Consider the following 55,240-nt stretch of genomic DNA (forward strand, 5'->3'; position numbering starts at 1 on the left):
ACCCTTACCCGCGTGGAGCAGCTGATCGGCCAGCTCCCCGACGACGAGGACGACGCAGAGGAAGAAAGCGCATGAGCGAAGCCCGTCAGCTCGACGTCAACATCATGGGGCGCGACTTCCGCGTTGCCTGCCCCCCCGAGGAAGAACAAGCGCTACGCGAAGCCGTGGCCTACGTGGAACGCAAGATGCGCGAAATCCGCGATGGTGGCCATGTGATCGGCCTCGACAAGATCGCCATCATGGCGGCGCTGAACATTGCCCACGAATTCATGCATACACGGGTGACGGGCGGTTTGGACGTGGCCGACTTTCGGCGTAGAATCACCGCCATGCAGGACACCATTGACGAGGCCCTCAAGGAACAGCAGCAGCTGTTCTGAGCCGGCAACAAGCGATGGTCGCCCCAACCAGTTTTCAAGTTTCCCTGCGGCGCTCGACCCGGTTCGATATTCTTTGAACCAATATATTGACCTCGGTTTCTGGCTAGATGCGTCTGTTGTGCGCTACCCGTTTGTGGTGGTGCCTGATTTCAGCATCGCTGGTTACCACTTGAACCGTTCGGTTCAAGATGTGAGCCGGGACGGCGCCCGCGGGGATCCCCACCCCGCACAAATCCCCCATGAACGATAAAACCCGCCTCCGTAGCGAACTGCGCCGGCGGCGCAAGGCCTTGTCGCCAGCGGATCGTGCGCGGGCCGAGCGGGCTGTGCTGAGCCGGCTGAGGCCGCTGCTGCAGCGCGGTCGACGTATCGGCGTGTATCTGGCCATGGGCAGCGAGCTGGATCTGCGCGGGGTGCTGGCCCTGATGCAGCAGCGTGGCACACAGGCACTGGCACCCATGGTGCCGCGGCGTGGGCGTCGTCTGCGATTTGCGGCATTGCCGATCCGGCATGGTTGCCGAGACACGGTATCCGCACGTGCGCTGGACGCGGTGCTGGTGCCGCTGGTGGGATTCGATGCACACTGCGGTCGTCTGGGGCAGGGTGGTGGTTACTACGACACGAGCTTTGCTTTCCGCCGTTACACCAGCCGGCCGCGCCTGATCGGTGTGGCGTTTGAATGTCAACGTCTGGCGGTGGTGCCCATGGCACCGCATGATCGGCGTCTGGATGCCGTGCTGACCGAACTGGGCTGGTATGGCCGCAAACCTGTCCGCTTGTAAGCCAGATTCAATCGGCCTTGTCGGGCGCTACAAAAAGCCAGCGCACCTGGGGAAACGCCGCACGGATATCCGCTTCAAGCCGATTGATCTCCTCGACCAGCTCGGTGGGGGATTCGGCACGGATATCCGCTTTGACTGCCACCATCAGCCCGGCACCCATGGGTAGTGCCAGCAGATTGAACACCCGCACCACGGCCGGGTCCGCATCCAGCTGGCGGCGAAGCGCATCGCGTATTTCAGGGGGCACGGCCCGGCCGACGAGCAGCCCCTTGATCTCGACGCCGACAAAGATGGCAACCCCGATCAGCAGCAGACCTATCACTATCCCGCCTATCGCGTCGAAGATCGGGTTCTCGGTAAGCAGTGACAGTACGATCGACAGCAGAGCCAGCAGCAGCCCGAGCAGCGCGGCGATATGTTCGCCCACCAGGAGCACCTGGGCTCGTCGGGGTGTATGGCGCACCCAGCGCCACAGCGCCTGCCCGCCTTGCCCCTTGCGGATATCGTTCCAGCAGCACCAGAGCAAGGCCGACTGGAGGAGCATCCCGAACAGCAGGGCCGCTATGGCAATCCATGGTGCTTCGATTTCCTCGGGCTCACTGAGTTTGTGCATGCCCTCATAGATGGCAAACAGCCCGCCCAGGCTAAAGAGCATCAGTGCGGCAATGAACGACCAGTAATAGATGGCCTGTCCATAACCCTGAGGATAGTCTGGCGATGGCGGGGCCTTGGCGCGGCGGATGCCCCAGATCAATAGCAGCTGGTTGCCGCAATCGGCAAACGAATGGACGGAGCTGGCCAGCATGGCGCCCGAGCCGGTGTAGAGGGTGGCGCATAGTTTGGCGATAGCAATCAGGGCGTTGCCGCCCAGCGCATAAATCACGGGACGGGACGATGCAGCATGGGCTGACATGGACTTCCTCCTCGCTTCAGAGTCTAGCCGGTATTCGCCGTAGCGCGAGTCGGCATTCGCGACCGAAAATATTCCTCTTGCCACCTTGCCGCCTTGACCTGCAAGGGAGATAGTCCCGGCGCAGAGAAACCGCGCGGGAGACAGACATGCGCTACTGGCTGATGAAAGCCGAACCCGACGATGTGAGCATCGATGATCTGGCTGCCATGCCCGATCAGACTGTGGGATGGTATGGCGTGCGCAATTATCAGGCGCGCAATTTCATGCGCGATGCCATGCAGATCGGCGATCTGGCGTTGTTCTATCACAGTGGCTGCGCCGAACCCGGTGTGGCCGGCATTGTGCGCGTGTGCACGCCGGCCTACCCCGACCCGACCCAGTTCGACGCCAGCAACAAATACTACGACCCCAAATCCACCCCCGAGGCGCCGCGCTGGCAGCAGGTGGATGTACAGCTGGTCAAGAAGACTGCTTATCTGAGCCTGGCCGCCATGCGCGCCGTGCCCGAACTGGAAGGCATGCTCCTGCTCAAGCGCGGCAACCGGCTGTCGATCACGCCGGTGGAGCCAGCCCACTGGCGCACGGTGATGGCGCTGATCGGCGAGCCGGCATGAGCCTGCTGGCGATACTGGCTTTTCTGGGCACCGGGGCGGTTGCGGGTGTGCTCGCCGGTTTGCTGGGCGTGGGTGGTGGCCTTGTCATCGTGCCGGCGCTGGTGCTGGTGTTCGAATCGCTCGGGTTTCACGTGGCACATATCCAGCATCTGGCACTGGGTACCTCGCTAGCCAGCATCCTGTTCACCTCCGTTTCCAGCGTGCGCGCCCACCATCAGCGCGAGGCCGTGGATTGGCTTACCGTGCGCCGTATGGCCGCTGGCCTGGTGATAGGTACCTTTGCCGGCAGCTGGCTGGCTGCGCGATTGCCGTCACATGGGCTCCAGTGGTTTTTCGTGGTGTTTGCCCTGATCGTGGCGGCGCAGATGCTGTCGGGTTACAAACCCAAGGCCGGCCGCACCCTGCCGGGCATGGCCGGTACCTCGGCGGCGGGCGGGGTGATCGGCGTGATATCCAGTTTTGTCGGGATCGGTGGCGGTTCGTTATCGGTGCCTTTCCTGACCTGGTGTAATGTCGCCATGCAGCGTGCCGTGGGAACCTCGGCGGCGCTGGGCTTTCCGATTGCCATGGCCGGCTTTGCCGGTTATGCCCTCAACGGCTTGGGGGCCATGCAGCTGCCGCCCGGCAGCTTCGGCTACGTCTACTTGCCGGCCTTGGCGTCCATTGTGCTGGCTAGCGTCATCACCGCGCCGTTGGGAGCAGCATTGGCGCACCGCTTGCCGGTGCCTACCCTGAAAAAGTGTTTCGCGGCACTGCTGATCCTGATTGCCTGCCGCATGCTCTATGGACTGATCTCATGACCCAACGCGATGCCTTGTACCCACCCATCGAACCGAACCGCAGCGGCAGGTTGCCGCTCGATGATGTGCACACCATGTACTGGGAAGAATCGGGCAACCCGAATGGGGTGCCCGTGCTGTTCCTGCATGGTGGCCCCGGCTCGGGCGCCAGCCCCAAGCATCGCCAGTTCTTTGATCCGGCGTTCTACCGCATCGTGATATTTGATCAGCGTGGCGCGGGCCGTTCCACGCCGGTGGGCAATCTGCACGACAACACTACCCAGCATCTGGTGGCCGACATCGAACGCCTGCGCGAGATGCTGGGCGTGACGCGCTGGCTGGTGTTTGGCGGCAGCTGGGGCTCGACGCTGGCGCTGGCCTATGGCGAAGCCCACCCCGAGCGCTGCCTGGGTTTCGTTTTGCGTGGCATCTTCCTGTGCCGGGCATGGGAGATCAGCTGGTTCATGCGCGGCATGCGCCAGTTCTTTCCCGAGGCCTGGCAACGCTTTGCCAACCATCTGCCCGAGGTCGAACGCGGCGATCTGCTCGCGCACTACCACCGCCGGCTGGCCGACCCGAACCCGGATATCCACCTGCCGGCCGCACGGGTCTGGAGCGTGTACGAGGGCGAGTGTGCCACCCTGCATCCCGATCCAGCGGTGCAGGCCAACTACGGCAGCGATGGCGTGGCGCTGGGCGTGGGCCGGATCGAGGCGCATTACTTTGTGAACCGCATCTTCCTGCCCGAGAACGCCCTGCTGGACAACGTAGGGCGGATCAAGCACCTGCCGATGATCACGATTCAAGGCCGCTACGATGTGCTTTGCCCACCGGTCTCTGCTTGGGAGCTGCATCAGGCCTGGCCGGGATCGACACTGGAAATCGTGCAGGATGCCGGCCATTCGGCTTGGGAGCCGGGCATCACGCGCGGCTTGGTGCGGGCTTGCGAGCAGATGAAGGCACGCTTGCAGGCCGCTTGACGCATATCAAAGGGGCTGGCAGGCCTTGGGTTCAGGATGAGGGTGTCTGAACCAGGAGCCCACCATGCATATTGAACATCACCCCCTGATTGCCGAGTTTCCCGAGCACCGCGATACCATTCATGCCCTCAAGCTGGAAAATGCGCACTTCAGCCGTCTGGCGGCCGATTTCGAGCATATCGACAAAGCGGTAACGCGCATCGAGAACGGTGAGGAGCGCACCGATGCAGTCACACTGGAGAACATGAAGAAGCAGCGTCTGGCAGTGCTGGACGAGCTGTACGGCATGATCAGGGCCTCAGTGCCCGCCTGATTAAAAGGGCGCAACAAACAAAAAGCCGCGTTGACCCACGCGGCTTTTTGTTTGTCCGCGGGCGGGACTCAGACCACCTCTTCCACCCATAGCAGCGCTTCGATCTGTGCGCGGTTGGCCTCGGTCTGGGTCACGCCGGCAGCCTCGAACAGCGCGGGGTCGTCTGGCAGGTCACCATCCTCGCAGGCCAATGCCAATGCCAGCATGCCGCCATAAGGGCCGCGCTGGTAAAGCAGGGCTTCGTTGACGGCCGCCGGCAGGTTGAGTTTCTCGAGGATCTTGTCCATGGGCTGGCGCAGCAGCGCTTCGAGCATAGAGAACATGCCGGTGGTGAACAGCAGATCCAGCTCATCGCGCTTGAAGCGCTTGCCGCCCAGCGTTTCCATGATGCGGCCACGCAGGAGCGAGGTTTCCAGCAGGATGTTGTGATCGCCGTCCTGGCGCTCGTGGCTGAACAGCAGCAGGGTGAGCCAGCGGTAAAGCTGTTTGTGGCCGAGTACGATCATCGCGCGATCCAGCGTATCCACCTTGGCCAGCAGCCCCGAACCCGGTGAATTCACATAGCGCAGCAGCTTGAACGAGAGCATGGGGTCGTACTTCATGGCGTTGGCGATGACCGTGGGTTCGGCCTCCGTGCGCACCAGATTCAGGACTTCGAGCAGGCGCAGATAGCTGGCGTCCACCGCATCGGCCTCGGAGATTTCCTTGCGGCGCAGATAGCTGCCCTGCAGGAAATGCACCTGCAACTGGCGGCAGACCTGCAGCTCCTCGAAGAAATGGATATCACCCACCAAGAGTTCGGCATCCGGCGCGGCATGGGCCGTGGCCGAGATGGCCTTGGAGAGTTCGGTCACATCCTTATCGGTGACCGAGAGCTTGTGGTAATCGGCAATGCTGAACAGCGGTAGCAACGGCGGGTCGAACGGGAAGTTGTCGAAACCCAGCTGGAAACCATCGGCTTTGACCTGTTTGAGCAGCTCGGCCTGCGCCATGGGGTCACGGAAGAACTCGGCATCGTAATGCAGCATCAGCACGAATCGGCCGCGTGGCAGCTTTCTCAATAGCGGGCTGTCGAGCGACCAGACGGAGATCTCCAGAAAGATGCGCTTCTGGCCGAAGGCCTTGCTGGATTCTTCGGCAATGAAATTCCTTAGCAGGACTTCGTCGTAAAGCTTCCATACCGAATGGGGAATTTTGGATTTGCGCTTGAGCACGCTCTCGCGCAGGCGGAAGTCGTAGCCCACGACCTTGAGTTCGCGGTCGAGCACGATTTCGCGCTGCAGCATGGTATCGACCGGGGTGCCCGCCACAAAACCGGCCTGGCCGGGTGCGGCACCGAGCGCGCTGGTCGCGGGCGTCGCGCTAGTGGGCGCACGTGAGGAGATGGGGCTGGGTGCCGGGGCGGGCGTATCGTTGCCGCCGAACATTTTTTTGATCAGTCCGAAGACCATGGCTAGGGCCGTTTCGCGGTTATTTTTCCTGACGCATCACCAGAATAGCTTGCCCGTCGCAGAGTCCCAAATCCATTACCCAAAGGTTGGATGACCGGCAAGAAAAAACCCGGCCATATTGGGCCGGGTTGGGGGCAGGCTCAGGCGCCGGTGAGCTTTTCCAGCGCTTCGCGGTACTTGGCGGCGGTTCGCTCGGCCACTTCCAGCGGCAGGGCCGGCGCGGGTGGCGTCTTGTTCCAGCCCGTGGTTTCGAGCCAGTCACGTACGAACTGTTTGTCGTAACTGGGCGGGTTGCTGCCCGGTGCGTACTGGTCGGCCGGCCAGAAGCGGCTCGAATCCGGCGTCAGCGCTTCGTCCATCAGGCATAGCGTGCCATCAGTATCGAGACCGAACTCGAACTTGGTATCGGCAATGATGATGCCGCGCGTGGCAGCGTACTCGCTAGCAGCCAGATAGAGCTTGATGGCGGTATCGCGGACCTTGGCGGCCAGCTCGGCACCGATCAGGTCGCAGGTCTGTTCGAAGGAGATCGGCTCGTCATGGTTACCCACGGCGGCCTTGGTGGACGGTGTGAAGATCGGTTCGGGCAGTTTCTGTGCTTCGACCAGACCGGCCGGCAGCTGGATGCCACTCACCGCGCCGGTTGCCTTGTAGTCTTTCCAGCCACCACCGACGATATAGCCACGCACCACGGCCTCGACCGGCACCGGCTTGAGGCGTTTGACGACCACGGCGCGACCTTCGACCTGCGGGCGATCGGCAGCGCTGACCACGTCTTCCGCCTTCTCGCCGGTGAAGTGGCTGGGCACCAGATCCTTGAGTTTGTCGAACCAGAAGTTGGAGATCGCGGTGAGGATCTTGCCCTTGGCCGGAATCGGTTCGTTGAGGATCACATCAAAGGCCGAGAGGCGATCAGTAGCGATCATCAGCATGCGGCGCTCGTCGATCTCGTACAGATCGCGGACCTTGCCGCTGTAGATCTTCTTGAGGCTGGTGAGGTTGGTGGTGGTCAGGCCATCCATGGTGCATATTCCCGTAGCTCGGGTTTGAACCCGATATTTCGATGTATCGGGTTGAACCCCGACCTGCAAATGCTTTACAGCGTGTCTTTGAGTGCTTCGGCCTGTTCCAGCGCGGCTTCGGCCGAGCCGGCCAGCACGCAGAAGTGGCCCATCTTGCGACCCGGACGTGCCTGCTTCTTGCCGTAAAGGTGCAGGTGCGCGTTGGGCGCCTGCATCAGCACATCCCAGTTCGGCTCACCGCCGTCCTCTTTCCAGACGTCGCCGAGCAGGTTCACCATCACCACGGGCGAGAGCAGATCGGGCTTGCCCGGATGCAGGCCACACATGGCGCGCACCTGCTGCTCGTACTGGCTGGTGAGGCAGGCGTCGATCGTGTAATGGCCCGAGTTGTGCGGGCGTGGCGCCATTTCGTTGACGACCAGTTCGCCACCATCGAGAACAAAGAACTCCACGGCCAGCACACCCACATAATCAAGCGCCTCAGCCAGCTGCTGCGCCATGGTTTGCGCTTGCGCGGCGAGATGGATGTCGACCTGGGCCGGCACGATGCTGATGTCGAGGATGCCCTTGGCGTGGCGGTTTTCCGCGACCGGGAAGACGGCGCTTTCATGCGCGCTGCTACGGGTGACGATGGCCGAGATTTCGCACACCAGCGGCATCATCTTTTCCAGTACGCAGGCCTGGCCGCCGAGATCGGCATAGGCGGCACGGGCTTCTTCGGCTGTCTTGACGCGCACCTGACCCTTGCCGTCGTAACCGAGGCGGGCGGTCTTGAGGATGCCGGGCAAATAGGGCGCGAGATCGTGGTTCAGGTCATCCACGGTTTCGAGCGCCAGGTACGGTGCGGTGGCGAGGCCGGCTTTGCGGATCCAGGACTTCTCCTGAATGCGGTCCTGGGCGATGGCGACGCAATCGCCGGAGGGGCTCACCGGCACATGCTGGGCGAGCCAGCGCATCGAGTCGGCGTTCACGTTCTCGAACTCGGTGGTGATGGCGGCGCAGGTTTCGGCCAGCTCCTTGAGCGCGGCGTGGTCGTTGAACGCAGCACACAGATGCACATCGGCAAAATCGGCAGCCGGCGCGCTGGCATCAGGATCGAGCACGGTGACGCGGTAGCCCATGGTCTTGGCGGCCACGGTGAACATGCGGCCGAGTTGGCCGCCGCCGAGTATGCCGAGCATGGCCGGCGGCAGGATGGGGCGTACCAGGGGATAACGCTGCGTCATGACCTACTCTACTTCCGGCAGTTCCATCGCGAGTACCGTGTTCTTCTGGTCTTCGCGGAACTGATTGAGGCGCGCACGCAGTTCAGGGATTTCGTTGGCCAGCAGGGCCACGGCGAACAGGCCGGCATTGGCGGCACCGGCTTCGCCGATGGCGAAGGTGGCCACCGGAATGCCCTTGGGCATCTGCACGATGGACAGCAGCGAGTCTTCGCCGCGCAGGTACTTGCTGGGCACGGGGACGCCGAGCACCGGAATGGTGGTCTTGGCGGCCAGCATGCCGGGCAGGTGGGCTGCGCCGCCAGCGCCGGCGATGATGGCCTTCAGGCCACGCGCTTCGGCGGTCTCGGCGTACTCGAACAGCAAGTCCGGCGTACGGTGTGCGGAGACGACGCGGGCCTCGAAGGCCACGCCGAAGGCTTTGAGCTGACGCGCAGCATGCTGCATGACTTCCCAGTCAGAGTTGCTGCCCATCACCAGGCCGACCTGAATCATCGGGTAATCCCCTGTTTCAAAAGGCGGATTCTACCGAAAATCGGCTTTGCGCCATATGCCGATGATGCGACGGGGATTTGTAGCTGTCGCAGGGTACTTACAGACCGGCTGCCGTTGCGGCGCACCAATGAAAATGGCCTGTCAGGTGACAGGCCATTCTCTTTGTCCGGCGACTGGCGGAGGGCACCGCCAGACCGGGTTAAAGCTGCAGCTGCTTACAGGTTGTAAGCCTTCTCACCGTGGCTGGTGACGTCGAGGCCTTCGCGCTCTTCGTCTTCCGGCACGCGCAGACCGATCACCAGATCAATCAGCTTGTAAGCCACGACCGAGACCACACCCGACACCACCAGCGTGACCAGCACGCCCTGGGTCTGGATCCAGACCTGCGAGGCGATCGAGTAGTTCGGGGCGACGGCGTTGGCGACGTAGTCCCACACACCGGTACCGCCGAGGGCCGGATCGGCAAACACGCCGGTCAGGATGGCGCCGAGGATACCGCCCACGCCGTGCACGCCGAATACATCCAGTGCATCGTCAGCACCCAGCAGGCGCTTGAGGCCATGCACGCCCCACAGGCAGACCACACCAGCCAGCGCGCCGATGACCATGGCACCACCGACACCGACAAAACCGCAAGCCGGAGTAATGGCAACCAGGCCGGCTACCGCGCCTGAGGCAGCGCCCAGCATGGAGGGCTTGCCCTTCCAGATCCACTCGACGGCGGTCCAGGCACAGGCGGCCAGTGCGGTGGCAACCCAAGTGTTGATGAAGGCCAGTGCGCCAATGCCGTTGGCTTCGAGAGCCGAACCGGCGTTGAAACCAAACCAGCCGAACCACAGCAGCGAAGCACCGATCATGGTCATGGTCAGGCTGTGCGGGGTCATGGCTTCCTTGCCCAGACCGACGCGCTTGCCGACGAAGTAGGCACCGACCAGGCCGGCCACGGCTGCGTTGATGTGCACCACGGTGCCACCAGCGAAGTCCAGCGCGCCCTTGGCGAACAGCCAGCCAGCAGCAGCGGTAGCGGCTTCGGCAGCCTTGGCATCGATATAGGCATCAGGGCCGGACCAGTACCAGACCATGTGTGCCATGGGCAGGTAGCTGAAGCTGAACCAGATCACCACGAAGGCAAGCACGGCCGAGAACTTCACGCGTTCTGCAAAGGCACCGACGATCAGGCCGCAGGTAATGGCGGCGAACGCGCCCTGGAACACCACGTAGATCAGTTCGGAAATATAGATACCCTTGGACCAGGTAGCGGCCAGGGAATCCGGCGTTACGCCTTTGAGGAACAGCTTGCTGAAGCCGCCCACGGCGCTGTTGAGGCTGCCACCATCGGTGAAGGCCACGCTGTAGCCGTAAACAACCCACAGCACGGAAATCAGCGAGAACACGACAAACACCTGCATCAGCACGCTGAGCATGTTCTTGGCGCGCACCAGGCCGCCGTAGAACAGGGCCAGACCAGGGATCGACATCAGGATGACGAAAGCGGTGGCCACAAAGATCCAGCCGTTATCGGCCTTGCTCAATGTGGGGGCCGGTGCGGCAACTGCCGGGGCAGCCTCGGGTGCGGCGGCTGCCACAGGGGCGGATTCGGCAGGTGCTGCTGCCGGGGCCGCTGCGGACTCGGGCGTGGCCGCAGCCGCTTCGGCGACGGGTGCGGCGGCAGGCGCTTCTTCTGCCCATGCACTGCCGAAACTCATGGCGCTGGCCAGTGCCAGCGCGGTCAGTAGTTTCTTCATTTGGCTCATCTCCCTCGTAGGCTTAGAGCGCGTCAGCGCCGGTTTCACCGGTGCGGATGCGGATGACTTGTTCGAGCTCGAAGACGAAGATCTTGCCGTCACCGATCTTGCCGGTATTGGCGGACTTTTCGATGGCCTCGATGACCTGATCGAGCAGGTCGTCCTTCACGGCGATTTCGAGTTTGACCTTGGGCAGGAAATCGACCACATACTCCGCGCCGCGATACAGCTCGGTGTGGCCCTTTTGACGGCCGAAACCCTTGACCTCGGTCACGGTGACACCTTGCACGCCTATGGCGGAAAGTGCCTCGCGGACCTCGTCAAGCTTGAACGGCTTGATGATGGCGCTAACGAACTTCATCTTCGCTCCTTGAATGGATACCCGGAAAAATGCTTCGGTAGGAAGCGTTAGCATGGGTCGTGCCAAGGAAATATATCCTTAATTATCAATAAGATGCTTCGCCTTCCCCGGCGATGCGCCGCAATATTGCACCGCATTGGTGCGCCCGGGCGCTGCCCTGCCTGCCCTTGGTGCGCGCGCATGATCACGGTGCGATTTGCTATCCTTGTGTCATCCCCTTTGTGAAGCAGGAGCGTCCCCATGCTGGCTCAACGTCTGTTCGATGAAGTAAGTGGCAAGCTAGCTGAAGTGATGGCGGCGGGACCTGGGCGCGATATCGAGAAGAATGCGCGTGCGGTACTCTCGGCGGCATTCGCTAAACTGGATCTGGTGACGCGGGAAGAGTTCGAGGTCCAGCAGGCCGTATTGGCGCGTACCCGTGAAGCGCTGGCAGCACTGGAAGCCCGTGTGCAGGCGCTGGAGGCCCGTCGCGGTGATGCCGCGCCGGCCCAAGACAATCCACAGGACGATTTCTAGGCGATCAGTGGCGTCGCCACGGTGGGCCCGTGGCGCGCACGGAGACCAGTGTCAGGCAGGGGTGGTCTGGAAATCAGCGACCCACTCGGCCAGATCGGCAGCCGGCATGGGCCGCGCAAAGTAGTAGCCTTGCGCCACATCGCAACCCTCGCCATCGAGGAAGTTGAGCTGCTCCAGGGTTTCGACTCCCTCGGCTACCACGGTCATGCGCATGCTCTGGCCAATGCGGACGACGGCACTGGCCAGCGCGCGGTCGCCTTCATCCTCGCCCAGATCGCGGACAAAGCTCTGATCCAGCTTCAGCTCACTGACCGGAAAGCGTTTCAGATAGCCCAGGCTCGAATAGCCTGTCCCGAAGTCGTCCACCGCCAGGGCAACACCCATCTCGTCCAGTTGTGACAAGGCGTTGAGCGTCTTGTCATCGCGCATCATCATCAGGCTTTCGGTGATTTCCAGTGTCAGCCGGCTGGCGGGCAGGCCATGCCGTTTGAGGCACTCGGCCACCAGCGCCGGCACATCGTCATGGCGGAACTGGCGGGGCGAGAGGTTGACCGAAATCCGCGGGATCGCCAGTCCTTCGGCATCCCACTGTGCGAGCTGGCGGCAGGCTTCGTTGAGCACCCAGATACCGATCTCATCAATCAGCCCGCTTTCCTCGGCGATCGGAATGAACCGTGCTGGCGAGACCATGCCCCAGTTAGGGTGCTGCCAGCGGATCAAGGCTTCGAGACCGTGCAGATGTTGCGTGGCGATGCCGACCTGAGGCTGATAGAACAGGCGCAGTTCACGGTTCAGCATGGCCTGGCGCAGGGCGGCTTCCATTTCCAGTCGCGCCGCCGCGTCGTCGTTCATATCGTGGCTGTAGAAGCAGAAGGCGTTGCGACCCAGTTCCTTGGCGCGGTACATGGCGGTATCGGCATGCTTGAGCAGGGTGTCGTAATCTTGCCCGTCCTCGGGGAACAGGGCGATGCCGATACTGGCTGAGCCGTTCAGGGTCAGCCCGTCCATATCGATGCGTTCGGCCACGGCGGCGATCACCTTGCTGGCCACGGCGGCGGCGCCTTCGGCACCGCACTCGGGCAGCAGCATCAGGAATTCGTCACCGCCGAGACGGCAAACGGTGTCGGAGTCACGCAGCACGGTCTCGAAACGCTTGGCCACGGTCTGCAGCAAACGGTCGCCCACCGCGTGGCCGAGGGAATCGTTGATGGTCTTGAAGCGATCCAGGTCCACGAACATCAGCGCCAGCGGCCAGCCATTGCGCTGAGCCTGTGCCAGCGACAGCTCGACCCGGTCGGCCAGCAGTGAGCGGTTAGGCAGGCCGGTGAGCGCATCGTAGAAGGCCAGCGCATGGACGCGGTCTTCTGCCTCGCGGTGCTCGATGGCGATGCCTGCAAGATGCGTGCACGCTTCAACGATACGGCGCTGGAACGCATCAGGCCCGCGTGCTGTCCGGTAATACAGGGCAAAGGTACCGACAACGCGGCCATCGCGGGCGCGGATCGGGCTCGACCAGCAGGCAGCGAGGCCGTGCTCGCGCGCCAGCTCTGCGTAATCGGCCCAGCGCGGGTCGGTGGCAATGTCGGTCGCGTTGACTTCCTGGTTCAGATAGGCCGCCGTGCCACATGAACCGCAGCGTGGACCGATGATGCTGCCATCCACCGCACTAGTGAAGCTGGCCGGGACACTGGGTGCTGAGCCGGTATGCAGCGTATCGCCGTCCAGCAGCAGGATCGAGCACAGGGCATCGGGGGCCAGCATTTCCACGTTATGGGTGATCTGATCCAGGATGTCCCGCAGGGGTTGCCCCGAGGCAATATTGCCGAGCACGGCATGCTGCAGATTCAGCATCTGCTCCGAGCGCAGTTCCTCTTCGATCCCCCGCGCATAGGCGACCACGCATTCGGTGCCGTCGAAGGCCAGATGGCTGGCATGGATCTCGATCGGGATCATCTGTCCGCGCGCACTGCGGAAGTGGCTACGGAAGCTGTGCCCGCCGCTATCCTTGATCGTGTCCCACAGCGACGCCCAGCGTGACTCATCCAGACTGGGATCAAATGCCCAGATGGGCCGCCCCAGCAAGGCATCGTGAGGGATTTCCAGCATCTTGCCGGTGTGGAAATTGGCATCGCGCAGGGTGCCGTCCGGATTCAGCCAGATCACGGCAATACTGGCTTGCTGTACGGTGAACTCGATGAACCGCAGGCGCTGCTCGGTTTCGCGCTGCTGGCCGATATCGCGGATGATCAGATACAGCAGCTGCCGGCCACCGACCTGAATCGCAATCGCGTGTACGGCCACTTCACGCACACGACCGTTGCGGCATTGATGACGGCTGATGAAAAAGTGTCCTTCCTCCAGCCTTGCCTGTTCCAGCGATGTCAGGAAATCGCCACGGATGACGTCGGTGGCCAGCTCACCGATGCGCAAACCCAGAAATGCTTCGTTGTCATAGCCATAGAACGCTCGAGCCGCGGCATTGGCCGCGAGGATTTCCCCCTGCACCGGATCAATCACCAGCTTGGGTGCGAGACTGCGCTCGAAAACCTGCCGGTACGCGGTTTCGCGTTCCTGCAATGCTTGCTCGGAGGCTTTGCGTTTGTCGATGTTGGCAATAAAGGCAAAGGCACCGTCGTAGTTGCCGGCGGCATCGAACAGCGGGGCGGTGGAGACCTCGCCCCAGAAGCAGCTGCCATCGCGGCGACGGAAGTGGAATTCGTGAATTTCCCGCACACCGCTACGGCGGCGCTCGACATTCGCCTCGGCCTGGGGGCGCGCGCCCTCTTCGACAAAGTCCCATAGCGGACGGCCTATCAGCGCCGCTTCGGCTTCGCCGAGCATCCGTGCCATGGTGGCATTGACGTACACGGTCCGGCTGTCTGCGTCGATGACCCAGACTCCGTCTTCCGCTTCCTCCACCAGACGCCGGTAGAACGCCGGGTCATCAAATAGGTTGTGTTGGGCTGCCATCGCGTTTTTTGTGTGCGCGGAATTATATATATAGGGCGCACGCCAGCATTTGCCCAAGCCCGAAGCAAGATCTGTTGCGTTTAGTCAAAGGAAGGCGGCAAAGGCGCCACCCGGCTCAGGCCAGCAGTCGCTGCAGGAACAGGCCGATCAGGATGAAGGCGAGCAGGCCAAGTGCACTGAAGCCGACCCAGCGGCGACGCCGTCGCCATAGCGCATCGCCGCTGCGCTTCTCCTTCCACAGGCACAGTGCCCAGGCGAGCAGGAGCAAGAGGAACAGGACGCGCAGCAGGGTGAACATGGTTCAGATCGCGGCCGGGCTGTAACGGTGGAAGGCGGCGGGCACGTCGTCGGCGTGCTGAAAGCTGACAAACTCGTAGTTGTCCGGATCGGCCAGGAGTTCGCGCAAGAGCTTGTTGTTCATGGCATGACCTGATTTGAAGCCTTCAAACGCGGCAATCAGCGGGTAGCCGAGGATGTACAGGTCGCCAATCGCGTCGAGCGCCTTGTGGCGCACGAATTCGTCTTCGAAACGCAGGCCTTCCTGGTTAAGCACCTTGTACTCATCGAGCACGATGGCGTTTTCCATACTGCCGCCTTGGCCCAGGTTATTGGTGCGCATGTACTCGACCTCATGCATGAAGCCAAAGGTGCGCGCCCGTGCGACCTCTTTGATGTAGCTGGTCTCGGCGAAATCGAGCTCCACCGTCTGCGCGGCCTTCTGGAAGGCCGGGTGCTTGAACTCGATGGTCAGGCTGATCTTGTAGCCTTCGTGCGGCTTGAAACGTACCCATTTGTCGCCTTCGACGGCTTCGACGGGCTTCTTGACGCGCACATAGCGCTTGCGAGCGGGTTTCTGTTCCTTCACGCCGGCCTGCTGGATCAGGTACAGGAACGGTGCTGCGCTGCCATCCATGATGGGCATCTCGGACGCAGTGACATCGACGATCACATTGTCGATACCCAGGCCGGCAAAGGCCGACATCAGGTGCTCGATGGTGGCCACGCGCACGCCATCCTTGACCAGCGTGGACGAGAGCCGCGTGTCATTGACCAGATCGGGACCGACCTTGAACGAGGGTTTGTCGGCCAGATCGGCACGGCGGAACACGATGCCGGTATCGGCCGGCGCGGGCGACAGCGTCAGCTCGACCTTGTCGCCCGAGTGCAGACCCACGCCCACGGCGCGGATGGATTCTTTGAGGGTGCGCTGGTAAATCATCTGGCTCATCCAGTCGGTGATGTACCCCCGGCCTGCTGGCGGGATGCTCGCTCGCCATCGTACGCCGGACGCCCCGGGAGAGGGCGGAACGTCCGGACGTGCGGCAGACGCAAGGGGCACGCAGCCACCGATTTTGCCATATCGCAAAACCGGAACCGATTGAACCTTGCTATTGCGGCGTTAGGTCGTGTTACCACCTAGCGCTGTTAGGATGGAAAGGAATCGTAGCGAGCAGCCCGTGGCGTGGTCGAGAGGCGCAGTCGTACGTCATGTACGACGAGCATCGCAGGCCGCGTCACGGGTTGCGCAGTAGATTCTCTTCCATCCGACTCAGTCAGCCTGCTTGCGCAGGAAGGCCGGAATGTCCATGTCACCACCGGCAAACACGGCGCCACGCGACGATTCCACCGAAGCACCCACGCTGCCGGCGCGGCGGCCGGTGCGGAACACGGCAGGGGTATCGAGCTCGTCGTAGTTCATGGCCGGCATGGCATCGTCGGTACCCGTACGCTGCACCACCGTCAGGTTCGGCATCTTCTTGTCGACACGGCCACCCAGACCCGTGGCGACCAGGGTCACGCGGATGCTGTCGCCCATGTTTTCGTCGAAGGCGGTACCGAAGATGATGCGGGCATCTTCCGAGGTGTAGGCCTTGATGGTGTCCATGACTTCATGGACTTCCTTCATCTTCAGGCTGTAGTCGGCGGTGATGTTGACCAGCACGCCGCGGGCGCCGTTCAAGCTGATGTCTTCCAGCAGCGGGCTGTTCACAGCCGATTCGGCAGCCTGGCGTGCACGATCCACGCCCTCGGCATGGGCCGAGCCCATCATGGCCATGCCCATCTCGGTCATCACGGCCTTCACGTCGGCGAAGTCCACGTTCACGAGGCCAGGCACATTGATGATTTCGGCGATGCCGGCCACGGCACCCTTGAGCACGTCGTCGGCGGCCTTGAAGGCATCCTTGAACGAGACATCCTCACCCAGCACCTGCATCAGCTTGTCGTTGGGGATGATGATCAGCGAATCAACGTGCTTCTGCAGCGCTTCGATACCGGCTTGCGCAGCCTTCTGGCGCTTGCCTTCGAAAGCGAACGGACGGGTCACCACACCGACGGTGAGGATGCCCTTTTCACGCGCGACTTCGGCCACGACCGGTGCAGCACCGGTGCCGGTGCCGCCACCCATGCCGGCGGTGATGAACACCATGTCGGCGCCTTCGAGCAGTTCCGAAATGCGTTCACGGTCTTCTTCGGCCGCGGCGCGGCCGATATCGGGATTGGCGCCTGCGCCCAGACCCTTGGTCAGCGTACCGCCGAGCTGAACCAGGTTGTCGGCGCGGTTGCGCTTGAGCGCTTGTGCGTCGGTGTTGGCGCAGATGAACTCCACGCCGGTGACGCCGGCGGCGATCATGTGATCGACAGCGTTACCGCCGCAACCACCGACGCCGACGACCTTGATACGGGCGACCGGCACCACGTCTTGTGCTGCTTCCAGAAACGAAATAGGCATTGCTCTCTCCTCGTTGCCCTACAAACTTCAAACATTGAACAAGTGACGCGGCCAAGGGCCGCACTCAAAAACCGGAAATCAGAAATTGCCCTGGAACCACGCCTTCATGCGTTCGACGAGGTTGCCCAGGCTGGCGCCCTGCATGGCCTTGAGGCCGTTGCGGTGCGCTTGCTGCTTGCCAATCATCAACAAGCCGACGACGGTGGAGAACCGCGGGTTCTTCACCACCTCGGCCAGACTGCCGGTGTACTTGGGCACGCCCAGGCGTACCGGCAGGTGGAAAACTTCTTCACCGAGCTCGACCATGCCCTGCATCTGGGCTGATCCCCCGGTGATCACGATGCCGCTCGACAGCCGCTCCTCAAAACCCGAGCGGCGCAGTTCGGCCTGCACCAGGCTGTAAAGCTCCTCAACGCGCGGTTCGATCACATCGGCCAGCGTCTGCCGGGCCATCTGCCGCGAACCGCGCTCGCCCACGCCGGGCACTTCGATCATCTCTTGCGGATCGGCGAGCTGGCGCAGGGCGATGCCGTGGGCACGCTTGATGTCCTCGGCTTCCTTGGTCGGCGTGCGCAGGGCCATCGCGATATCGTTGGTGATCTGGTCGCCGGCAATCGGAATCACCGCCGTATGACGGATCGCCCCTTCGCTGAACACGGCGATATCGGTGGTGCCGCCACCGATGTCGATCAGGCAGACGCCCAGTTCCTTCTCGTCCTCGCTGAGCACGGCGTGGGCGCTGGCCAGCGGTTGCAGGACCAGATCGCTCATCTCCAGGCCGCAGCGACGCACGCACTTGGTGATGTTCTGCGCGGCCGAGATCGCGCCGGTCACGATGTGCACCTTCACTTCCAGACGCACACCGCTCATGCCCAGCGGTTCCTTCACGTCTTCCTGCCCGTCGATGATGAATTCCTGGGTCAGGATGTGGAGGATCTGGTGTTCGGTGGGTACCGGGATGGCGCGTGCGGTTTCGATCACGCGGTCCACGTCGGCCTGGCCGACTTCCTTGTCCTTGATGGCGACCATGCCGTGCGAGTTGAAGCTGCGGATGTGGCTGCCGGCAATGCCTGTGAGCACTTCGCGGATCTTGCAGTCGGCCATCAGCTCGGCTTCTTCGAGCGCGCGCTGGATGGCGCCCACGGTGGATTCGATATTGACCACCACGCCCTTCTTGAGGCCCTTGGACGGCGCCTGGCCGAGGCCGATGATCTCCATCCGGCCATCGGGCTGGATCTCGGCCACCAGCGCCACGATCTTCGAGGTACCGATATCGAGGCCGACCAGCAGGTTTTGTGTTGCGTTCGGTTTGTTCACCGTTGTTCTCCAGACTGCTTTGTCTTGTTGCCGGCGCCTGTCGTCGCCGTCTTGTTGCTGTTCGTATTCATGTTGCTGTCGCAGCTGCCACTGTTGCCGCCGCTCTGCTTGCACCTTGCGGCATGCGCACGGCGAAGCCGTTCGGATAACGCAGATCCACATAGCTGACGGGCCGTTTCAGCGTGGCCAGGGTGGTCGGATACACGCGGATGAACTTGCCCAGGCGCTCCTCCACATCATCCCTACCGATTTCCAGTACCAGCGTATGGTCGAGCTGTACGCGCCAGGCGCGCCGTGCAGACAGCCAGACATGCGTAGGCTTGCGGTTGATGGCTGCCAGCCGGTCGCGGAAGGTCTGATAGCCTGCCGCAAGATCCGCCTCACTGCCTTCGGGGCCTTCGAGCACCGGCAGGGGTTCGTTGCTGGCCGCATCGAAACGCTCGCCCAGGGTATTCACCAAGCCGACGGAGCCCCACCGTGCCAGTGCGACATGTTCATCAATCTGCACATCCAGTCGGTCGGGCCAGCGGCGGCGCAGGCTGACCTTGCGCACCCAGGGCAGCTTCTCGAAGGCCTGCCGGGTCTTGTTGAGATCCAGCGTGAAGAAGGTGCCGCGCAGCTCGTTCTTCACGATGTACTGCAGCTGCTCGCGCGTGACATGCGCGAGCTTGCCCTCGACCTTGATCTGTCGCACCGGGAACAAGGGCGAATGCACCACCAGCAGCAAGGCCGTGTAAAGGAACAGCAGTACAGCCAGACCGATCAGCAGATTGGCGAGCCAGTTCAGCGCTTGGGGTTTGTCCCACATCAGCGGGTCCCTCCTTGCGCCGGTGCCACGTGAAACACGCGCGCAAGCACCACCGGACGCGTGGCGTCGGTGCGATGCAGGCAGCGGTTTGTCGTGGCGATGAACATGGTGTGTCGCGGGTCCTTTACAGCGTGGTGTCCAGAATCTTCAGGACGACATCTTCGTAGCTCATGCCGACGGCCTTGGCCCCCATCGGGAACAGGCTGTGGCTGGTCATGCCGGGGGCGGTATTCACTTCGAGCAGATAGGGGTTGCCGACTTCATCCATCAGGAAATCGACGCGCCCCCAGCTTTTGCCGCCAATCGCCCAGAAAGCCTGCTTCACCAGCTCGGCGATCTCGGCTTCCTGCGCGGGTGCCAAGCCGCACGGGCAGTGGTAGACGGTGTCGTCGCGGAAATACTTGGCCTGGTAGTCGTAGAACTCTGTAGCCGGTTCGATCTTGATCATCGGCAGTACCGTGTAGCCGCTGACGGCGTCGCCCAGTACCGGCGCGGTGTATTCGCCACCGCCCACAAAGGCTTCGGCCAGGACCAGGCGGTCGTACTTGCGCGCTTCCTCGAAAGCGGCTTTCAGCTCGCCCGCGGCCTTCACCTTGGTCACGCCGACACTGGAGCCTTCGGTGGCCGGCTTCACGAACAGTGGCAGGCCCAGCTGCTGTTCGATGGCGGCAAAATCGCTGTGCTCGTCGAGCAGTTCAAATGCTGGAATCGGCAGGCCCAGCGCGCGCCAGATCAACTTGGTGCGTAGCTTGTCCATGCCCAGTGCCGAGGCCATCACGCCGCAGCCGGTGTATGGCATGCCGAGCATGTCGAGCGCGCCCTGGATCGTGCCGTCTTCGCCACCGGGGCCGTGCAGGATCAGGAAGACGCGATCAAATCCTTCGTCCTTGAGCGCGCTCAGCGGCTGGTCCTTGGGATCGAAGGCATGCGCGTCCACGCCGCGCGATTTCAGTGCCGACAGTACGCCCGCCCCGCTCATCAGCGAGACTTCGCGTTCCGACGAGGTGCCGCCCATGACGACGGCGACTTTTCCGTATTGCTTCATGCTTGTCCTACCAGTTTGGCCGGCACATTGCCGATGGAGCCGGCGCCCATGGTGACGATCACATCACCATCGCGGGCGTGGTCGAGGATCGCTTGCGGCAGCGCGGCGATATCCTCGACGAACAGCGGTTCAACCTTGCCGTGCACGCGCACGGCGCGGGCCAGCGAGCGGCCGTCGGCGGCGACGATGGGCGCTTCGCCGGCGGCATAGACCTCGGCAAGCACCAGCGCATCCACGCTCGACAGGACGCGGGCAAAGTCTTCGAAACAGTCGCGCGTGCGGCTGTAACGGTGCGGCTGGAAGGCCAGCAACAGGCGCTTTTCAGGGAAGGCACCGCGCACGGCGGCCAGCGTGGCGGCCATCTCGACCGGGTGGTGGCCGTAATCGTCGATGACGATGGCACTGCCGCCCGAAGGCAGCGGGGCCTCGCCGTAGCGCTGGAAGCGACGACCTACGCCGCCGAACTCGGCCAGTGCCTTCTGGATGGCTGCTTCGGAAGCGCCGACTTCCAGGCAGATGGCAATCGCGGCCAGGCTGTTGAGTACGTTGTGGTGGCCGGCAGCATTCAGCGTGATGGGGATGCGTACCTCGATACCGTTCTTCCACACCGCGGTGTAGCGCATCTGCCCGCCGGGCAGGGCTTCGATATCGATTGCGCGCAGCATCGCGTCGTCGGCCACGCCATAAGTCGTAACCGGTTTTTGCACGCGCGGCAGGATGGCGCGCACGTTGGGGTCGTCGATGCACACGGCGGCGCGACCGTAGAAGGGCAGATGGCCGAGAAAATCGACAAAGGCCTGTTTGAGCTTGTCGAAGTCCTGACCATAGGTGTCCATATGGTCGGCATCGATATTGGTAATCACTGCCAGCATCGGCGAGAGCAGCAGGAAGGAGGCGTCGGACTCATCGGCCTCGACGACGATCAGCTCGCCATTCCCAGCGCGTGCATTCCCGCCGGCCGCGTTGAGCTTGCCGCCTATCACGTAGCTCGGGTCCAGCCCGGCTTCCATCAGGATCGAGGCGATCAGGCTGGTCGTCGTCGTCTTGCCATGTGTGCCGGCCACGGCGATGCCCTGCTTCAGGCGCATCAGCTCGGCCAGCATCATGGCGCGCGGAATCACCGGGATGCCGCGCTCGCGGGCGGCGATGACCTCGGGGTTGTCGGCTTTCACGGCCGTAGAGGTGACCACGACTTGGGCATCGTGCACATGCGCGGCGTCGTGGCCTATGGCAATGCGTGCACCGGCTGCGCGCAGGCGCTGCGTGGCTACACCGTCGCCAAGGTCGGAGCCACTGACGGCAAAACCCTGGGTGACCAGCACTTCGGCGATGGCGCTCATGCCTGCGCCGCCAATGCCGACAAAGTGGATGCGTTGGATCTTGTGTTTCATCGGATGATTTCCTCGACGACATCGGCCACGCGGCGGGTGGCGTCGGGCAGGGCTTGCGCGCGTGCGGCGGTGGCCATGGCCAAGAGGCGCTCGCGGTTCAGCGTTTGCAGTTGTTGAGCAAGCCACTCGGGCGTCAGTGCGCGCTGCTGGATCAGCAGGGCAGCACCGTGGTCGGCCAGGTAGGCGGCATTGCCAGTCTGGTGGTCATCCACCGCGTGCGGGAAAGGCACGAGGATGGCACCCACGCCAGCGGCGGAGAGTTCGGCAATGGTCAGCGCGCCGGCGCGGCAGATCACCAGATCCGCCTCGGCATAGGCCTGCGCCATATTGTCGATGAAGGGCACGCAGGCACCGGCCACGCCAGCATCGCTGTAGTGCTGGCGCAGCGCGTCGATCTGCTTCTGACCCGCCTGATGCGTAACCAGCGGGCGCTGTGCTTCGGGCAGCAGTGCCAGCGCCTTGGGGACGACTTCGTTAAGCGCCGCGGCGCCCAGACTGCCGCCCACCACCAGCACGCGCAACGCACCGCTACGGTCAGCAAAGCGCTCGGCGGGTGCGGGCACCGCTGCGATATCGGTACGCACCGGGTTGCCGACGACTTCGGCTTTGCCCTTGAAGGCACTCGGGAAACCAGCCAGCACACGGCGCGCGATATGCGAGAGCACGCGATTCGTCAGGCCCGGTACCGAGTTCTGCTCGTGAATCACCAGCGGACGCCAAAGCAGCAGCGAGGCAATGCCGCCGGGGAAGGCGGTAAAACCTCCGAAGCCGATCAACGCTTGGGGGCGGTGGCGATAGATGGCGGCACAGGCTTTCAGCAAGGCTCGGGCTTGTTCGAGCGGCAGCATCAGCTTGCGGACAAGGCCCTGACCGCGTACGCCGGCCACGGGCAGCAGCTCGATCGGGATGCCGTGGCGCGGCACGAGGTCGGCTTCCATCTTGCCGGCGGCACCCAGCCAGACGATGTGCCAGCCACGCGCCTGCATTTCCTTGGCGACGGCGAGCGCCGGGAAGATATGACCGCCAGTACCGCCGGCCATGACCATGAGGGTACGCGTGCTCATACGGTGTACCCCCGCATCAGCTGGCGGTTTTCCCAGTCCACACGCAACAGCACGGCCAGCGCGACCAGGTTCATCAGGATGCCGGAGCCGCCAAAGGACAGCAGCGGCAGGGTCAGACCTTTGGTGGGCAGGATGCCGACATTGACGCCAATATTGATGATGGTCTGCACGCCTAGCCAGATGCCGATGCCCTGCGCCACCAGCGCGGCGTAGTAGCGTTCGAGCTTGGCGGCCTGGATGCCGATGGCGAAGGCGCGGAACACGACCCAGGCAAACAGCAGCACGACCACGCTGATGCCGATGAAGCCGAATTCCTCGCCGATGATGGCCATCAGGAAGTCGGTATGCGCTTCGGGCAGGTAACTCAGCTTTTCGACCGAGCCGCCCAGGCCCACGCCGGTCCACTCGCCACGGCCGAAAGCGATCAGGCTGTGGCTGAGCTGGTAGCCCTTGCCGTAAGGGTCTTTCCATGGGTCCATGAAGCCGACCACACGGGCCATGCGATAAGGCTCGATGACAATGAACAGCACAAAGCCCATCAACAGCATGATCACCAGACCGCCGAACAGCCGCCAGTCGAAACCGCCGAGGAACAGCGTGCCCATCGCGATCGCCGTAATCACGGCCAGCGCGCCGAAGTCGGGCTCGGCCAGCAGCAGCACCCCGGTGAACAGCATCACCATGAACATGGGGAAGAAACCCTTGACCAGGCTGTGCATGTAGGCGGCTTTGCGCACCGTGTAATCCGCGGCGTAGAGCACGACGAAGAACTTCATCGCCTCGGAGGGCTGGAAGTTGACGACGAACAGGCTCAGCCAGCGCCGTGATCCATTGACCTCACGGCCTATACCCGGGATCAGAACCAGGATCAGCAGGGCCATCCCCAGCAGGAACAGGTACGGCGAGTATTGCTGCCAGAAGCGGAGCGGGATCTGGAACACGACCACCGCCGCCGTCATGGCCACGGCCAGGAAGATGCCATGGCGGACCAGATAGTAGGTCGAGCGAAAGCCCGTGTCCTTGTCCACCTCGGCGGCGGCAATCGACGCCGAGTACACCATCACCAGCCCGATCGCGAGCAGCAGCAAGACCGACCAGACCAGAGACTGGTCATAGCCGAGCATCGCGGGGCGTTGGCGGATGGCCTGGAACAGCTTCACGGCATCAGGCTCCCAATGCCTTCACGGCTGAAATGAACACTTCAGCGCGGTGAGCGTAGTTCTTGAACATGTCGAGGCTGGCGCAGGCGGGCGACATGAGTACCACGTCACCGTCGTGTGCTTCGGCCGCGGCCAGTTTGACAGCGGCTTCCATGTTATCGGCTCGGATCAGCTTGATGCCGCTGGGGGCCAGTGCATCGTGCAGTTGCTGGGCGTCACGGCCGATCAGCACGGCGGCGCGCACCTTGCCACGCACGGCGTCGGCCAGCGGGCGGAAGTCCTGACCCTTGCCGTCGCCACCGGCAATCAGCACGACCGGGCGTGTCATCCCTCTGAGCGCGGCTTCGGTCGCACCCACGTTGGTACCCTTGGAGTCGTCGTAGTAATCCACACCACGCACCTGGGCGACGAACTCGACGCGGTGCGGCAGACCCTTGAAGTGGCGCAGGGCGTTGACCAGTGGCATGGTCGGGAGGCCGATGGCGCGGGTGAGCGCCAGCGCAGCCAGCGCATTGGCGGCGTTGTGCAGGCCGGCGACGGGCAGCTCGGTGGCCAGCATCAGGGCGTAATCGCCGCAGACCAGCTCGTGGCCCTGGCCGAAGGGGCGCAGGCCGTACTCGGTCGGTGAGCGTGGCGCATCCAGCCCGAACCAGAACACCTGCCTGCCGGGGCGCACCATGCCGCGGCAGTAGCCATCTTCACGGTTCAGCACCATGGCGCCCAGACCTTCAAAGATGCGCGCCTTGGCCATGGCGTAGTGCAGCATGCTGTCGTAGCGGTCGAGGTGATCCTCGCTGAGGTTGAGCACCGCGGCGGCATCCGGAGCCAGGCTCAGGGTGGTTTCGAGCTGGAAGCTGGACAGCTCCAGTACCCACACATCCGGCTCGGCCCGTGCGCCGCTGTCGATTTCGCTCAGCGCATCGAGCACCGGTACGCCGATATTCCCTGCCACGGTGGTGATCAGTCCGGCCGATTCGCACATCGCGCCGACCATGCTGGTCACGGTGGATTTGCCGTTGGAACCGGTAATCGCAATGATCTTGGCGCGCGATTTGTTGGTATGCAGTGCGCGGGCGAACAGTTCGATATCGCCAATGGCCTCGATACCACGGCGGATTGCGTCGGCCACGGCGGGTTCGGCCAGCGATACGCCGGGGCTCACGATCAGACTCTCGGCGCCGGCAAACGTGGTGTCGGTGAACGGGCCAAGCTTGACCGGTACATCGGGCAGGCTGGCGCGCAGTTCGGCGAGTCCTGGTGGTTCGGCACGGCTGTCGGCCACGGTGACGACAGCGCCCTGGCGCGCGAGCCAGCGCGCAGCCGAGAGGCCAGTGGCGCCCAGTCCAACCACAGTGAGGTGTTTGCCTTGCCAGTTCATCGATGCGTTCTCCGCTATCAGCGCAGCTTCAGCGTGGCGAGACCCGCCAGCACCAGCAGCATGGTGATGATCCAGAAACGCACGACCACCTGCGTTTCCTTCCAGCCCTTGAGTTCATAGTGGTGATGCAGCGGCGCCATGCGGAACACACGCTTGCCGGTGAGCTTGAAGCTCGCCACCTGGATCATCACGCTCAGCGCTTCCATGACGAACACGCCGCCCATGATGAACAGCACGATTTCCTGGCGCACGATCACGGCCACGGTGCCGAGGCCGGCGCCGAGTGCCAGCGCGCCCACATCGCCCATGAACACCTCGGCGGGATAGGCGTTGAACCACAGAAAGCCCAAGCCCGCACCGGCCATCGCCGCGAGGAACACGGCCAGCTCACCGGCGCCGGGGATATGCGGCAGCAAGAGGTAAGCCGCGAACTTGGCGTTACCGGCTACATAGGCAAAGATCGCCAGCGCCGAGGCCACCATCACGGTGGGCATGATGGCGAGACCATCGAGGCCATCGGTCAGGTTCACCGCATTGCTGGTGCCCACGATCACGCAGTAGGTCAGCACCACGAAGCCGACCGCGCCAAACGGGTAGGCGATCTGCTTGAAGAACGGGACGATGAACTCGGTGTTGGCCGGCAAGGTCGCGGTGTTGGCCAGGAAGCCGCCCGCGGCGAGCGCAATCACGCTCTGCCAGACCAGCTTCTGACGTGCCGAGAGGCCTTTGGGATTCTTCAGCGCGACCTTTTTGTAGTCGTCGATGAAGCCGATGATGCCGTTGCCGAGCGTGACGGCCAGCACCACCCATACATACTTGTTGCTGAGATCCGACCACAAGAGCGTGGTCAGCCCGATCGACAACAAGATCAGCGTGCCGCCCATGGTCGGCGTGCCGGCCTTGACCAGATGGGTTTGCGGGCCGTCATCGCGCACGGCCTGACCCACCTTGAGTTCGGTGAGCTTGCGGATGACCCAAGGGCCAAGCACAAAGCTGATGACCAGTGCGGTCATCGTCGCCAGCACGGCGCGCAGGGTCAGGTAGTTGAAGACGTTGAACGCCCTCACGTTTTCGCCCAGCAGATTGGCAAGCCAGAGCAACATATCAGTGTCCTTCCTGCTCGGTCGCAGTCAGTGCGTCGACCACCTGTTCCATGCGCATGAAGCGCGAACCCTTCACCAGTACGGTGGCGTCGGGGGTCAATTGGCTTTGCAAGGCCGCTGCCAGTGCGGCGTGGCTGTCGAACCACTGGCCGCCCTCGCCAAACGCGGTCACCGCATGGCGCATGCTCTCGCCCACCGCGTACAGGGCGGGTAGCCCTTTGCTGCGCGCATAGCTGCCCAGTTCGGCATGGCGGGCGGCGATATTGTCGGTTTCGCCGATATCACCGAGCACCAGCCAGCGTGGGCCGCTTTGGCTGGCCAGCACATCCATCGCGGCGTGCATCGAATCGGGGTTGGCGTTGTAGCTGTCGTCGATGACCAGCGCACCGTTGCTTGCACGCTTTTGCTGCAAGCGGCCCTTGCTGCCGGCAAAGCGCGCCAGGCCTGCGGCGATGCCGGCCACATCGAGGCCCAGCGCATGACAGACCGCAGCGCAGGCCAGCGCGTTGCGCACGTTGTGCAGGCCCGGCGTGGGCAGGGTCAGCGCGGCTTCGCCGGTGGGGGTGATCAGCGTGAACTGGCTGCTGAGTGCGCCGGCGGCCAGATCGCGTGCCTGTACTTGACCTTGCAGCAAGCCAAAGCCGAGGATGCGGCGCGACTTATTGAGGCTTTTCCAGTAGTCGGCGAAGTCATCGTCAAGGTTGACTAAAGCCGTACCCTGATTGGTGAGGCTCTCGAAAATCTCGCCCTTGGCCTGGGCAATACCGGCCACCGAGCCGAGGTTGCCGATATGGGCGGTGCCGGCGTTGTTGACCATTGCCACATCGGGCAGCGCCAGCCGGCTCAGGTAGGCAATCTCGCCGAAATGGTTCATGCCCATCTCGATCACGGCATAGCGGTGGGCGGCGCGCAGGCGCAGCAGCATCAGCGGCACGCCGAGGTGATTGTTGAGGTTACCGCTGGTGGCCAGCACGGCATCGTCGCCGACGGCATGGCGAAGCACGGTGGCGACCATGTCCTTGACGGTGGTTTTGCCGCTGGAGCCGGTAATGGCCACCACAGGCAGGCTGAACTTGCGGCGCCAGGCTTGGGCCAGTGCGCCCAGTGCTGCGACGGTGTCGGCGACTTCAATGACCGGTGCATCGGCCGGCAAGCCCGCCAGCCGCGGATGGCCCGCTTCTACCAGCGCCCCCACGGCACCTTGTGCCAAGGCGGTTGCCACAAAATCATGGCCGTCGAAGCGGTCGCCCTTGATGGCCACGAACAGATCGCCAGCACGGATATCGCGACTGTCGCTGCTGACGCGCGTGTACACGGCCTCGCCACCCGCGCGTAGCGGGGCGGCAAGATCCAGAGCGGCGGCGTGCAGGCTTTGCATGGCAGACATCAGTTCAAGGGTTTCCAGACGGCTAGCGCGGCCATCGCGTGGTGTTCATCGCTGAACGGGTGCTTGACCCCGTTCACGTCTTGATATTCCTCATGGCCCTTGCCGGCGATCAGCACCACATCGCCGACCTGGGCGATCTCGATGGCGGAACGTATGGCGGCGGCTCGGTCACTCTGTACCGTGTAGTCCCCGCGCAGTTGTGTATCCGCTGCGGCACCGTCCACGCCGTCGACAATGTCGCGGATGATGCGTTTGGGATCTTCGGTACGCGGGTTATCGCTGGTGACGATCACGGTATCGGCCCAGGAACAGGCAATGCGCCCCATGATCGGGCGCTTGCCGCGATCACGGTCACCGCCGCAACCGAATACGCAATACAGCCTGCCCACCTGCGGCATGGCTTCACGCAGGGTGATCAGCGCCTTCTCGAGCGCATCGGGCGTGTGGGCGTAGTCCACCACCACAAGAGGTTTGCTGTCGCCGCCAAGCCGCTGCATGCGACCCTTGGCCGAGACGATCTGGCCAAGTACGGCCACGGCGGTATCGAGCGACACCCCGCTCTTGAGCAAGACACCCAGGCAGGCCAGCAGGTTGTAAGCGTTAAAGCGACCCACCAGCGAGCTGCGCAGCTCGGCCTTGCCCCATGGCGAGTCGATGGCGATATGCAGACCGTCGAGGCTGGCATCGATGCGGGTGGCACGCAGCTCGCCGCCGTCCATGCCATAGCCGAGCGCCAAGCCGGCGGGCAGCGTGGCCAGCAGCTCCGCGCCGAAGGGGTCGTCGGCATTGATGACGGCGGCTTTCAGGCCCTCCCACTCGAACAGCTTGCGTTTGGCGGCGCCGTAGCTGGCCATATCGCCGTGGTAGTCGAGGTGATCGCGGGTCAGATTGGTGAACACGCCGATATCAAACGCCACGCCGTGGGCGCGGCCCTGGTCGAGCGCGTGCGAGCTGACTTCCATGCTCAGATGGCTGGCGCCCTGTGCACGGTAATCGGCGATCAGGGTTTGCAGCGTCAGGGCATCCGGCGTGGTGTGGCTGGCATCTCCCAGCGCATCGATAAAGCCGTAACCGATGGTGCCGATCAGCATGGCTTTGTGTTGCAGCAGGCCGAATGCCTGCGCCAGCCAGTGCGCGCAGCTGGTTTTGCCGTTGGTGCCGGTGACGCCCACGCACCACATGTCCCGGCTGGGTTCGCCGGCCAGATGGGCGGCGATCAGGCCTGCTTGCAAGCGCAGCTGAGGTACGCCCAGATTCGACACGGCGTCATGCTCGGCCGGCCAGGCAAAGCCTTCGCTTTCCCACAGGATGGCGCTGGCACCGCGGGCGATGGCGGCAACCAGATGCTGGCGGCCATCGGCACGCTCACCTGGAAAAGCCAGAAAGACATCGCCGGGCTGAATCTGGCGGCTGTCCATGCGCAGGGTGCGCCCGGTCGCCAGGGGGGTGATGGCGGCCAGATCCAGGGGCGGGAGGGGGATGGAGACCGGCTTCACATTTCCTCCGTCGTCTCGGTATTGAGCATGTCCACGACCTGGCTTTGTTGCGCATCCGGTGCAATGCCCATCATGCGCAAGGAGCCGGCCACCACCGCACTGAAGACCGGGGCGGCGACGTCGCCGCCGTAATACTTGCCGCCTGTAGGCTCATCGATCATCACCGCGACGATGATGCGTGGCTCGGAAATGGGGGCGATGCCGACAAACGAACCCACATAGCGCTTGGCGGCATAGGTGCCGCCTTCGAGCTTGTGGGCTGTGCCGGTCTTGCCGCCAACGCGATAGCCGACCACCCTCGATTTGAGGGCGGTTCCACCGGGTTGCGTCACCATTTCGAGCATTTTGCGCACCGCCAGGGCCGTTTCCGGCTTGATCACCTGACGCCCCGGCAGGGGCGCCACCAATTTCTGAAAACTGACCGGACGGATTTCGCCATCGGTCGCAAATATCTGATAAGCCCGCGCAATCTGCAGCACGCTTACCGAGATGCCATGACCGTACGACATTGTCGCCTGGTCGATAGGCACCCAGTTCTTCCAGGGCCTTAGACGGCCCCGCACTTCACCCGGGAAACCACTCTTGGGCAGCTGGCCGAAACCCAAGCTGTCATAGAAGTTCCACAGGTATTCCCTGTCCATCGCGAGTTGCAGTTTCGATGTCCCGACGTTGCTCGACACCTGGATCACCTGCTCCACCGTGAGCGCACCGTGAGGTTTGGTGTCGTGCACCACATTGGGGCCGATGGCGAAGTTGCCATTGCCTGTCTGGATGATCGTGTCGGGCTTCGCCGTACCACCATCCAGCGCTGCGGCAGCGGTAAACGGCTTGAGCGTGGAACCCGGCTCGTAGGTATCCGTCAGTGCACGGTTACGCCGTGTGGCAGGATCCAGCTTCTCCCGTTTGTTGGGGTTGAAGGCCGGCATGTTGGCCAGGGCCAGCACCTCACCGGTGCGGGCGTCCAGCACCACGATGCTGCCGCCCAGCGCGCGGTTGTCTTCCACCGACTTCTTCAGTTCGCGGTAGGCGAGATACTGGATCTTGCTGTCCAGGCTCAGCACCAGTGTCTGGCCATCACGCGGCTTCTCGATGCTGGTCACGTCTTCGACGATATAGCCACGCCGGTCCTTGATCACCTGACGGCTGCCGGGTTTACCGGCCAGCATGGATTCGCGCGTCAGTTCGAAGCCTTCCTGACCTTTGTTGTCGATGCCGGTAAAGCCGATCACATGCGCCATCACCTCGCCTGCCGGGTAATAGCGGCGGTACTCGGTGAGCTTGGCAATGCCGGGTATGCCCAGGCCGAGCACGCGTTGTGCATCCTCGGGGCTCATCTGCCGGCGCAGATAGACGAAATCCCGCTTCTTGTCTGACAGCTTGCGCAGCACGTCCTGCGCGGGCAGCCCCAGTGCCTGCGCCAGATTGGCCAGTTTGGTGGCGCTGAGCACCGGCACATCGGACGGGCTGGCCCACACCGATTGCACCGGGGTGGAGATGGCCAGCGGCTCGCCATTGCGGTCGGTGATCATGCCGCGGTTGGCTTCCAGGGTGAGTCTGCGGCTGTAACGCGCCTCACCCTGCTCGCGCAGGAACTCCTCCTTGTAGCCCATCAGGTAGGCGGCGCGGGCAATGAGCACGAGGAATAGCGCCAGCAGGCCGCCCAGCACCAGCCAGGTACGCCACATCTGCAGCTTGAGCGTGAGGTTGCGATTGGTCCGGTAGCTCACGGCAGCCTCAGGGGTTTGCCGCGGCAACGGGTGCCAACTGCGTATGGGTAGGATCGACCACGCGCATGCCAAGGCGGTTGGTGGCCTCCTTTTCAATGCGCGAGTGCATCGCCCAGGTACTCTGCTCCAGCTGCAGCTGGCCCCACTCGACATCCAGCCGACGGGCTTCCGCTTGCGCTTTCTGCAACTCGATATAGGCTCGCCGCGCCTTGTGCTGCGAGGTGACGACCCCCAGCGCGCAAACGATCAGGACAAAGAGCAACAACAAATTCAACCGCGTCACGACGCAAACAAGCCCGCACCGGTGCGCTCGGCCACACGCAGGATGGCGCTACGGGCGCGGGGGTTTTCCTTCACCTCGGCCTCAGAGGGGCGTAATGCCTTGCCCACGAGCTTCAGCGGTGCCTCGCCGATATCGGCTGCGCGCACGGGCAGGCGGCTCGGCAGCTTGTCTGCCGTGCTCGCGTTGGCCATGAAGCGCTTGACGATGCGATCTTCGAGGGAATGAAACGCAATGACGGCCAGTCGGCCGCCAGTGCTTAATCTGCCCAGAATCTGCGGCAGGGTTAGCGACAGTTCCTCAAGCTCGCGATTGATGTGAATCCGTATAGCCTGGAAGGTGCGCGTCGCCGGGTCCTGGCCCGGCTCCCGGGTGCGGACGGCCGTTGCCACGATCTTGGCAAGTTGTCCTGTTGTCGTGACAGGGTTTTCGAGCCGAGCCTTAACAAGCGCGCTTGCAATCTGTTTAGCAAACCGTTCTTCGCCATAATCGCGTATTACCTCCGTGAGGTCGGTTTCGCTGGCCGTAGCCAGCCATTCCGCAGCCGTCTGGCCGCGGGTGGTATCCATGCGCATGTCGAGCGGCGCATCGAAGCGGAAGCTAAAGCCGCGTGCGCCGTCGTCGATCTGCGGGGAAGAGATGCCCAGATCCATCAGCACGCCATCGACCTGGGTCACGCCTTGGGCGCTCAGGCCGGTATCGAAGGCGGCATAGGGTTCGTGGACGATGACAAAGCGCGGGTCGCTGATACGCTGTGCCTCGGCAATCGCCTGCGGGTCTTTGTCGAAGGCAATCAGCCGGCCCTTGGGGCCCAGCTGCGAGAGGATTAGCCGCGAGTGGCCGCCGCGCCCGAAGGTGCAGTCCACATAGATGCCGTCGGGACGGATGGCGAGGGCGGCCACCGCTTCGGTCAGCAGTACCGTGCGGTGGGTGAATTCGGGGGCGCCCATCACAGCACGAAACCGTCGAGTTGCGCCGCGATATCGGCGGGTGACATGGCCAGCGCAGCGGCCGTCTGGGCGTGCCAGCGGGCTTCGTCCCAGAGTTCGAACTTGCTGCCCAGACCCACGAGGGCCGTGGCTTTGTCGAGCTGGGCAAACTGGCGCAACGTGGGCGAGACGAGAATACGACCGGCGGAGTCGATCTCGACTTCTTCGGCATGGCCGAGGATCAGCCGCTGCAAGGCGCGCGCCTGCGGATTGAAGGCCGGCAGATTGTTGAGCTTGTCGCGCACGGGTTCCCAGGCGGGCTGGGGATAGATCAGCAGGCACTGGCTGGGATCGACCGTGATGGTCAGGCGCCCGCTGCACTGCGCCAGCAGGGCGTCACGATGCCTGGCCGGAATGGCCAGACGCCCTTTGCTGTCGAGATTGAGAAGTGCAACGCCGCCAAACATGCTTGAACCAGTCCCGCCGAGGGGGAGAAAACCGCCGTCGCGATTTTCAGGATTTATCCGGATAAATGGGCGGAAGCGACACTTTTCACCACTTTCACCCACTGCGCCCCACTATAGGGCATGGGGTCAAAGCCGGTCAAGCTGGCAAATTGGGCTTTTTGCGTTTTGCGACAATCACTTACGGCTAATTTATGCTAAGGCCATTACGGCAAATAGTCCTTTGCAAATAAGGGTTTATGTGGAACACTGAAACCAGTGCTTTAACTTGAATGCCTGTCGCGCCATGACCACTCGTCGCTTGCTCTGTGCCTTTGCCCTGCTGAGCCTCGCCGCCTGCTCGCAATTGCAGCAGACCGGCCGTGCTGTCGCTGACAACAATGGCGTGCTGCAGGATTCCGAAATCCGCCCGCTGGGCAACAAGCGTTACCACATCCGTGTAGTGGGTTCGTCGGTGTTCTTTGATGGGCAGGCAGAAACCTTCTTCCGCCGCCGGGCCGAGGCACACAGCCAGCGTCTGGGCTGCAAGAGCTGGGCGCTGGTGTCCTACAAGTCGGGCACCGAAAACACGATGCTCGGCGCACGCCAGTATGTGGACGGCGTGATCGAGTGCCGCTGAGCGCAGGCATATGAGCGCGCACCTCGCGCGGCTGGCGCTGCTGATCGGTGTGGTGGCCCTGGTGCTGATGCTGCTCAAGCCCGACACCCGCAAGCGGCTGCACAAGCAGATCACCCTGTTCGCCACCTTGCTGTTGATCAGCTCGGTCGCCATGGCGGCTTGGCAGCTTTGGCGTAGCCGCTGACCGGACGCTGATAGATCGGACGAACCACGCCGACCAAGGCGGGTCAGAACCGCTGAAGCCCTGCCGGAGTGTCCACCATGCCGCTTTACCGCCCGCCCTTGATCGCGCCTAGCGAGATCACCCCCGAAGCGATCTATCAGCAGCGCCGCAGCCTGATGCAAGGAGCAGCACTGGCCGGACTGGCCGCCGCCATGCCGCCGCTGCAGGCCGCCCCACTGCCGACCTTCTACAAGAGTCGTTACAGCACCGACGAGCCTAGAAACAGCCTCACCGAGGTCACCAGCTACAATAATTTCTACGAGTTCGGCACCGACAAGGGCGACCCGGCCGATAACGCCCATACGCTCAGAACCGAACCGTGGACGGTGGAAGTGAGTGGCGAGGTCGCCAAAGCCCGCAAGTTCGATCTGGACAGCCTGCTCAAGCTCGCGCCGCTGGAAGAGCGTATCTACCGGCTGCGTTGCGTGGAGGGCTGGTCCATGGTGATTCCCTGGGTAGGCCTGCCCTTGGCGGCGCTGCTCAAGCAGGTGCAGCCCACCAGCCGCGGCAAGTTCGTCGAATTCACCACTTTGCTGGCGCCCGAGCAGATGCCGGGCCAGAAAACCCGGGTACTCGACTGGCCGTATATTGAAGGCCTACGCATCGACGAAGCCATGCATCCGCTGACGATTCTGGCCGTGGGCCTGTACGGCAAGCCCTTACCCAAGCAGAACGGCGCACCGATCCGGCTGGTGGTGCCCTGGAAGTACGGCTTCAAGAGCATCAAGTCCATCGTCCGGATCCGCCTGGTCGAGCGCCAGCCCACCAGTAGCTGGACGGCGGCCGCCCCCAGCGAGTACGGCTTCTACTCGAACGTGAACCCCGAGGTCGATCACCCGCGCTGGAGCCAGGCGACCGAGCGCCGCATCGGCGAATTCCTCAAACGCAAGACGTTGATGTTCAACGGCTACGCGGATGAGGTGGCGAGCTTGTACAAAGGGATGGATTTGCGTCGAAACTTTTAGCCCACGAATCGGGCCAGGCCAATGCAACAAGGCCGCAAGCAGCGGCCTTGTCATGAATAAGTGCAAAGTCAGCCTGTAAGCCGGGTCCTGTGACGTAGCGGTTGCCCGCTACCGACAGTCATTCATCTAGGACGGCCATTGCTGACCGCCTCAAGCAACCTACCCGCTGGCTCGGGGGGCCCCGTCAGCGCCAGCCTATTTGGTCTTGCTTCGGATGGGGTTTAGCCTGCCGTCCGTGTCGCCACGTCCGCGGTGGGCTCTTACCCCACCTTTTCACCCTTGCCTGTGAATGCTTGCGCAAACCATCGGCGGTTCAGCTCTCTGTTCCACTTTCCGTCGCCTCGCGGCGCCCGGCCGTTAGCCGGCATCCTGCCCTGTGAAGCCCGGACTTTCCTCTCCCCGCTTGCGCAGGCAGCGACTGTCCGGCCAACTTTGCCTTGCTAGTGTACCACCCCGGTCAAGCCCCTCAGGCTTTGAGGCGCCAGCCTACCGTTTCGCCGGCGCGCAGCGGCACCAGCGTATCGCCGGCTAGATAAGGCAGCTCGGCCGGTACGGGCGTGGCCTCCTTGACCAGCGTGATCGTGTCGCCATTGGCGGGCAGGCCATAGAACAGCGGCCCGAAGCGGCTCGCAAAACCTTCCAGCTTGTCGAGCGCGCCGGCAGTCTCGAAGGCTTCAGCATATAACTCGATACCGTTATTGGCCGTGTACATGCCGGCGCAACCACAGCTGGCTTCCTTGGTGGACTTGCCGTGCGGCGCGCTGTCGGTGCCGAGGAAGAACTTGGGATTGCCGCTGATCGCCACTTCCATCAGCGCCTCGCGGTGAATCTCGCGCTTGAGCACGGGCAGGCAGTAGTGATGCGGGCGGATGCCACCGGTGAACAGCGCGTTGCGGTTCATCAGCAGGTGGTGCGCGGTAATCGTGGCCGCGACATTGGCGCCGGCACCCCAGACAAAATGCGCGGCCTGCTTGGTGGTGATGTGCTCGAACACCACCTTGAGCGTGGGCAGCTTCTCCAGCAGCGGCTTCATGACCTTGTCGATGAACACGGCTTCGCGGTCGAACACGTCCACGGTGTGATCGGTGACTTCGCCGTGCACCAGCAAGGGCACACCAAGTTCGGCCATCGCGGTCAGCGTGGGCAGCACCTTGGTGATATCGGTCACGCCGGCATCGGAATTGGTGGTGGCCCCAGCCGGGTAGAGCTTGAGCGCATGCACGAAACCGCTCTGTTTGACGCGCTCGATCTCCTCGGGCGGCGTGACGTCGGTCAGGTACAGCGTCATCAGCGGCTCGAACTGCATGCCGGCCGGAATCGCGGCCACGATGCGTTCGCGGTAGGCCGCGGCCTCGGCCACGGTGCGTACCGGTGGCTTGAGGTTGGGCATGACGATCGCACGGCCGAAGCGGCGCGCGGTATCGGGCAACACAGCCTTGAGGGCATCGCCATCGCGCAGGTGCAGGTGCCAGTCGTCGGGGCGGATCAGGGTCAGTTCGGTCATGGTGGCGCGCCAGAGTTCAGATCGGGAATGCCCGGATTATCCCGGCATCGCGAGACGGCGGCTACACTGAGCTGACTTGATTGCGTCACAGGCGGTATCAGCATGGCCGAGAACAAGACCCAGCCTACGGGACAAGACATTGCCGATTTTCTGGACGCGATAACCGACCCCGCACGACAGGCCGATTGCCGTACCTTGGCCGAGCTGATGCAAAGGCTCACGGGCTGGGCGCCCGAAATCTGGCGCGGCAATATGGTGGGTTACGGACGGTATCGATACCGCTATGCCAGCGGCCACGGTGGCGAATGCTTCGTGACCGGTTTTTCGCCGCGCAAGCAGGATCTCACCGTGTACATCATGCCCGGATATGCCGATTTCGAGGCCATCCTCGCGCGGCTCGGCAAGCACAAGATGGGCAAGAGCTGCCTCTATCTCAAGTCGCTGGCACAGGTGGACATGGCGGTGCTCGAAGAGCTGATCGTGGCGGGCCTGGCGCGCATGCAGCAATTGCACGGGCCCGATATCACGCCGACCTGATCCTCAGCGGCGTGTCAGCCAGAACAGGAATTTGCCGTCGCTACCCACTTCGTGGTGGCTGAGCGCATGGCCGGTCTGGCGACAGAAGGCTTCAAAGTCGGCTGGCGTGCCGGGGTCGGTGCAGATCAGTTGCAGTACGGTGCCGCTGGGCAAGTCGGCCAAGGCTTTCTTGGCGCGCAGGATGGGCAGCGGGCAGTTCAGGCCGGACAGATCGACCGTGAGGTTGGCTTCGGGTGCAGACATGGCAGGGGCCGGGTGGATCGGGGAGTCCGGATTATAACGCCGCTGCAGGATGCACTTCGATGATGATCAGGGTGGCGGCTGCCTGGGCGTGCAGTGTCAGGGCTGTGCCGCTGGTATGGACCAATTGGCCCGCATTGATGGTTTGGCCGCCGAGGCCGAACTCACCCGTATGCAGATAAACCAGATGTTGTGCCCCATCCGCCAACGTCAGCGATGCGCCGACGGTCAGTTGCTGGATCTGGAGCGCGGCACGGCCCCAGTCGCGCGCCACCATCAGGTTGAAGTCGCGCAACGGTCCGTCCAGCAGCGTGCAGTCCACCGGGGTTTCGCCCGCAAACACAATGGGCTGCAAGGTTTGCTCCAGCCGCACGGGTGCGGACCCGTCAAAGCGCAGCGCCATGCCGGCACCCTCCAGCAGCAAGAGCGTGCGGTCTACGCCGGGAAAGGCCGAGAACGGACCACCTTGCGCCACGGTGGCAATCGACAAGCGCAAGGCAAAGTCCGCTGGCCGTGCAGGGTGGGGCAGCCGGAACAGCTCACAGGTGGTGCCGCCACCGTTCTTCCACGGCATATCGGTGTAATCGGCAGTACCTAGCAGACGATAAGACATGTCTGGCATTCTAGCCGGCCGCTCACCACCCGGACGCGTCCCTTGATAACGCCACCGCCCTTTGCCGATGCCTGCCGCTTCTGGCTCAAGCTGGGGCTGATCTCGTTCGGCGGTCCGGCCGGGCAGATCGCCATCATGCGTGAAGAGCTGGTCGAGCGCCGTCGCTGGCTCGATGCCGAACACTTCAACCACGCACTTGCCTATTGCATGCTGCTGCCAGGCCCAGAGGCACAGCAGCTCGCGACCTACGCCGGCTGGCTATTGCATGGCCGCCGTGGCGGGCTGGTGGCCGGCCTGCTGTTCATCCTGCCCTCGCTGCTGTTGATGCTAGTGCTGGGCTGGCTCTATGTGGGTTTTGGCGATACGCCAGTGGCCAGTGCCATCAAGCTGGGCGTGCAGCCCGTGGTGGTGGCGCTGGTGGCGATGGCCCTGTGGCGCTTCGGCAAGAAGGGTTTGCAGGGCAGACAATCGTGGCTGCTGGCTATCTGCGCCTTTGTGGTGGGTTGGTGGGCCTTGCTGCCGATCCCGCTGCTCTTGCTGCTGGTAGGCTTGCTGGGTTGGTGGCAGCGCGACCGCGAGCCCGACCTGGCTGCCAGGCCACCGCTGGCTTTTCGTCGCAGACTGGCTGGTATTGCCGCGTTTGTCGGCGTGTTTCTGGCGATCTGCCTGCTGCTTGCACCTACCGGGCGTCTCGGCGAAATTGCCTCGGTATGCGGCAAGGCGGCACTGGTCAGTTTTGGTGGTGCCTATGCGGTGCTGCCGTACTTTTTCGATACGGCTGTGCGTGATTACCAGTGGATCACTGCGCCGCAGATGCTCGATGCCCTGGCGCTGGGCGAAACCACGCCGGGGCCGCTGATCATGGTACTGAGCTTTGTCGGCTATCTGGCGGCGGCGCCCATGGGCTGGGGTTGGCTGGGCGCGCTGACGGCCACACTGTTCACCTTTCTGCCCTCCTTCGTGTTCATTCTGGCGGGGGCGCCCCTGGTGGAAGCCAGTCGCCATCTGCCCGCCGTGAAGGCCCCGCTGGCAAGCATCAGCGCTGCGATTGTCGGCCTGATCGCACAGCTGGCCCTGATGCTGGCGCTGCATGTGCTGTGGCCGCAGCAACAGATCGATTGGCTGGCGGCCGCGCTGGCGCTGGCGGGGTTCGGACTCCTGTGGCGTGGCGGGTCGGTGCCGTTGGTGCTGGGCTTGGGACTGCTTGCCGGCATGCTGCGCGCTTGGCTGATGCTCTGAGCTGCCGGACAATGCCGGCATGTGCCTGATCGGTTTTCACTGGGACCCCCACGGGCCCGTTCCCTTGCGCGTGGCGGCTAACCGCGACGAGTTCTACGCGCGCCCCACCGCGGCGGCGGCCTGGTGGGATGACGACCAGCGCCTTGGCGGCCGTGATCTGCAAGCCGGCGGTAGCTGGATGGGCCTGAGCCGCACCGGTCGTTTTGCTGCGCTGACCAACTACCGAGATCCGCGTCGCCACAAGCCCGACGCTACCTCGCGCGGCGCGCTGGTGGCCGACTTTCTGGCCAGCGATATCACGGCATCCGACTTCCTGCATGCCTTGCGCGGCCGTGCGAGCGCCTACAACGATTTCAACCTGCTGGTGTTTGATGGTCGCTTGCTGCTGGGCTATGAAAGCCACACCGACCGTACCCTGCGCTTTGGCCGTGGTGCCCATGCCGTCTCCAATGGCGGTTTCGATTCCCCCTGGCCCAAGGTCGAACGTTTGCGTGCCGCCATGGCAGATGACACTAGCCTTGAGGCGCAATTTGCCCTGCTGGCCGACACGGCCATTGCGCCGGACGCACGCTTGCCGTCCACCGGCGTGCCGCTCGAATGGGAGCGGGCGCTGTCGGCACTGTTCATCCGCACGCCTGAGTACGGCACCCGCGCCAGCACGGTGCTGAGTGTATCGGCCGGCCATTGCCAGTTCATCGAACGCAGCTTTGATCACGGCGTGTTTGCCGGCGAGCAGCGTTTTACCTTTAGTCCCCAAGCCGACGGAGCAGCCCCCGCATGAGTCACCACCACCACGATCATGCCCATGGCCATCATGACCATGGCCGCGATGCCAGCAGGAACCGGCTGGTGCTGGCCCTGCTGCTGACGGCCGGCTACGCGTTCGTCGAAGCATTCGGTGGTTGGTGGACGGGCTCGCTGGCACTGCTCTCGGACGCCGGCCATATGTTGACCGATGCCGCCGCGCTGGGTCTGGCGCTGTTTGCCCGCATCATCGCCGCGCGTCCGGTGTCGGCGCGGCATTCCTATGGTTTTACGCGGGCCGAAATCCTCGGCGCGCTGGTCAACAGCCTGTTCATGCTGGCCATGGTGGGCTGGATTGCCTTCGAGGCGATTGCCCGCCTGGCCAACCCTGCCCCGGTCAACGGCCTGGGGGTGGTGGCGATTGCCGCCGTCGGTTTTGTCGTCAACCTGATCGCGGCCTGGCTGCTGTCGGGGGATAGTCACAATATGAACACGCGCGCAGCGCTGCTGCATGTGCTTGGCGATCTGCTCGGTTCGGCGGCTGCCATCGTGGCGGGCCTCGTGATCTGGCAGACCGGCTGGCAGCCGATCGATCCGATCCTCTCCTTGCTGGTGGTGGTGCTGATCGTGCGCTCGGCTTGGGCGCTGGTGAAGCAATCGAGCCATATGCTGATGGAAGGCGTGCCTGCCCATCTGGATATGGAGGCCATCGGCAAGGCCTTGGTGGGACAGAGCGGGGTGAGCTCGGTGCACGATCTGCATGTCTGGCATCTGGGGCCGGACCGCATTGCGCTCTCGGCCCATGTGCTGATCGATTCGGCCGACACCTGGCCACGCCTGCTGGCCAGCACTCAGAGCCTGCTGGCCAAGGAGTTCGGGATTGACCATGTGACGCTGCAACCGGCTTGGCCCGGCGTCATGCCCGCCGGCAAGGTCATCCCGCTGGTGCCGGTGGCCGGGGCGCCCGAGCATGCTCACCACGACCACGACCACGACCACGACCACGACCACGACCACGACCACGACCACGGGCATGGGCATGGGCATGGCAAACCGCATGCCCACTGAATGAACCGGCCAGTCAGGGTCCCGTAGCGTGCAATAAGCCCAAAGACCGCATTGCACCGCAAGCGGTCGGTGCCGCGACCTGATGCAATGCGCTGCGCTTATCGCACCCTGCGGGGATGAAAACAAAAACGGCCCGCTACGGGCCGTTTTGATGGGGTGCCGCGAGCTGATCAGCCGTCGGCGTTGATCTTGGCAATCAGCTCGGCCTGCACCTGTGCCGCCTTGTCGTTATCGACCTGACAGGTGCCCGCGGCCAAGTGCCCGCCACCACCATACTTCAGGCACAGCTCGCCCACATTGGTCTTGCTGCCGCGATCCAGTATCGATTTGCCCACCGCGAACACCGTGTTCATCTTGTCGCGGCCCCACATGACGTGGATGGAGATGTTCGTTTCCGGGAACAGGGCGTAAATCATGAAGCGATTGGTCGCGTAGATCATGTCCTCGTTGCGCAGATCAAGGACCGCAACATTCTTGTGGACCGTGGTGCAGCGGCGGATCTGGTCCTTGGCCTTGGGTTCGTGCTCGAAGTACAGCTCCACGCGTTCGCGCACATCGGGCAGGGTGAGGATGTCTTCAATGCCGTGGTTACGGCAGTAGTCGATCAGGTCCATCATCAGCTGGTAGTTGCTAACGCGGAAATCACGGAAACGACCGAGGCCGGTGCGTGCATCCATCAGATAGTTGAGCAGCACCCAGCCTTCTGGGCTGAGGATTTCATCGGCGGTGAAGTCGGCCGAGTCGCCCTTGTCCACGGCCTCCATCATGTCGTCGCGTACCCGCGGGAAGGCCTTCTTGCCGCCGTAGTACTCGTACACCACGCGCGCCGCCGAGGGGGCAGTGGGCATGATCACATGGTTGTCGCGCTTTTCGTTGCGCACCGTCTCGGACAGGTGGTGATCGAACGCAAGGTGTATGCCGGGCACAAAGGGCAGGTTGGTGCTGATGTCATGGTCGCTCACGGCGACCTTGCCATCCTGCATGTCCTTGGGATGGACAAACAGGATGTCGTCGATCAGATTGATTTCCTTGAGCAGCACGGCGCAGACCAAGCCGTCGAAATCGCTGCGGGTGATAAGGCGAAACTTGCGATCAGACATCGTTGCACTCCCTGTTCAAGCTCGTTCGATCACTATGGGTATAGATCTGCCGGCGCAATGACCGCCAGCACCGCAGGTCAGCTGTTTTCCTGTTTGACCACACGCATGGCGGTGGCGACCAAGCTGCCGACATCGGCCACATTGGCCGGCAGGATCAGCGTATTGCCTTCCTTGGCCAGCTGGCCGAAGGCTTCCACATACTTTTCGGCGACCTTGAGGTTCACGGCTTCCATGCCGCCGGGCATGCGCGTGGCCTGCGCCACCATGGCCAGCGCCTCAGCCGTGGCCTTGCCGACCAGCCGCAGCGCTTCGGCCTCGCCGGTGGCGCGGTTGATGGCGGCCTGCTTGTCGCCTTCGGATTCGTTGACCATGGCCTGCATTTCGCCCTGCGAGCGCTGGATCGCGGCTTCACGCTCACCCGTGGCGATATTGATCTGCTCCTGCTTGCGGCCTTCGGACGCGGCGATCAGCGCACGCTTTTCGCGTTCGGCCGTGATCTGGGCCTGCATGGCATGGAGGATTTCCTTGGGCGGCGTCAGATCCTTGATCTCGTAACGCAGCACCTTCACGCCCCAGTTGGACGCGGCCTCGTCGAGTGCCGTCACCACCGTGTGGTTGATGTCGTCGCGTTCTTCAAAGGTCTTGTCGAGTTCCATGCGGCCGATCACGGAGCGCAGGGTGGTCTGGGCCAGCTGGGTGATGGCCAGCTCGAAGTTGCTGGAGCCGTAGGACGCCTGCTTGGGATCGGTGACCTGGAAGTACAGGATGCCGTCGACCTGCAACTGGGTATTGTCCTTGGTGATACAGATCTGGCTCGGCACATCGAGCGGCACTTCGCGCAGATCGTGCTTGTAGGCGATGCGGTCGATGAAGGGCACGACCACATTGAGACCCGGTTCCAGCGTGGCATGAAAGCGGCCGAGCCGCTCCACGACCCAGGCATGTTGCTGCGGCACGACTTTGAGTGCCTTCAGCGCAAAGATCAGGGCGACGACGAATAGGACGATGGCGGTAGTGGACATCAAATTCTCCGGGGACATGCTAAGAGCGAATGCGGGTCATGGCGAACGCGCTATTACGCGTTCGCCGGGGGCGTGGCGGACAGCAGCAGGGTGTTGCCACGCTGGCCCACGATATAGAACGTGGCGGGGCGAGCGCTTTCGTCAGCCGGTGCATCGGTTTCGCCATCCCAACTGGTACCACGATAGCGCACACGTACGCTGGTCGGGCTGTGCCAGGTTTCGACTTCGACACGCTGACCCAGATCGAGCGATTGCGGCCCGGCCGCGCGTTGCAGCGGATACTTGCGCAACCACATCGAGCCGCCCACAGCGCATGCCGCGGCCAGCGCCAGTTGTGCCGGGACGGGCAGGCCAGCCCAGGCTGCTAGCCCACCGACGCCGGCGGCGACCGCATACATCAGCAGATAGAAGGTGCCAGACAGCATCTCGGCGCCTGCCAGCGCCAAGGCCAGAATGAACCAGACAGCGTAGTTTTCCATGCGTGTGCAGCCAAGTCCTGAAAGTGGGGAACGCCTACTTTATAGTCTGCCCGCTTGTCCTCGGCTAGCCAGCTGGCAAGCGATTGGCCGGCCATGGCCATTCTGATTTACAATGCAGCCCCTTTGCCGTTCAGATTCAGGCACTTAACATCCATGCTCTACCCCGAACGTTTCGATGTGATCGTGATCGGTGGCGGCCACGCCGGCACCGAAGCTGCGCTGGCCGCTGCCCGAATGGGCGTGCGCACGCTGCTGCTCACCCACAATATCGAGACGCTGGGGCAGATGAGCTGCAACCCGTCCATCGGCGGCATCGGCAAGGGTCATCTGGTCAAGGAAGTCGATGCACTCGGCGGCGCGATGGCGCTGGCCACGGATATGGGCGGTATCCAGTTCCGCACGCTCAACGGCTCCAAAGGCCCGGCCGTGCGCGCCACGCGTGCCCAGGCCGACCGTGTGCTGTACAAGGCCGCCATCCGTCACATGCTGGAAAACCAGCCCAACCTCACGCTGTTCCAGCAAGCGGTGGACGATATCGTCGTCGAAGGCGAGCGCGTGGTCGGCGTCGTCACGCAGATCGGCATCCGCTTCGATGCGCCCACCGTGGTGCTGACCGCCGGTACCTTCTTGGCCGGCAAGATCCATGTGGGGCTGGAGAACCATACGGGTGGCCGTGCTGGCGACCCAGCCTCCGTTACCTTGTCGAGTCGTCTGCGCGAGCTGAACCTGCCCGTGGGCCGGCTCAAGACCGGCACGCCGCCGCGCATCGACGGCCGCAGCATCGACTTCAGCGTGATGGAAGCCCAGCCCGGCGACGACCCGAGGCCTGTATTCTCGGTGCGCGGCAACCGCGCCATGCATCCGCAGCAACTGCCATGCTGGATCACCCATACCAACGAGCGTACCCACGACATCATCCGCTCGGGGTTCGATCGCTCGCCGATGTTTACCGGCAAGATCGAGGGCGTGGGTCCGCGTTACTGCCCCAGCATCGAAGACAAGATCAACCGCTTTGCCGACAAGGATTCGCACCAGATCTTCCTGGAGCCCGAAGGTCTGCAAACGCACGAGTTCTACCCCAACGGTATCAGCACCTCGCTGCCGTTCGATATCCAGCTGGCCGCCGTGCGCTCGATCCGTGGTCTGGAAAACGCCCACATCCTGCGCCCCGGCTATGCGATCGAATACGATTACTTCGATCCTCGTGCGCTCAAGGCCACGTTCGAGAGCAAGGCCATCAACGGTCTGTTCTTTGCCGGCCAGATCAACGGCACCACCGGTTATGAAGAAGCCGCCGCGCAAGGCCTGTTCGCCGGCCTGAATGCCGCACTGCAAGTACAGGGCAAGGACGCGTGGACGCCAACGCGCGATCAAGCCTATCTCGGCGTGCTGGTCGACGACCTGATCACGCGCGGTGTCTCCGAGCCCTACCGCATGTTCACCAGCCGCGCCGAGTTCCGCCTGCAACTGCGTGAGGACAACGCCGATCTGCGTCTTTCTGAGGACGGTCGCCGTCTGGGTCTGGTCGGCGATGCGCAGTGGGATGCGTTCTGCCGCAAGCGCGATGCGGTGGCCGTGGAGCTGAGCCGCCTGCAATCGACCTGGGTCAACCCGCGTTTGGTTGAGGCCGCCGATGCCGAGCGCGTGTTCGGCCAGGGTATCGAGCGCGAATACACGCTGGAGCAACTGCTGCGCCGCCCGAATGTGGATTACGCCAGCCTGATGAGCCTGCCGGTGGCCGGCCCCGGCGTGGACGCGCCCGAGGTGGCCGAGCAGGTCGAGATCCAGGTCAAGTACGCCGGTTATGTGGAGCGCCAGAAAGACGAAGTCGCCCGCCGTGCCGATATTGAAGAGGTGCGCCTGCCTGCCGATATCGACTACGCTCAGGTGCCGGGCCTCAGCAAGGAAGTCCAGCAGCGCCTGAGCCAGCAGCGGCCAGAGACCTTGGGCCAGGCATCGCGCCTGCAAGGCATGACGCCGGCCGCCATCGGCCTCTTGCTGGTGCATCTCAAGCGCGCCGGCAAAACCAAGACAGACCAGCCCGAGACCAAGACCGCATGATCGGCCCACAACAAGAACAACAGCTCAGGGATGGGCTGGCGGCCATGAATTTGCCGCTGCCCGACGAGCAGATCGCGCGCTTGCTCGCCTATCTGGCCCTGATGCTCAAGTGGAACAAGACTTACAGCCTCACCGCCATCACCCAGCCCGAGCGCATGGTGTCGCACCATCTGCTCGACAGCCTCGCGGCTTTGACGCCGATTGCCGGCCACCGACCAGTCCGCATCCTGGATGTCGGCTCCGGCGGCGGCCAGCCTGGCATTCCGTTAGCTATTGTTCGCCCCGACTGGCAGCTGACGCTGCTCGACAGCAATAACAAGAAGGCCGCCTTCCTGCAGCAGGCCGTCATCGAGCTGGGCCTCAAGAATGTCACCGTGGTGTGTAACCGTGTCGAGGCTGTGCAGGGCCAAGCGTTTGATCTGATCACCTCGCGGGCCTTTGCCGACCTGGGCGACTTCGTCAAACTGACGCGCCAGTTGCTGACGGCCGATGGTGCCTGGGCCGCGCTCAAGGGCGTGCAACCGTTTGAAGAAGTGGCCGCCTTGCCGGCCGATATCAGCAGCACGATCGAACCCCTCAACGTGCCCGGTCTCGGTGCCGAGCGTTGCATTGTATGGATGAGAGCCAAGGCATGAGCCGTGTGATCGCCATCACCAACCAGAAGGGCGGCGTGGGCAAGACCACCAGCGCCGTCAACCTTGCTGCAGGACTGGGGCAGGCCGGCAAGCGCGTGCTGCTGATCGACCTCGACCCACAGGGCAATGCCACCATGGGTTGCGGTGTCGACAAGCACGGCCTGGGCCGCAGCGTGTACCACCTGCTGCTCGGTCATGCTGAACTCGACGATGCCCGCGTAAAGACCGAACACGGTTTCGATCTGCTGCCGGCCAACCGCGAACTGGGCGGTGCCGAAGTCGAGCTGATCGAGGTTGAGCGCCGCGAGCTGCGCTTGCGCGAAGCGTTGGTGAAAGTGCGCCGCGATTACGACTTCATCCTGATCGACTGCCCGCCGGCACTCAATATGCTGACGGTGAACGGTCTGGCCGCGGCTGATGGCGTGATCATCCCCATGCAGTGCGAGTACTACGCGCTCGAAGGCCTGACCGATCTGGTCAACACCTTGCGCAAGGTGCGCGTGGCGCTGAACCCCAAGATCGAGATCGACGGCTTGCTGCGCACGCTGTTCGACCCGCGCTCCACACTGGCACAGCAAGTGGTGGCGCAGCTGGGCCAGCATTTCGGCGACAAGGTGTTCAACACCGTGATTCCGCGCAATATCCGTCTGGCCGAGGCACCGAGCTTTGGCCGACCGATCTTTTCCTACGACAAGTCCTCGCGCGGTGCGCAGGCTTACCGCGAGCTCGCCGACGAGCTGATCGCACGTTTTCCCGGAAAATAAGACATGGCAAAACTCAAAGGTTTGGGACGCGGTCTCGACGCGCTGCTGGGCAGTGCGGAACCCGTCGGTGAAGATCGCTTGCAGATTCTGCCCGTGCATCATTTGCAGCCGGGCAAATACCAGCCGCGCAGCCATATGGACGAACACGCCCTGGCCGATCTGGCGGAGAGCGTGCGTACGCAGGGTGTGATCCAGCCGATACTGGTGCGTGAACTGGGCGTGGACCGCTACGAGATCATCGCCGGCGAGCGTCGCTGGCGTGCCGCCCAGAAAGCGGGTTTGACCGAAGTGCCCACGGTCGTGCGCAAGGTCTCGGACGAAGTCGTGCTGGTGATGGCGCTGATCGAGAACATCCAGCGCGAAAACCTGAACCCGCTCGAAGAAGCCATCGGTCTGCAAAGGCTGATCGACGAATTCGGCATGACCCACGAAGCCTGCGCCCATGCCGTCGGCAAGTCGCGTTCCGCAGTGACCAACCTGCTGCGTTTGCTGAATCTGGCTGAGCCGGTGCGTGATTTGCTGATGCAGGGTGCGCTCGATATGGGCCATGCGCGTGCCTTGCTGACGCTGCCGGTGCTCAAGCAGATCGACACCGCCAGACTGGTGGCCGAGAAAGGCCTGTCGGTGCGCGAAACCGAGAAACTTGCCCAGACCCTGCTGGCCGGCCAACCGGCCCCCAAGGCGATAGTCGAGAAGAAGGTCGATCCCGATCTGGCGCGTCTGCAGGAAGACCTATCTGACAAGCTCGGTGCCAAGGTGCAGATCGCGGCCGGCCGCAAGGGTCGTGGCAAGGTAACCATCGAATACGGCTCGCTGGATCAGCTCGATGGCTTGCTGGCGCTGCTGAAACAATAAGTAAACACAAGCCGGACACGCAAAGCGCCGGTGTGCCGTGTTGCAGTGCGACATCCGGCGTTGCTTTCGTAGTGCGGCTGTCGCGCTTACGAGCAGAAAATTTCACGAAAAAACAGGCGATTACGCCCAATAGTAGGGCGCGCGGCTTGACCTATGCACCAACAAAACGCTAACATCCGCGAGTTTTCTCGACCCCTCAACCCGGCCGAGAAACTCAGGAAACAGATTCGTGCCGTGCTGCTCGTGATGTCGATCCTTACCGGGGTCGTTGCCGCGACAGCATTTTTTATCGCCGGTCCCCGCGCGATGCTCGCCGCCAGCTGTGGTGGTTTGAGCCAGATCGTGGCGGTGTGGGCGTATGGCCGGATCAGCCGATCCGACGGAATTCCGGCACCCAAGACGATCCTTGCCCGCTTCCTGCTGGCAGAGATCGCCAAGATAGTGATCGCGCTTGTGCTCTTGCTCGCGGGCTATCTCTTCTTTGGTGCGCATGTGCTGTGGTTTGCCGCTGCCTTCGTGGTGGTGCTCGCAGCCTACTTGCTGGTACTGATTTCCAAGTAATCGAGATTGACGCTAAACCTATGTCGGCCGCTAATCACGCCCCCGCCAATCCCACCGAATATATCCAGCATCACCTCGTCAACCTGCGCACCCCGCAGTACGACGGCGGCTTCTGGACCTTCCACCTCGATACCTTCTGGATCTCCCTGATCCTCGGTTTTGCTTTCCTGGCCATCTTTGGTCTGGTTGCGCGCCGTGCCAGTGTCGACAAGCCTGGCAAGTTCCAGCTCTTCATCGAGCTGGTGGTCGAGCTGGTGGCCTCTACCACCAAGGACGTTTTCCACGGCAAGAGCACGCTGGTCGCCCCGCTGGGCCTGACCGTGTTCGTCTGGATCGTGCTGATGAACGCGATGGACTTCCTGCCGGTGGACTTCCTGCCCATGGTCGCCAGCTGGTTCGGTCTTGGCTACTTGAAGGTCGTGCCCACGGCTGACATCAACCAGACACTGGCCATGTCGCTGTCCGTCATCTTCCTGACCCTGTTCCTGGGTGTGCAGGCCAAGGGTCTGGGCGGCTTCCTCAAAGAATTCTTCACCGCGCCGTTCCACGCCGAGAGCCTGCCGATGACCATCGTGCTGATCCCGGTAAACGCCGCCATGCAGCTGATCGAATACGGCTCGCGCATCCTCAGTCTGGCCCTGCGTCTGGCCGGCAACATGTTCGCCGGCGAGCTGGTGTTCATGCTGATCGCCCTGCTGGGCGCCACTTGGACCGGTTTCAACTTCGGTTCGCTGGCTACCGCATTCGGCCAGATCGTTGCCGGTTCGGTGTGGGCCATCTTCCACATCCTGATCGTGATCCTGCAAGCCTACATCTTCATGATGCTGACCATCGTGTACTGCTCGATGGCGGTTGAAGAGCACTAAGCCTTCACCGGCAAGCTGCTACTGATTTCGTCGTACCGTTTTCGCAAGTTCCGTTTCAACCTTTTTGTTTTTAACTAACCATCCTCTGGGAGTAAGTAAATGGAAAACCTGGCTCTGATCGCTAACATCCAAGGCCTGACCGTAATCGCTATCGGCCTGATGATCGGCCTGGCCGGCGTTGGCGCCGCTATTGGTGTGGCCCTTGTTGGCGCGAAGTTCCTGGAAGGCGCTGCCCGTCAGCCTGAGTCGGCTGCTGCCCTGCAACCCAAGCTGTTCGTGATCGCCGGTCTGGTTGACGCCATCTTCATTATCTCGGTTGCTGTCGGCCTGATGTTCGCCTTTGCCAACCCGCTGCTGGCTGCTGTTCGCTAACTCCGGCTCATCTAATAACCGAGTCGAGGTTCAACAATGGACATTAATGCGTCCCTGATTTTGCAGGCGCTGGTGTTCGCTGTCCTGATCGTGTTCACGTGGAAGTTCATCTGGCCTCCACTGATCGCGACTCTGGATGAGCGTGCCAAGCGCATTGCCGAGGGCCTGTCCGCTGCCGACCGCGCCAAGCACGACCTGGAGCTCGCTGAAAAGCGTGCTGCCGAGGAACTGCGCAAGGCCAAGTCGCAAGCGGCAGAAATCATTGCCCAGGCCGAGAAGCGTGCCACGCAGATTGTCGATGAAGCGAAGGATGCCGCTCGTACCGAAGGTGACCGTCTGATCGCCGGCGCTCGCGCCGAAGTGGATCAGCAGGTTCACCAAGCCAAGGAAACCCTGCGTCTGCAGGTGTCCGAACTGGCTGTTATCGGTGCCGAGAAGATCCTGCGTCGCGAAATCGATGCTGCCCGTCACGCCGAATTGCTGGCCGGCCTGAAAGCGGAGCTGTAATCCGTGGCTGAACTGATCACCGTCGCAAGACCCTATGCCGAAGCCGTGTTTCGTCTGGCCAAGGAAACGAACAGTCTGAGCGCTTGGTCCGATGCGCTGGCCATTCTGGCCGCCGCGGGCCGCGAGCCGCAGGCTGTCGCGTTTGCTACCAACCCGAAATTCTCGGTATCGCAGGTTCAAGCGTTCCTGACCGATCTCTTGGGCGCGCGCGCCACGTCGCATGTGGGCAACTTTGTTGCCACCGTGCTGGAAAGCCGCCGCTTTGCCCTGCTGCCGCACATTGCCGACCTGTTCGAGCAATTGAAAGCAGCAGAAGAAGGCTCGGTTACGGCGCACATCGAGTCGGCGTTCGCGCTTGACGCGGCCCAGGTTGCGGAACTGACCGCAATGCTGGCCAACCGTGTTGGCAAGAAGGTCGAAGCCGTCGTCAGCGTCGATGCCGAATTGATCGGTGGCGTGCGCATGGTGGTCGGCGATGACGTCATTGACGCCTCGGTGCGCGGCAAGCTTGCTGCCCTGTCGGCCCGTCTCGCCAGCTAAGGCTGGTTGAGCAACCAATTGGAGTGCTAACAATGCAATTGAATCCGTCCGAGATCAGCGATCTGATCAAGAGCAAGATTCAAAACCTGTCCGCAGGTGCTGAAAGCCGTACCACCGGTACGGTCGTTTCGGTGTCCGACGGCATCGTCCGCATCCACGGCTTGTCCGAAGTGATGCAGGGCGAAATGCTCGAATTCGTGGGCAATACCTTCGGTCTCGCACTGAACCTCGAGCGTGACTCGGTCGGTGCCGTGGTGCTGGGTGACTACGAACACATTTCCGAAGGTTCGGAAGTGAAGTGTACCGGTCGCATCCTGGAAGTGCCGGTGGGTCCTGAGCTGCGTGGCCGCGTGGTCAACGCACTGGGTCAGCCCATCGACGGCAAGGGCCCGATCAACGCCAAGCTGTCCAGCCCGATCGAAAAGATCGCCCCCGGCGTTATCGCCCGTCAATCGGTGTCGCAGCCGCTGCAAACCGGTATCAAGGCCATTGACGCCATGGTGCCGGTTGGCCGTGGTCAGCGCGAACTGATCATTGGTGACCGCCAGACCGGCAAGACCGCCGTGGCCCTGGACGCGATCATCAACCAGAAGGGTAACGGCGTTACCTGTATCTACGTTGCTATCGGCCAGAAGGCTTCGTCGATCGCCAACGTGGTGCGCAAGCTCGAAGAGCACGGCGCGCTGGATCACACCATCGTGGTTGCCGCCTCGGCTTCCGAATCGGCCGCGATGCAGTACCTGTCGCCCTACGCCGGTTGCGCCATGGGTGAATACTTCCGCGACATCGGCGAAGATGCCCTGATCGTATACGACGACTTGTCCAAGCAAGCCGTTGCCTACCGTCAGATCTCGCTGCTGCTGCGTCGTCCGCCGGGCCGCGAAGCCTACCCGGGCGATGTGTTCTACATCCACTCGCGTCTGCTCGAGCGTGCATCGCGCGTCAACGAAGACTACATCGAGAAGATCACCAACGGCGCCGTGAAGGGCAAGACCGGTTCGCTGACCGCGCTGCCGATCATCGAAACCCAAGCCGGTGACGTGTCCGCCTTCGTGCCGACCAACGTGATCTCGATTACCGACGGCCAGATCTTCCTGGAATCGGACCTGTTCAACGCCGGTATCCGCCCCGCCATCAACGCCGGTATCTCGGTGTCGCGCGTCGGTGGTGCTGCACAGACCAAGGTCGTCAAGAAGCTCGCCGGTGGTATCCGTACCGCCCTCGCCCAGTACCGTGAACTGGCCGCCTTTGCGCAGTTTGCTTCCGATCTGGACGAAGCGACCCGCAAGCAGCTGGACCGCGGCCGCCTGGTGACCGAACTGCTGAAGCAAGGCCAATACGCCCCGTTCAAGGTGTCGCAGCTGTCCGTGACCCTGTACGCCGTGGAAAAGGGTCTGGCGGATGACGTTCCGGTTGAGAAGGCCCTGGCTTTCGAAGCTGCCCTGTATGCCTATGTGAAGGCCAACCACGCCGAAATCATCGCTGAGATGGACGGCAAGGGTGAGCTGTCTGGCGACAACGACAAGAAGCTGGCGGAAGCCATCAAGTCGTTCAAGGCCAACGGCGCTTTCTGATTTGATCTAACGAGAGAAAGGTCAAGTCATGGCAGGCGGCAAGGAAATTCGTAACAAGATCAAGAGCGTGCAAAACACGCGCAAGATCACCCGCGCCATGGAAATGGTCGCCGCGTCCAAGATGCGCAAGGCCCAAGCCCGGATGAAGGCAGCACGTCCTTACGGTGAAAAGATCCGTAACGTGACTGCCCACCTGGCTCAGGCCCTGCTGGACTACGCGCACCCGTTCCTGACCAAGCGTGCGCAAGTGAAGCGCGCCGGCATTATCGTGGTCACCACCGACAAGGGCCTGTGTGGCGGTCTCAACACCAACGTGTTGCGTACTGCGCTGGGCCAGATGAAGGCCTGGCAACAGGCTGGCGTCGAAGTCGATGTGACGGCTATCGGTAACAAGGGCTTTGGCTTCATGCAGCGCGCTGGCGGCCGTGTGGTTTCGCACGTCGTGCAGCTCGGTGATACGCCGCACCTCGACAAACTGATCGGCCCGGTCAAGGTCATGCTTGATGCTTACGTGGCCGGCCAGATCGATGAACTGCATATCGTCTACACCCGCTTCATCAACACGATGCGGCAGGAGCCGGTGATGGAGCAACTGCTCCCCGTGCCGGCTGATCGCATGCAACCGGTGAGCGACCATCCGTTCGAGTACATCTACGAACCGGCGCCGGAAGTGGTGATTGACGATCTGCTTGTTCGCTATATCGAGGCGCTGGTTTACCAGGCAGTCGCCGAAAACATCGCTTCCGAACAAAGCGCGCGGATGGTGGCCATGAAGGCCGCTTCCGACAACGCCGGAACGGTGATTGATGAGCTCAAGCTGGTCTACAACAAGACCCGCCAGGCAGCCATCACCAAGGAACTGTCGGAAATCGTCGCCGGTGCAGCCGCAGTTTGATCGCAGCGCGGAACAGTATTTAAACATTAAGGAATGCAACGATGAGCCAAGGTAAAATCGTGCAAATCATTGGCCCGGTGGTTGACGTGGAATTTCCACGCGACGCCATGCCGAAGGTATTTGACGCGCTGACGCTGGCCAACCCCGAGCTGACGCTGGAAGTGCAGCAGCAGCTGGGTGATGGCGTGGTCCGTGCAATCGCCATGGGTTCGACCGATGGCGTGAAGCGTGGTGTGGCCGTAACCAACACCGGCAGCCCGATCTCGGTGCCGGTTGGTAAGGCGACGCTGGGTCGCATCATGGACGTGCTGGGCAACCCGGTGGACGAAGTCGGTCCCGTGGTGTCTGAAGAGCGCTGGTCCATCCACCGCAAGGCCCCGAAGTTCGACGAGCTGAACCAGACCGTTGACCTGCTGGAAACCGGTATCAAGGTGATTGACCTGATCTGTCCGTTCGCCAAGGGCGGTAAGGTCGGTCTGTTCGGTGGCGCCGGTGTGGGCAAGACCGTGAACATGCTGGAACTCATCAACAACATCGCCAAGGCGCACTCGGGTCTGTCGGTGTTTGCGGGTGTGGGTGAGCGTACTCGTGAAGGTAACGACTTCTATCACGAGATGGCCGACTCCGGCGTTATCAAGCTCGACAACCTGGCCGAGTCGAAAGTGGCCATGGTTTACGGCCAGATGAACGAGCCACCCGGCAACCGTCTGCGCGCTGCGCTGACCGGTCTGACGATGGCCGAATACTTCCGCGACGAGAAGGACGAAAACGGCAAGGGCCGTGACGTGCTGTTCTTCGTGGATAACATCTACCGCTACACCCTGGCTGGTACCGAAGTGTCCGCTCTGCTGGGCCGTATGCCGTCCGCCGTGGGTTATCAGCCCACGCTGGCCGACGAAATGGGCCGCCTGCAAGAGCGTATCACCTCGACCAAGACCGGTTCGATCACCTCGATCCAGGCCGTTTACGTGCCTGCCGATGACTTGACCGACCCGTCGCCTGCCACGACCTTTGCCCACTTGGACGCAACCGTCGTGCTGTCGCGTGATATCGCCTCGCTGGGTATCTACCCTGCCGTGGACCCGCTCGACTCGACCTCGCGTCAGCTGGACCCGCAAATCGTGGGTGAAGAGCACTACCAGGTGGCCCGTGGCGTGCAACAAACGCTGCAGCGCTACAAGGAACTGCGCGACATCATCGCGATTCTGGGTATGGACGAACTGTCGCCGGAAGACAAGCTGGTCGTGGCTCGGGCCCGTAAGATCCAGCGTTTCCTGTCGCAGCCTTTCCATGTCGCCGAAGTGTTTACCGGTGCACCTGGCAAGTACGTGTCCCTGAAGGAAACCCTGCGTGGCTTCCGCGGCATTCTGAATGGTGAGTACGATCACCTGCCGGAACAGGCCTTCTACATGGTCGGCGGCATCGACGAAGCTGTCGAAAAAGCCAAGGGCCTGCAATAAGGGGTAGGAAATGGCCATGACCATGCATGTGGACGTTGTCAGCGCTGAAGAGCAGATCTACTCGGGTACGGCCGAATTCCTGGCCGCCCCCGGCGAGATGGGCGAAATCGGTGTGCTGCCACGTCACGCTCCGTTGCTCACCCGCATCAAAGCGGGCGCGCTGCGCATCAAGGTCGCCAACAGCAACGATGAGGAAGTCCTGGTCTACGTGTCCGGTGGCATCCTCGAAGTGCAGCCGCACGTGGTAACGGTGCTTGCCGATACCGCCATCCGCGGCAGCGATCTGGATGAAGCAAAAGCGCTGGAAGCCAAGCGACTGGCCGAGGAAGCACTGGTCAACCGCACGGGCAATATCGACTACGCCTCGGCGCAAGCCGAACTGGCGGAAGCCGTTGCCCAGCTGGCCGCGATCAAGAAGCTCAAGAATCGCGCCTGATCAGGCAAGTCCGAAGCACCAGAAAAAGGCCAGCGCAAGCTGGCCTTTTTCTTTTTGTCCGCAGGCGATGATAATGCCGGACCAACTTGTACCGACTGGATACTTGAATGCCGCTCAATGTGATCATTCTGGCCGCTGGCCAGGGCAAGCGCATGAATTCGATTCTGCCGAAGGTGCTCCAGCCGATTGCCGGCCGGCCCATGCTCGCGCATGTACTGGCCACGGGGCGGCAGCTGTCGGCGGACCGCCTGGTCGTGGTCTACGGTCACGGTGGCGATCAGGTCCGCGCCGCGTTTGCGGGCGACGAAGGCGTTAGCTGGGCCCTTCAGGCCGAGCAGCTCGGTACCGGGCATGCGGTGGCGCAAGCACTGCCGGCATGCGGTGAGGGCATGGCGCTGATTCTCTACGGGGACTGTCCCTTAATCAGCCCTGCGACCTTGCAAAAGCTGCTATCGGCGGCAGGAGATGGTGGCATGGCGGTGTTGACGGCACATCTCGACAACCCGACCGGTTACGGCCGGATTGTCCGTGATCCGG

At 62.8% G+C, this 55,240-nt stretch carries 60 protein-coding genes and 2 other RNA genes (2 of these 62 cut by a window edge); 30 read left to right on the top strand and 32 right to left on the bottom strand.

All coding sequences use genetic code 11. The annotated features are described in order from the left end of the window. The 4 genes from O9X62_RS05050 to O9X62_RS05065 all read left to right on the top strand — a co-directional run. A protein-coding gene (locus O9X62_RS05050; protein WP_269531675.1) for a hypothetical protein crosses the window boundary here: on the top strand, positions 1-75 show its 3' portion. It extends 147 nt beyond the left edge of the window; the window shows 75 of its 222 coding nt (coding positions 148-222); its start codon lies beyond the left edge, outside the window; the stop codon is at positions 73-75. Next, entirely contained in the window at positions 72-380 is a 309-nt protein-coding gene (locus O9X62_RS05055; RefSeq protein WP_269531676.1) for a cell division protein ZapA, read from the top strand. The genes O9X62_RS05050 and O9X62_RS05055 overlap by 4 nt, the downstream gene beginning before the upstream one ends. A 38-nt stretch (positions 381-418) precedes the next feature. Continuing rightward, positions 419-600: non-coding RNA, 6S RNA (gene ssrS, locus O9X62_RS05060), on the top strand. A gap of 19 nt (positions 601-619) precedes the next feature. Next, entirely contained in the window at positions 620-1,162 is a 543-nt protein-coding gene (locus O9X62_RS05065) for a 5-formyltetrahydrofolate cyclo-ligase (RefSeq protein ID WP_269531677.1), read from the top strand. Positions 1,163-1,169: 7 nt separating this feature from the next. Here O9X62_RS05065 and O9X62_RS05070 read toward each other — a convergent pair whose 3' ends face one another. Next, on the bottom strand, positions 1,170-2,075 hold the full coding sequence (locus O9X62_RS05070; RefSeq protein WP_269531678.1) for a cation diffusion facilitator family transporter: 906 nt from the start codon (positions 2,073-2,075) through the stop codon (positions 1,170-1,172). Between the two features lie 146 nt (positions 2,076-2,221). On the opposite strand from O9X62_RS05070, the gene O9X62_RS05075 reads away from it, so the two are divergent. From O9X62_RS05075 to O9X62_RS05090, 4 genes are all read left to right on the top strand, one after another. After that, on the top strand, positions 2,222-2,689 hold the full coding sequence (locus O9X62_RS05075) for an EVE domain-containing protein (protein ID WP_269531679.1): 468 nt from the start codon (positions 2,222-2,224) through the stop codon (positions 2,687-2,689). Beyond that, complete coding sequence (locus O9X62_RS05080) at positions 2,686-3,489, top strand: sulfite exporter TauE/SafE family protein (RefSeq protein ID WP_269531680.1); 804 nt, start codon at positions 2,686-2,688, stop codon at positions 3,487-3,489. The genes O9X62_RS05075 and O9X62_RS05080 overlap by 4 nt, the downstream gene beginning before the upstream one ends. Beyond that, on the top strand, positions 3,486-4,448 hold the full coding sequence (gene pip / locus O9X62_RS05085) for a prolyl aminopeptidase (RefSeq protein ID WP_269531681.1): 963 nt from the start codon (positions 3,486-3,488) through the stop codon (positions 4,446-4,448). Before O9X62_RS05080 ends, pip begins: the two co-directional genes overlap by 4 nt. A gap of 64 nt (positions 4,449-4,512) precedes the next feature. After that, positions 4,513-4,761, top strand: a complete 249-nt coding sequence (locus tag O9X62_RS05090; protein WP_269531682.1) for a YdcH family protein — start codon at positions 4,513-4,515, stop codon at positions 4,759-4,761. Between the two features lie 68 nt (positions 4,762-4,829). On the opposite strand, the gene O9X62_RS05095 is transcribed toward O9X62_RS05090, so the two are convergent. The 6 genes from O9X62_RS05095 to glnK form a co-directional block, all read right to left on the bottom strand. Continuing rightward, a complete protein-coding gene (locus O9X62_RS05095; RefSeq protein ID WP_269531683.1) occupies positions 4,830-6,212 on the bottom strand; it encodes an EAL and HDOD domain-containing protein in 1,383 nt (460 codons plus the stop codon). A 140-nt stretch (positions 6,213-6,352) separates the two neighbouring features. Continuing rightward, entirely contained in the window at positions 6,353-7,234 is an 882-nt protein-coding gene (locus tag O9X62_RS05100; RefSeq protein ID WP_269531684.1) for a phosphoribosylaminoimidazolesuccinocarboxamide synthase, read from the bottom strand. 74 nt (positions 7,235-7,308) lie between these two features. Further along, the gene (locus O9X62_RS05105) at positions 7,309-8,460 is read right to left on the bottom strand and encodes a 5-(carboxyamino)imidazole ribonucleotide synthase (protein WP_269531685.1); all 1,152 of its coding nucleotides are present in this window, start codon (positions 8,458-8,460) and stop codon (positions 7,309-7,311) included. A 3-nt stretch (positions 8,461-8,463) separates the two neighbouring features. Next, entirely contained in the window at positions 8,464-8,952 is a 489-nt protein-coding gene (gene purE / locus O9X62_RS05110; RefSeq protein ID WP_269531686.1) for a 5-(carboxyamino)imidazole ribonucleotide mutase, read from the bottom strand. A gap of 215 nt (positions 8,953-9,167) precedes the next feature. Then, on the bottom strand, positions 9,168-10,697 hold the full coding sequence (locus O9X62_RS05115) for an ammonium transporter (protein WP_269531687.1): 1,530 nt from the start codon (positions 10,695-10,697) through the stop codon (positions 9,168-9,170). A gap of 22 nt (positions 10,698-10,719) precedes the next feature. Next, positions 10,720-11,058 carry a P-II family nitrogen regulator gene (gene glnK, locus O9X62_RS05120; RefSeq protein WP_269531688.1) on the bottom strand — a complete coding sequence of 113 codons (339 nt, stop codon included), beginning with the start codon at positions 11,056-11,058 and terminating at the stop codon, positions 10,720-10,722. A gap of 240 nt (positions 11,059-11,298) precedes the next feature. Between glnK and O9X62_RS05125 the strand changes: the two genes are divergently transcribed. Then, positions 11,299-11,574 (top strand): accessory factor UbiK family protein, encoded by a 276-nt coding sequence (locus O9X62_RS05125; RefSeq protein WP_269531689.1) that lies wholly within the window; start codon positions 11,299-11,301, stop codon positions 11,572-11,574. Positions 11,575-11,625: 51 nt separating this feature from the next. Here O9X62_RS05125 and O9X62_RS05130 read toward each other — a convergent pair whose 3' ends face one another. The 18 genes from O9X62_RS05130 to mraZ form a co-directional block, all read right to left on the bottom strand. Beyond that, positions 11,626-14,544 carry an EAL domain-containing protein gene (locus O9X62_RS05130; RefSeq protein WP_269531690.1) on the bottom strand — a complete coding sequence of 973 codons (2,919 nt, stop codon included), beginning with the start codon at positions 14,542-14,544 and terminating at the stop codon, positions 11,626-11,628. A gap of 115 nt (positions 14,545-14,659) precedes the next feature. Beyond that, positions 14,660-14,842: a hypothetical protein gene (locus tag O9X62_RS05135; RefSeq protein WP_269531691.1), complete on the bottom strand. Its 183-nt coding sequence runs from the start codon at positions 14,840-14,842 to the stop codon at positions 14,660-14,662. A gap of 3 nt (positions 14,843-14,845) precedes the next feature. After that, positions 14,846-15,763 (bottom strand): UDP-3-O-acyl-N-acetylglucosamine deacetylase, encoded by a 918-nt coding sequence (gene lpxC, locus O9X62_RS05140; protein ID WP_269531851.1) that lies wholly within the window; start codon positions 15,761-15,763, stop codon positions 14,846-14,848. A 330-nt stretch (positions 15,764-16,093) separates the two neighbouring features. Then, entirely contained in the window at positions 16,094-17,269 is a 1,176-nt protein-coding gene (ftsZ, locus tag O9X62_RS05145) for a cell division protein FtsZ (RefSeq protein ID WP_374708388.1), read from the bottom strand. 84 nt (positions 17,270-17,353) lie between these two features. Next, a complete protein-coding gene (gene ftsA, locus O9X62_RS05150) occupies positions 17,354-18,592 on the bottom strand; it encodes a cell division protein FtsA (RefSeq protein WP_269531692.1) in 1,239 nt (412 codons plus the stop codon). Between the two features lie 67 nt (positions 18,593-18,659). After that, a complete protein-coding gene (locus O9X62_RS05155) occupies positions 18,660-19,400 on the bottom strand; it encodes a cell division protein FtsQ/DivIB (RefSeq protein ID WP_269531693.1) in 741 nt (246 codons plus the stop codon). A 124-nt stretch (positions 19,401-19,524) separates the two neighbouring features. Continuing rightward, a complete protein-coding gene (locus O9X62_RS05160) occupies positions 19,525-20,445 on the bottom strand; it encodes a D-alanine--D-alanine ligase (protein ID WP_269531694.1) in 921 nt (306 codons plus the stop codon). Then, entirely contained in the window at positions 20,442-21,836 is a 1,395-nt protein-coding gene (murC, locus tag O9X62_RS05165; protein WP_269531695.1) for a UDP-N-acetylmuramate--L-alanine ligase, read from the bottom strand. The genes O9X62_RS05160 and murC overlap by 4 nt, the downstream gene beginning before the upstream one ends. Next, a complete protein-coding gene (gene murG, locus O9X62_RS05170) occupies positions 21,833-22,900 on the bottom strand; it encodes an undecaprenyldiphospho-muramoylpentapeptide beta-N-acetylglucosaminyltransferase (protein ID WP_269531696.1) in 1,068 nt (355 codons plus the stop codon). Before murG ends, murC begins: the two co-directional genes overlap by 4 nt. After that, a complete protein-coding gene (ftsW, locus tag O9X62_RS05175) occupies positions 22,897-24,024 on the bottom strand; it encodes a putative lipid II flippase FtsW (protein ID WP_308446435.1) in 1,128 nt (375 codons plus the stop codon). Before ftsW ends, murG begins: the two co-directional genes overlap by 4 nt. Positions 24,025-24,064: 40 nt before the next feature. Beyond that, on the bottom strand, positions 24,065-25,438 hold the full coding sequence (gene murD / locus O9X62_RS05180; RefSeq protein WP_269531698.1) for a UDP-N-acetylmuramoyl-L-alanine--D-glutamate ligase: 1,374 nt from the start codon (positions 25,436-25,438) through the stop codon (positions 24,065-24,067). A gap of 17 nt (positions 25,439-25,455) precedes the next feature. Then, a complete protein-coding gene (gene mraY, locus O9X62_RS05185) occupies positions 25,456-26,541 on the bottom strand; it encodes a phospho-N-acetylmuramoyl-pentapeptide-transferase (RefSeq protein WP_269531699.1) in 1,086 nt (361 codons plus the stop codon). 1 nt (position 26,542) lies between these two features. Next, positions 26,543-27,928, bottom strand: a complete 1,386-nt coding sequence (gene murF, locus O9X62_RS05190; RefSeq protein WP_269531700.1) for a UDP-N-acetylmuramoyl-tripeptide--D-alanyl-D-alanine ligase — start codon at positions 27,926-27,928, stop codon at positions 26,543-26,545. Then, complete coding sequence (locus tag O9X62_RS05195) at positions 27,928-29,424, bottom strand: UDP-N-acetylmuramoyl-L-alanyl-D-glutamate--2,6-diaminopimelate ligase (protein ID WP_269531701.1); 1,497 nt, start codon at positions 29,422-29,424, stop codon at positions 27,928-27,930. Before O9X62_RS05195 ends, murF begins: the two co-directional genes overlap by 1 nt. Then, positions 29,421-31,151 carry a penicillin-binding protein 2 gene (locus tag O9X62_RS05200; protein WP_269531702.1) on the bottom strand — a complete coding sequence of 577 codons (1,731 nt, stop codon included), beginning with the start codon at positions 31,149-31,151 and terminating at the stop codon, positions 29,421-29,423. The genes O9X62_RS05195 and O9X62_RS05200 overlap by 4 nt, the downstream gene beginning before the upstream one ends. Before the next feature lie 7 nt (positions 31,152-31,158). Then, the gene (ftsL, locus tag O9X62_RS05205; RefSeq protein WP_269531703.1) at positions 31,159-31,416 is read right to left on the bottom strand and encodes a cell division protein FtsL; all 258 of its coding nucleotides are present in this window, start codon (positions 31,414-31,416) and stop codon (positions 31,159-31,161) included. Between the two features lie 14 nt (positions 31,417-31,430). Next, positions 31,431-32,384, bottom strand: coding sequence for a 16S rRNA (cytosine(1402)-N(4))-methyltransferase RsmH (rsmH, locus tag O9X62_RS05210; protein ID WP_308446426.1), 954 nt, complete (start codon positions 32,382-32,384; stop codon positions 31,431-31,433). Beyond that, positions 32,381-32,827, bottom strand: coding sequence for a division/cell wall cluster transcriptional repressor MraZ (mraZ, locus tag O9X62_RS05215; RefSeq protein WP_269531705.1), 447 nt, complete (start codon positions 32,825-32,827; stop codon positions 32,381-32,383). The genes rsmH and mraZ overlap by 4 nt, the downstream gene beginning before the upstream one ends. Before the next feature lie 283 nt (positions 32,828-33,110). Between mraZ and O9X62_RS05220 the strand changes: the two genes are divergently transcribed. The 3 genes from O9X62_RS05220 to msrP all read left to right on the top strand — a co-directional run bounded on the left by O9X62_RS05220 (position 33,111) and on the right by msrP (position 34,631). After that, entirely contained in the window at positions 33,111-33,443 is a 333-nt protein-coding gene (locus O9X62_RS05220; RefSeq protein WP_269531706.1) for a hypothetical protein, read from the top strand. A gap of 10 nt (positions 33,444-33,453) precedes the next feature. Then, on the top strand, positions 33,454-33,627 hold the full coding sequence (locus O9X62_RS05225; protein ID WP_269531707.1) for a hypothetical protein: 174 nt from the start codon (positions 33,454-33,456) through the stop codon (positions 33,625-33,627). Positions 33,628-33,704: 77 nt separating this feature from the next. Next, a complete protein-coding gene (msrP, locus tag O9X62_RS05230; RefSeq protein WP_269531708.1) occupies positions 33,705-34,631 on the top strand; it encodes a protein-methionine-sulfoxide reductase catalytic subunit MsrP in 927 nt (308 codons plus the stop codon). Between the two features lie 60 nt (positions 34,632-34,691). Here msrP and rnpB read toward each other — a convergent pair. Both rnpB and pyrC read right to left on the bottom strand, forming a co-directional pair. Continuing rightward, positions 34,692-35,065: RNase P RNA component class A (gene rnpB, locus O9X62_RS05235), an RNA gene on the bottom strand. Positions 35,066-35,097: 32 nt separating this feature from the next. Further along, a complete protein-coding gene (gene pyrC, locus O9X62_RS05240) occupies positions 35,098-36,135 on the bottom strand; it encodes a dihydroorotase (protein ID WP_269531709.1) in 1,038 nt (345 codons plus the stop codon). 102 nt (positions 36,136-36,237) lie between these two features. Between pyrC and O9X62_RS05245 the strand changes: the two genes are divergently transcribed. Further along, entirely contained in the window at positions 36,238-36,672 is a 435-nt protein-coding gene (locus O9X62_RS05245; RefSeq protein ID WP_269531710.1) for a DUF1801 domain-containing protein, read from the top strand. A gap of 3 nt (positions 36,673-36,675) precedes the next feature. Here O9X62_RS05245 and O9X62_RS05250 read toward each other — a convergent pair whose 3' ends face one another. Both O9X62_RS05250 and O9X62_RS05255 read right to left on the bottom strand, forming a co-directional pair. Next, positions 36,676-36,915, bottom strand: coding sequence for a sulfurtransferase TusA family protein (locus O9X62_RS05250; protein ID WP_269531711.1), 240 nt, complete (start codon positions 36,913-36,915; stop codon positions 36,676-36,678). A gap of 31 nt (positions 36,916-36,946) precedes the next feature. Then, entirely contained in the window at positions 36,947-37,525 is a 579-nt protein-coding gene (locus tag O9X62_RS05255; RefSeq protein ID WP_269531712.1) for a HutD family protein, read from the bottom strand. Between the two features lie 42 nt (positions 37,526-37,567). Here O9X62_RS05255 and chrA point away from each other — a divergent pair, with 42 nt between their 5' ends. Genes chrA through O9X62_RS05270 form a run of 3 tightly spaced genes read left to right on the top strand, consistent with a single transcriptional unit; the run spans position 37,568 to position 40,576 of the window. Further along, positions 37,568-38,764 carry a chromate efflux transporter gene (chrA, locus tag O9X62_RS05260; RefSeq protein WP_269531713.1) on the top strand — a complete coding sequence of 399 codons (1,197 nt, stop codon included), beginning with the start codon at positions 37,568-37,570 and terminating at the stop codon, positions 38,762-38,764. A 19-nt stretch (positions 38,765-38,783) separates the two neighbouring features. Continuing rightward, positions 38,784-39,545 (top strand): NRDE family protein, encoded by a 762-nt coding sequence (locus O9X62_RS05265; protein ID WP_269531714.1) that lies wholly within the window; start codon positions 38,784-38,786, stop codon positions 39,543-39,545. After that, positions 39,542-40,576 carry a cation diffusion facilitator family transporter gene (locus O9X62_RS05270; RefSeq protein ID WP_269531715.1) on the top strand — a complete coding sequence of 345 codons (1,035 nt, stop codon included), beginning with the start codon at positions 39,542-39,544 and terminating at the stop codon, positions 40,574-40,576. Before O9X62_RS05265 ends, O9X62_RS05270 begins: the two co-directional genes overlap by 4 nt. Positions 40,577-40,746: 170 nt before the next feature. Here O9X62_RS05270 and O9X62_RS05275 read toward each other — a convergent pair whose 3' ends face one another. The 3 genes from O9X62_RS05275 to O9X62_RS05285 all read right to left on the bottom strand — a co-directional run bounded on the left by O9X62_RS05275 (position 40,747) and on the right by O9X62_RS05285 (position 43,177). Continuing rightward, positions 40,747-41,676, bottom strand: coding sequence for an exopolyphosphatase (locus tag O9X62_RS05275; protein WP_269531716.1), 930 nt, complete (start codon positions 41,674-41,676; stop codon positions 40,747-40,749). A 77-nt stretch (positions 41,677-41,753) separates the two neighbouring features. Further along, on the bottom strand, positions 41,754-42,698 hold the full coding sequence (locus O9X62_RS05280; RefSeq protein WP_269531717.1) for an SPFH domain-containing protein: 945 nt from the start codon (positions 42,696-42,698) through the stop codon (positions 41,754-41,756). Between the two features lie 53 nt (positions 42,699-42,751). After that, the gene (locus O9X62_RS05285; protein ID WP_269531718.1) at positions 42,752-43,177 is read right to left on the bottom strand and encodes an NfeD family protein; all 426 of its coding nucleotides are present in this window, start codon (positions 43,175-43,177) and stop codon (positions 42,752-42,754) included. 153 nt (positions 43,178-43,330) lie between these two features. On the opposite strand from O9X62_RS05285, the gene mnmG reads away from it, so the two are divergent. The 14 genes from mnmG to glmU all read left to right on the top strand — a co-directional run. Beyond that, positions 43,331-45,238, top strand: coding sequence for a tRNA uridine-5-carboxymethylaminomethyl(34) synthesis enzyme MnmG (gene mnmG / locus O9X62_RS05290; protein ID WP_269531719.1), 1,908 nt, complete (start codon positions 43,331-43,333; stop codon positions 45,236-45,238). Positions 45,239-45,282: 44 nt separating this feature from the next. Next, a complete protein-coding gene (rsmG, locus tag O9X62_RS05295) occupies positions 45,283-45,873 on the top strand; it encodes a 16S rRNA (guanine(527)-N(7))-methyltransferase RsmG (RefSeq protein ID WP_308446427.1) in 591 nt (196 codons plus the stop codon). Next, positions 45,870-46,637 (top strand): ParA family protein, encoded by a 768-nt coding sequence (locus tag O9X62_RS05300; RefSeq protein WP_269531721.1) that lies wholly within the window; start codon positions 45,870-45,872, stop codon positions 46,635-46,637. The genes rsmG and O9X62_RS05300 overlap by 4 nt, the downstream gene beginning before the upstream one ends. A 3-nt stretch (positions 46,638-46,640) precedes the next feature. Then, a complete protein-coding gene (locus O9X62_RS05305; RefSeq protein WP_269531722.1) occupies positions 46,641-47,492 on the top strand; it encodes a ParB/RepB/Spo0J family partition protein in 852 nt (283 codons plus the stop codon). 153 nt (positions 47,493-47,645) lie between these two features. Beyond that, complete coding sequence (locus O9X62_RS05310) at positions 47,646-48,053, top strand: ATP synthase subunit I (protein WP_269531723.1); 408 nt, start codon at positions 47,646-47,648, stop codon at positions 48,051-48,053. 20 nt (positions 48,054-48,073) lie between these two features. Further along, the gene (gene atpB / locus O9X62_RS05315; protein WP_269531724.1) at positions 48,074-48,919 is read left to right on the top strand and encodes a F0F1 ATP synthase subunit A; all 846 of its coding nucleotides are present in this window, start codon (positions 48,074-48,076) and stop codon (positions 48,917-48,919) included. 99 nt (positions 48,920-49,018) lie between these two features. Further along, a complete protein-coding gene (gene atpE / locus O9X62_RS05320; protein WP_269531725.1) occupies positions 49,019-49,291 on the top strand; it encodes a F0F1 ATP synthase subunit C in 273 nt (90 codons plus the stop codon). 36 nt (positions 49,292-49,327) lie between these two features. Next, on the top strand, positions 49,328-49,798 hold the full coding sequence (locus tag O9X62_RS05325) for a F0F1 ATP synthase subunit B (RefSeq protein WP_269531726.1): 471 nt from the start codon (positions 49,328-49,330) through the stop codon (positions 49,796-49,798). 3 nt (positions 49,799-49,801) lie between these two features. Then, positions 49,802-50,338: a F0F1 ATP synthase subunit delta gene (locus O9X62_RS05330; protein WP_269531727.1), complete on the top strand. Its 537-nt coding sequence runs from the start codon at positions 49,802-49,804 to the stop codon at positions 50,336-50,338. Positions 50,339-50,370: 32 nt separating this feature from the next. Beyond that, complete coding sequence (gene atpA, locus O9X62_RS05335; RefSeq protein ID WP_269531728.1) at positions 50,371-51,912, top strand: F0F1 ATP synthase subunit alpha; 1,542 nt, start codon at positions 50,371-50,373, stop codon at positions 51,910-51,912. A gap of 28 nt (positions 51,913-51,940) precedes the next feature. Then, positions 51,941-52,807: a F0F1 ATP synthase subunit gamma gene (gene atpG / locus O9X62_RS05340; RefSeq protein WP_269531729.1), complete on the top strand. Its 867-nt coding sequence runs from the start codon at positions 51,941-51,943 to the stop codon at positions 52,805-52,807. A gap of 41 nt (positions 52,808-52,848) precedes the next feature. After that, complete coding sequence (atpD, locus tag O9X62_RS05345) at positions 52,849-54,267, top strand: F0F1 ATP synthase subunit beta (RefSeq protein WP_269531730.1); 1,419 nt, start codon at positions 52,849-52,851, stop codon at positions 54,265-54,267. Between the two features lie 10 nt (positions 54,268-54,277). Beyond that, the gene (locus tag O9X62_RS05350) at positions 54,278-54,703 is read left to right on the top strand and encodes a F0F1 ATP synthase subunit epsilon (protein ID WP_269531731.1); all 426 of its coding nucleotides are present in this window, start codon (positions 54,278-54,280) and stop codon (positions 54,701-54,703) included. Positions 54,704-54,810: 107 nt separating this feature from the next. Next, on the top strand, positions 54,811-55,240 hold the start of the coding sequence (glmU, locus tag O9X62_RS05355; protein WP_269531732.1) for a bifunctional UDP-N-acetylglucosamine diphosphorylase/glucosamine-1-phosphate N-acetyltransferase GlmU. The gene runs 944 nt beyond the window's last position; the window shows 430 of its 1,374 coding nt (coding positions 1-430); the start codon lies at positions 54,811-54,813; its stop codon lies off the right edge, out of view.

The sequence above is a fragment of the Chitinimonas sp. BJYL2 genome, from assembly GCF_027257935.1.
Lineage (GTDB): Bacteria > Pseudomonadota > Gammaproteobacteria > Burkholderiales > Chitinimonadaceae > Chitinimonas.

What these genes read in the sequence shown, in the direction of transcription:
- O9X62_RS05055 (WP_269531676.1), top strand. Translation starts at nt 72, where the DNA reads ATGAGCGAAGCCCGTCAGCTCGACGTCAACATCATGGGGCGCGACTTC.
- O9X62_RS05065 (WP_269531677.1), top strand. Translation starts at nt 620, where the DNA reads ATGAACGATAAAACCCGCCTCCGTAGCGAACTGCGCCGGCGGCGCAAG.
- O9X62_RS05070 (WP_269531678.1), bottom strand. Translation starts at nt 2,075, where the DNA reads ATGTCAGCCCATGCTGCATCGTCCCGTCCCGTGATTTATGCGCTGGGC.
- O9X62_RS05075 (WP_269531679.1), top strand. Translation starts at nt 2,222, where the DNA reads ATGCGCTACTGGCTGATGAAAGCCGAACCCGACGATGTGAGCATCGAT.
- O9X62_RS05080 (WP_269531680.1), top strand. Translation starts at nt 2,686, where the DNA reads ATGAGCCTGCTGGCGATACTGGCTTTTCTGGGCACCGGGGCGGTTGCG.
- pip (WP_269531681.1), top strand. Translation starts at nt 3,486, where the DNA reads ATGACCCAACGCGATGCCTTGTACCCACCCATCGAACCGAACCGCAGC.
- O9X62_RS05090 (WP_269531682.1), top strand. Translation starts at nt 4,513, where the DNA reads ATGCATATTGAACATCACCCCCTGATTGCCGAGTTTCCCGAGCACCGC.
- O9X62_RS05095 (WP_269531683.1), bottom strand. Translation starts at nt 6,212, where the DNA reads ATGGTCTTCGGACTGATCAAAAAAATGTTCGGCGGCAACGATACGCCC.
- O9X62_RS05100 (WP_269531684.1), bottom strand. Translation starts at nt 7,234, where the DNA reads ATGGATGGCCTGACCACCACCAACCTCACCAGCCTCAAGAAGATCTAC.
- O9X62_RS05105 (WP_269531685.1), bottom strand. Translation starts at nt 8,460, where the DNA reads ATGACGCAGCGTTATCCCCTGGTACGCCCCATCCTGCCGCCGGCCATG.
- purE (WP_269531686.1), bottom strand. Translation starts at nt 8,952, where the DNA reads ATGATTCAGGTCGGCCTGGTGATGGGCAGCAACTCTGACTGGGAAGTC.
- O9X62_RS05115 (WP_269531687.1), bottom strand. Translation starts at nt 10,697, where the DNA reads ATGAAGAAACTACTGACCGCGCTGGCACTGGCCAGCGCCATGAGTTTC.
- glnK (WP_269531688.1), bottom strand. Translation starts at nt 11,058, where the DNA reads ATGAAGTTCGTTAGCGCCATCATCAAGCCGTTCAAGCTTGACGAGGTC.
- O9X62_RS05125 (WP_269531689.1), top strand. Translation starts at nt 11,299, where the DNA reads ATGCTGGCTCAACGTCTGTTCGATGAAGTAAGTGGCAAGCTAGCTGAA.
- O9X62_RS05130 (WP_269531690.1), bottom strand. Translation starts at nt 14,544, where the DNA reads ATGGCAGCCCAACACAACCTATTTGATGACCCGGCGTTCTACCGGCGT.
- O9X62_RS05135 (WP_269531691.1), bottom strand. Translation starts at nt 14,842, where the DNA reads ATGTTCACCCTGCTGCGCGTCCTGTTCCTCTTGCTCCTGCTCGCCTGG.
- lpxC (WP_269531851.1), bottom strand. Translation starts at nt 15,763, where the DNA reads ATGATTTACCAGCGCACCCTCAAAGAATCCATCCGCGCCGTGGGCGTG.
- O9X62_RS05155 (WP_269531693.1), bottom strand. Translation starts at nt 19,400, where the DNA reads ATGTGGGACAAACCCCAAGCGCTGAACTGGCTCGCCAATCTGCTGATC.
- O9X62_RS05160 (WP_269531694.1), bottom strand. Translation starts at nt 20,445, where the DNA reads ATGAAGCAATACGGAAAAGTCGCCGTCGTCATGGGCGGCACCTCGTCG.
- murC (WP_269531695.1), bottom strand. Translation starts at nt 21,836, where the DNA reads ATGAAACACAAGATCCAACGCATCCACTTTGTCGGCATTGGCGGCGCA.
- murG (WP_269531696.1), bottom strand. Translation starts at nt 22,900, where the DNA reads ATGAGCACGCGTACCCTCATGGTCATGGCCGGCGGTACTGGCGGTCAT.
- ftsW (WP_308446435.1), bottom strand. Translation starts at nt 24,024, where the DNA reads ATGCTCGGCTATGACCAGTCTCTGGTCTGGTCGGTCTTGCTGCTGCTC.
- murD (WP_269531698.1), bottom strand. Translation starts at nt 25,438, where the DNA reads ATGAACTGGCAAGGCAAACACCTCACTGTGGTTGGACTGGGCGCCACT.
- mraY (WP_269531699.1), bottom strand. Translation starts at nt 26,541, where the DNA reads ATGTTGCTCTGGCTTGCCAATCTGCTGGGCGAAAACGTGAGGGCGTTC.
- murF (WP_269531700.1), bottom strand. Translation starts at nt 27,928, where the DNA reads ATGTCTGCCATGCAAAGCCTGCACGCCGCCGCTCTGGATCTTGCCGCC.
- mraZ (WP_269531705.1), bottom strand. Translation starts at nt 32,827, where the DNA reads ATGTTTGGCGGCGTTGCACTTCTCAATCTCGACAGCAAAGGGCGTCTG.
- O9X62_RS05220 (WP_269531706.1), top strand. Translation starts at nt 33,111, where the DNA reads ATGACCACTCGTCGCTTGCTCTGTGCCTTTGCCCTGCTGAGCCTCGCC.
- O9X62_RS05225 (WP_269531707.1), top strand. Translation starts at nt 33,454, where the DNA reads ATGAGCGCGCACCTCGCGCGGCTGGCGCTGCTGATCGGTGTGGTGGCC.
- msrP (WP_269531708.1), top strand. Translation starts at nt 33,705, where the DNA reads ATGCCGCTTTACCGCCCGCCCTTGATCGCGCCTAGCGAGATCACCCCC.
- pyrC (WP_269531709.1), bottom strand. Translation starts at nt 36,135, where the DNA reads ATGACCGAACTGACCCTGATCCGCCCCGACGACTGGCACCTGCACCTG.
- O9X62_RS05245 (WP_269531710.1), top strand. Translation starts at nt 36,238, where the DNA reads ATGGCCGAGAACAAGACCCAGCCTACGGGACAAGACATTGCCGATTTT.
- O9X62_RS05250 (WP_269531711.1), bottom strand. Translation starts at nt 36,915, where the DNA reads ATGTCTGCACCCGAAGCCAACCTCACGGTCGATCTGTCCGGCCTGAAC.
- O9X62_RS05255 (WP_269531712.1), bottom strand. Translation starts at nt 37,525, where the DNA reads ATGTCTTATCGTCTGCTAGGTACTGCCGATTACACCGATATGCCGTGG.
- O9X62_RS05265 (WP_269531714.1), top strand. Translation starts at nt 38,784, where the DNA reads ATGTGCCTGATCGGTTTTCACTGGGACCCCCACGGGCCCGTTCCCTTG.
- O9X62_RS05270 (WP_269531715.1), top strand. Translation starts at nt 39,542, where the DNA reads ATGAGTCACCACCACCACGATCATGCCCATGGCCATCATGACCATGGC.
- O9X62_RS05275 (WP_269531716.1), bottom strand. Translation starts at nt 41,676, where the DNA reads ATGTCTGATCGCAAGTTTCGCCTTATCACCCGCAGCGATTTCGACGGC.
- O9X62_RS05280 (WP_269531717.1), bottom strand. Translation starts at nt 42,698, where the DNA reads ATGTCCACTACCGCCATCGTCCTATTCGTCGTCGCCCTGATCTTTGCG.
- O9X62_RS05285 (WP_269531718.1), bottom strand. Translation starts at nt 43,177, where the DNA reads ATGGAAAACTACGCTGTCTGGTTCATTCTGGCCTTGGCGCTGGCAGGC.
- mnmG (WP_269531719.1), top strand. Translation starts at nt 43,331, where the DNA reads ATGCTCTACCCCGAACGTTTCGATGTGATCGTGATCGGTGGCGGCCAC.
- rsmG (WP_308446427.1), top strand. Translation starts at nt 45,283, where the DNA reads ATGAATTTGCCGCTGCCCGACGAGCAGATCGCGCGCTTGCTCGCCTAT.
- O9X62_RS05300 (WP_269531721.1), top strand. Translation starts at nt 45,870, where the DNA reads ATGAGCCGTGTGATCGCCATCACCAACCAGAAGGGCGGCGTGGGCAAG.
- O9X62_RS05305 (WP_269531722.1), top strand. Translation starts at nt 46,641, where the DNA reads ATGGCAAAACTCAAAGGTTTGGGACGCGGTCTCGACGCGCTGCTGGGC.
- O9X62_RS05310 (WP_269531723.1), top strand. Translation starts at nt 47,646, where the DNA reads ATGCACCAACAAAACGCTAACATCCGCGAGTTTTCTCGACCCCTCAAC.
- atpB (WP_269531724.1), top strand. Translation starts at nt 48,074, where the DNA reads ATGTCGGCCGCTAATCACGCCCCCGCCAATCCCACCGAATATATCCAG.
- atpE (WP_269531725.1), top strand. Translation starts at nt 49,019, where the DNA reads ATGGAAAACCTGGCTCTGATCGCTAACATCCAAGGCCTGACCGTAATC.
- O9X62_RS05325 (WP_269531726.1), top strand. Translation starts at nt 49,328, where the DNA reads ATGGACATTAATGCGTCCCTGATTTTGCAGGCGCTGGTGTTCGCTGTC.
- atpA (WP_269531728.1), top strand. Translation starts at nt 50,371, where the DNA reads ATGCAATTGAATCCGTCCGAGATCAGCGATCTGATCAAGAGCAAGATT.
- atpG (WP_269531729.1), top strand. Translation starts at nt 51,941, where the DNA reads ATGGCAGGCGGCAAGGAAATTCGTAACAAGATCAAGAGCGTGCAAAAC.
- atpD (WP_269531730.1), top strand. Translation starts at nt 52,849, where the DNA reads ATGAGCCAAGGTAAAATCGTGCAAATCATTGGCCCGGTGGTTGACGTG.
- O9X62_RS05350 (WP_269531731.1), top strand. Translation starts at nt 54,278, where the DNA reads ATGGCCATGACCATGCATGTGGACGTTGTCAGCGCTGAAGAGCAGATC.